This is a genomic window from Klebsiella sp. 2680 (assembly GCF_900198535.1).
Classification (GTDB): domain Bacteria; phylum Pseudomonadota; class Gammaproteobacteria; order Enterobacterales; family Enterobacteriaceae; genus Klebsiella; species Klebsiella indica.
In genome coordinates this window covers 112565-169505 of record NZ_FZNJ01000006.1, presented here as the reverse complement: position 1 = coordinate 169505, position 56941 = coordinate 112565, and the positions used below count along the sequence as shown (strand labels likewise).

Annotated in this window: 55 protein-coding genes (1 of these 55 only partly in view); 30 read left to right on the top strand and 25 right to left on the bottom strand. The window is 54.5% G+C overall.

Annotated elements, in window-relative coordinates:
- Both FN037_RS21440 and FN037_RS21435 read left to right on the top strand, forming a co-directional pair.
- On the top strand, positions 1–129 hold the 3' end of the coding sequence (locus tag FN037_RS21440) for a RidA family protein (RefSeq protein WP_138359436.1). Its footprint begins 333 nt before the window's first position; 129 of the gene's 462 nt are visible here — the last part of the coding sequence; its start codon lies beyond the left edge, outside the window; it ends in the stop codon at positions 127–129.
- A 92-nt stretch (positions 130–221) separates the two neighbouring features.
- Positions 222–1505, top strand: a complete 1284-nt coding sequence (locus FN037_RS21435) for an MFS transporter (RefSeq protein ID WP_138359434.1) — start codon at positions 222–224, stop codon at positions 1503–1505.
- A gap of 141 nt (positions 1506–1646) precedes the next feature.
- Here the strand turns inward: FN037_RS21435 and FN037_RS21430 are convergent, their stop codons facing one another.
- Positions 1647–2561, bottom strand: coding sequence for a LysR family transcriptional regulator (locus tag FN037_RS21430; RefSeq protein WP_138359432.1), 915 nt, complete (start codon positions 2559–2561; stop codon positions 1647–1649).
- A gap of 102 nt (positions 2562–2663) precedes the next feature.
- Between FN037_RS21430 and FN037_RS21425 the strand changes: the two genes are divergently transcribed.
- Positions 2664–3572: a DMT family transporter gene (locus FN037_RS21425; RefSeq protein ID WP_142503121.1), complete on the top strand. Its 909-nt coding sequence runs from the start codon at positions 2664–2666 to the stop codon at positions 3570–3572.
- 106 nt (positions 3573–3678) lie between these two features.
- On the opposite strand, the gene FN037_RS21420 is transcribed toward FN037_RS21425, so the two are convergent.
- From FN037_RS21420 to FN037_RS21385, 8 genes are all read right to left on the bottom strand, one after another.
- Positions 3679–5103, bottom strand: coding sequence for a DNA cytosine methyltransferase (locus FN037_RS21420; protein WP_142503120.1), 1425 nt, complete (start codon positions 5101–5103; stop codon positions 3679–3681).
- Positions 5104–5230: 127 nt separating this feature from the next.
- The gene (nikR, locus tag FN037_RS21415; protein ID WP_138359426.1) at positions 5231–5647 is read right to left on the bottom strand and encodes a nickel-responsive transcriptional regulator NikR; all 417 of its coding nucleotides are present in this window, start codon (positions 5645–5647) and stop codon (positions 5231–5233) included.
- 4 nt (positions 5648–5651) lie between these two features.
- Positions 5652–6437, bottom strand: coding sequence for a nickel import ATP-binding protein NikE (gene nikE, locus FN037_RS21410; RefSeq protein WP_142503119.1), 786 nt, complete (start codon positions 6435–6437; stop codon positions 5652–5654).
- Positions 6434–7198 carry a nickel import ATP-binding protein NikD gene (nikD, locus tag FN037_RS21405; protein WP_142503118.1) on the bottom strand — a complete coding sequence of 255 codons (765 nt, stop codon included), beginning with the start codon at positions 7196–7198 and terminating at the stop codon, positions 6434–6436. The genes nikE and nikD overlap by 4 nt, the downstream gene beginning before the upstream one ends.
- Positions 7198–8031: a nickel ABC transporter permease subunit NikC gene (nikC, locus tag FN037_RS21400; protein WP_138359420.1), complete on the bottom strand. Its 834-nt coding sequence runs from the start codon at positions 8029–8031 to the stop codon at positions 7198–7200. The genes nikD and nikC overlap by 1 nt, the downstream gene beginning before the upstream one ends.
- Positions 8028–8972, bottom strand: coding sequence for a nickel ABC transporter permease subunit NikB (gene nikB, locus FN037_RS21395; protein ID WP_138359418.1), 945 nt, complete (start codon positions 8970–8972; stop codon positions 8028–8030). The genes nikC and nikB overlap by 4 nt, the downstream gene beginning before the upstream one ends.
- Positions 8972–10540 (bottom strand): nickel ABC transporter substrate-binding protein, encoded by a 1569-nt coding sequence (gene nikA / locus FN037_RS21390; RefSeq protein WP_142503117.1) that lies wholly within the window; start codon positions 10538–10540, stop codon positions 8972–8974. Before nikA ends, nikB begins: the two co-directional genes overlap by 1 nt.
- A gap of 250 nt (positions 10541–10790) precedes the next feature.
- Complete coding sequence (locus FN037_RS21385) at positions 10791–11651, bottom strand: LysR family transcriptional regulator (protein WP_142503116.1); 861 nt, start codon at positions 11649–11651, stop codon at positions 10791–10793.
- Positions 11652–11748: 97 nt separating this feature from the next.
- Between FN037_RS21385 and FN037_RS21380 the strand changes: the two genes are divergently transcribed.
- From FN037_RS21380 to arnF, 8 genes are all read left to right on the top strand, one after another.
- The gene (locus FN037_RS21380; RefSeq protein WP_171034819.1) at positions 11749–12255 is read left to right on the top strand and encodes a phenolic acid decarboxylase; all 507 of its coding nucleotides are present in this window, start codon (positions 11749–11751) and stop codon (positions 12253–12255) included.
- Positions 12256–12655: 400 nt separating this feature from the next.
- On the top strand, positions 12656–13795 hold the full coding sequence (arnB, locus tag FN037_RS21375; RefSeq protein WP_138359688.1) for a UDP-4-amino-4-deoxy-L-arabinose aminotransferase: 1140 nt from the start codon (positions 12656–12658) through the stop codon (positions 13793–13795).
- A 1-nt stretch (position 13796) separates the two neighbouring features.
- Positions 13797–14780, top strand: a complete 984-nt coding sequence (gene arnC, locus FN037_RS21370) for an undecaprenyl-phosphate 4-deoxy-4-formamido-L-arabinose transferase (RefSeq protein ID WP_138359410.1) — start codon at positions 13797–13799, stop codon at positions 14778–14780.
- Positions 14777–16759 carry a bifunctional UDP-4-amino-4-deoxy-L-arabinose formyltransferase/UDP-glucuronic acid oxidase ArnA gene (gene arnA, locus FN037_RS21365; RefSeq protein ID WP_142503115.1) on the top strand — a complete coding sequence of 661 codons (1983 nt, stop codon included), beginning with the start codon at positions 14777–14779 and terminating at the stop codon, positions 16757–16759. The genes arnC and arnA overlap by 4 nt, the downstream gene beginning before the upstream one ends.
- On the top strand, positions 16759–17643 hold the full coding sequence (gene arnD, locus FN037_RS21360; protein ID WP_138359686.1) for a 4-deoxy-4-formamido-L-arabinose-phosphoundecaprenol deformylase: 885 nt from the start codon (positions 16759–16761) through the stop codon (positions 17641–17643). Before arnA ends, arnD begins: the two co-directional genes overlap by 1 nt.
- A gap of 17 nt (positions 17644–17660) precedes the next feature.
- Positions 17661–19316, top strand: a complete 1656-nt coding sequence (arnT, locus tag FN037_RS21355; RefSeq protein WP_142503163.1) for a lipid IV(A) 4-amino-4-deoxy-L-arabinosyltransferase — start codon at positions 17661–17663, stop codon at positions 19314–19316.
- Positions 19313–19651, top strand: a complete 339-nt coding sequence (arnE, locus tag FN037_RS21350; RefSeq protein WP_138359406.1) for a 4-amino-4-deoxy-L-arabinose-phosphoundecaprenol flippase subunit ArnE — start codon at positions 19313–19315, stop codon at positions 19649–19651. Before arnT ends, arnE begins: the two co-directional genes overlap by 4 nt.
- A complete protein-coding gene (gene arnF, locus FN037_RS21345; protein ID WP_142503114.1) occupies positions 19651–20034 on the top strand; it encodes a 4-amino-4-deoxy-L-arabinose-phosphoundecaprenol flippase subunit ArnF in 384 nt (127 codons plus the stop codon). The genes arnE and arnF overlap by 1 nt, the downstream gene beginning before the upstream one ends.
- On the opposite strand, the gene FN037_RS21340 is transcribed toward arnF, so the two are convergent.
- Positions 20031–21080 (bottom strand): AI-2E family transporter, encoded by a 1050-nt coding sequence (locus FN037_RS21340; RefSeq protein WP_142503113.1) that lies wholly within the window; start codon positions 21078–21080, stop codon positions 20031–20033. The genes arnF and FN037_RS21340 overlap by 4 nt on opposite strands.
- Positions 21081–21215: 135 nt before the next feature.
- Between FN037_RS21340 and FN037_RS21335 the strand changes: the two genes are divergently transcribed.
- Positions 21216–22436, top strand: coding sequence for an MFS transporter (locus tag FN037_RS21335; RefSeq protein ID WP_138359372.1), 1221 nt, complete (start codon positions 21216–21218; stop codon positions 22434–22436).
- Here FN037_RS21335 and FN037_RS21330 read toward each other — a convergent pair whose 3' ends face one another.
- Both FN037_RS21330 and FN037_RS21325 read right to left on the bottom strand, forming a co-directional pair.
- On the bottom strand, positions 22437–22994 hold the full coding sequence (locus FN037_RS21330) for a DcrB family lipoprotein (RefSeq protein ID WP_138359370.1): 558 nt from the start codon (positions 22992–22994) through the stop codon (positions 22437–22439).
- Between the two features lie 73 nt (positions 22995–23067).
- Positions 23068–23733 (bottom strand): 7-cyano-7-deazaguanine/7-aminomethyl-7-deazaguanine transporter, encoded by a 666-nt coding sequence (locus FN037_RS21325; protein ID WP_138359368.1) that lies wholly within the window; start codon positions 23731–23733, stop codon positions 23068–23070.
- Between the two features lie 291 nt (positions 23734–24024).
- Here FN037_RS21325 and tusA point away from each other — a divergent pair, with 291 nt between their 5' ends.
- The gene (gene tusA / locus FN037_RS21320; protein WP_142503112.1) at positions 24025–24270 is read left to right on the top strand and encodes a sulfurtransferase TusA; all 246 of its coding nucleotides are present in this window, start codon (positions 24025–24027) and stop codon (positions 24268–24270) included.
- A 73-nt stretch (positions 24271–24343) separates the two neighbouring features.
- Here the strand turns inward: tusA and zntA are convergent, their stop codons facing one another.
- Positions 24344–26572 carry a Zn(II)/Cd(II)/Pb(II) translocating P-type ATPase ZntA gene (gene zntA, locus FN037_RS21315; RefSeq protein WP_142503111.1) on the bottom strand — a complete coding sequence of 743 codons (2229 nt, stop codon included), beginning with the start codon at positions 26570–26572 and terminating at the stop codon, positions 24344–24346.
- 78 nt (positions 26573–26650) lie between these two features.
- Positions 26651–27277: a lysoplasmalogenase gene (locus FN037_RS21310; RefSeq protein WP_138359364.1), complete on the bottom strand. Its 627-nt coding sequence runs from the start codon at positions 27275–27277 to the stop codon at positions 26651–26653.
- Between the two features lie 151 nt (positions 27278–27428).
- Here FN037_RS21310 and FN037_RS21305 point away from each other — a divergent pair, with 151 nt between their 5' ends.
- Positions 27429–27779: a DUF2500 domain-containing protein gene (locus FN037_RS21305; RefSeq protein WP_171034818.1), complete on the top strand. Its 351-nt coding sequence runs from the start codon at positions 27429–27431 to the stop codon at positions 27777–27779.
- Positions 27780–27794: 15 nt separating this feature from the next.
- Here FN037_RS21305 and FN037_RS21300 read toward each other — a convergent pair whose 3' ends face one another.
- Positions 27795–28073, bottom strand: coding sequence for a DUF1145 family protein (locus tag FN037_RS21300; protein ID WP_138359360.1), 279 nt, complete (start codon positions 28071–28073; stop codon positions 27795–27797).
- Positions 28063–28659, bottom strand: coding sequence for a 16S rRNA (guanine(966)-N(2))-methyltransferase (rsmD, locus tag FN037_RS21295; protein WP_142503110.1), 597 nt, complete (start codon positions 28657–28659; stop codon positions 28063–28065). The genes FN037_RS21300 and rsmD overlap by 11 nt, the downstream gene beginning before the upstream one ends.
- Positions 28660–28851: 192 nt before the next feature.
- Between rsmD and ftsY the strand changes: the two genes are divergently transcribed.
- From ftsY to rpoH, 4 genes are all read left to right on the top strand, one after another.
- On the top strand, positions 28852–30399 hold the full coding sequence (ftsY, locus tag FN037_RS21290; RefSeq protein ID WP_138359356.1) for a signal recognition particle-docking protein FtsY: 1548 nt from the start codon (positions 28852–28854) through the stop codon (positions 30397–30399).
- A 2-nt stretch (positions 30400–30401) separates the two neighbouring features.
- Positions 30402–31070 carry a cell division ATP-binding protein FtsE gene (gene ftsE, locus FN037_RS21285; protein WP_138359354.1) on the top strand — a complete coding sequence of 223 codons (669 nt, stop codon included), beginning with the start codon at positions 30402–30404 and terminating at the stop codon, positions 31068–31070.
- A complete protein-coding gene (ftsX, locus tag FN037_RS21280) occupies positions 31063–32121 on the top strand; it encodes a permease-like cell division protein FtsX (protein ID WP_138359352.1) in 1059 nt (352 codons plus the stop codon). The genes ftsE and ftsX overlap by 8 nt, the downstream gene beginning before the upstream one ends.
- A 256-nt stretch (positions 32122–32377) precedes the next feature.
- Positions 32378–33232, top strand: a complete 855-nt coding sequence (gene rpoH / locus FN037_RS21275; protein WP_138359350.1) for an RNA polymerase sigma factor RpoH — start codon at positions 32378–32380, stop codon at positions 33230–33232.
- A 33-nt stretch (positions 33233–33265) separates the two neighbouring features.
- Here rpoH and FN037_RS21270 read toward each other — a convergent pair whose 3' ends face one another.
- Entirely contained in the window at positions 33266–34780 is a 1515-nt protein-coding gene (locus tag FN037_RS21270) for a PLP-dependent aminotransferase family protein (protein WP_142503109.1), read from the bottom strand.
- A 118-nt stretch (positions 34781–34898) separates the two neighbouring features.
- Here FN037_RS21270 and FN037_RS21265 point away from each other — a divergent pair, with 118 nt between their 5' ends.
- Together FN037_RS21265 and FN037_RS21260 are read left to right on the top strand one after the other, a co-directional pair.
- Positions 34899–36164 (top strand): 4-aminobutyrate--2-oxoglutarate transaminase, encoded by a 1266-nt coding sequence (locus tag FN037_RS21265; protein ID WP_142503108.1) that lies wholly within the window; start codon positions 34899–34901, stop codon positions 36162–36164.
- 315 nt (positions 36165–36479) lie between these two features.
- Entirely contained in the window at positions 36480–37583 is a 1104-nt protein-coding gene (locus tag FN037_RS21260; protein WP_138359344.1) for a branched-chain amino acid ABC transporter substrate-binding protein, read from the top strand.
- Positions 37584–37692: 109 nt separating this feature from the next.
- Here FN037_RS21260 and FN037_RS21255 read toward each other — a convergent pair whose 3' ends face one another.
- The 3 genes from FN037_RS21255 to panM form a co-directional block, all read right to left on the bottom strand.
- Positions 37693–39744: a DUF2207 domain-containing protein gene (locus FN037_RS21255; RefSeq protein WP_138359342.1), complete on the bottom strand. Its 2052-nt coding sequence runs from the start codon at positions 39742–39744 to the stop codon at positions 37693–37695.
- A gap of 4 nt (positions 39745–39748) precedes the next feature.
- Positions 39749–40291, bottom strand: a complete 543-nt coding sequence (locus FN037_RS21250) for a LemA family protein (protein WP_138359340.1) — start codon at positions 40289–40291, stop codon at positions 39749–39751.
- A 204-nt stretch (positions 40292–40495) separates the two neighbouring features.
- Positions 40496–40879 (bottom strand): aspartate 1-decarboxylase autocleavage activator PanM, encoded by a 384-nt coding sequence (gene panM, locus FN037_RS21245; RefSeq protein ID WP_138359338.1) that lies wholly within the window; start codon positions 40877–40879, stop codon positions 40496–40498.
- Between the two features lie 422 nt (positions 40880–41301).
- Here panM and livK point away from each other — a divergent pair, with 422 nt between their 5' ends.
- From livK to livF, 5 genes are read left to right on the top strand one after another with little or no spacing between them, the layout of a single operon-like run.
- The gene (livK, locus tag FN037_RS21235; protein WP_138359336.1) at positions 41302–42411 is read left to right on the top strand and encodes a high-affinity branched-chain amino acid ABC transporter substrate-binding protein LivK; all 1110 of its coding nucleotides are present in this window, start codon (positions 41302–41304) and stop codon (positions 42409–42411) included.
- Positions 42412–42471: 60 nt separating this feature from the next.
- Positions 42472–43398, top strand: coding sequence for a high-affinity branched-chain amino acid ABC transporter permease LivH (gene livH / locus FN037_RS21230; protein ID WP_138359334.1), 927 nt, complete (start codon positions 42472–42474; stop codon positions 43396–43398).
- Positions 43395–44672 (top strand): high-affinity branched-chain amino acid ABC transporter permease LivM, encoded by a 1278-nt coding sequence (locus FN037_RS21225; RefSeq protein ID WP_142503107.1) that lies wholly within the window; start codon positions 43395–43397, stop codon positions 44670–44672. The genes livH and FN037_RS21225 overlap by 4 nt, the downstream gene beginning before the upstream one ends.
- Positions 44669–45436 carry a high-affinity branched-chain amino acid ABC transporter ATP-binding protein LivG gene (gene livG / locus FN037_RS21220; protein ID WP_138359330.1) on the top strand — a complete coding sequence of 256 codons (768 nt, stop codon included), beginning with the start codon at positions 44669–44671 and terminating at the stop codon, positions 45434–45436. Before FN037_RS21225 ends, livG begins: the two co-directional genes overlap by 4 nt.
- A gap of 17 nt (positions 45437–45453) precedes the next feature.
- Positions 45454–46167, top strand: a complete 714-nt coding sequence (gene livF, locus FN037_RS21215) for a high-affinity branched-chain amino acid ABC transporter ATP-binding protein LivF (protein WP_142503106.1) — start codon at positions 45454–45456, stop codon at positions 46165–46167.
- Positions 46168–46326: 159 nt separating this feature from the next.
- On the opposite strand, the gene FN037_RS21210 is transcribed toward livF, so the two are convergent.
- From FN037_RS21210 to FN037_RS21195, 4 genes are all read right to left on the bottom strand, one after another.
- Complete coding sequence (locus FN037_RS21210) at positions 46327–47922, bottom strand: UxaA family hydrolase (RefSeq protein WP_142503105.1); 1596 nt, start codon at positions 47920–47922, stop codon at positions 46327–46329.
- A gap of 34 nt (positions 47923–47956) precedes the next feature.
- Complete coding sequence (locus FN037_RS21205) at positions 47957–49267, bottom strand: MFS transporter (RefSeq protein WP_138359678.1); 1311 nt, start codon at positions 49265–49267, stop codon at positions 47957–47959.
- A gap of 18 nt (positions 49268–49285) precedes the next feature.
- On the bottom strand, positions 49286–50185 hold the full coding sequence (locus FN037_RS21200; protein ID WP_138359324.1) for a dihydrodipicolinate synthase family protein: 900 nt from the start codon (positions 50183–50185) through the stop codon (positions 49286–49288).
- A 366-nt stretch (positions 50186–50551) separates the two neighbouring features.
- Positions 50552–51319 carry an IclR family transcriptional regulator gene (locus tag FN037_RS21195; protein ID WP_138359322.1) on the bottom strand — a complete coding sequence of 256 codons (768 nt, stop codon included), beginning with the start codon at positions 51317–51319 and terminating at the stop codon, positions 50552–50554.
- A 266-nt stretch (positions 51320–51585) separates the two neighbouring features.
- Here FN037_RS21195 and ugpB point away from each other — a divergent pair, with 266 nt between their 5' ends.
- The 5 genes from ugpB (at position 51586) to ugpQ (ending at position 56544) form a co-directional block, all read left to right on the top strand.
- Positions 51586–52902 carry a sn-glycerol-3-phosphate ABC transporter substrate-binding protein UgpB gene (ugpB, locus tag FN037_RS21190; RefSeq protein ID WP_138359320.1) on the top strand — a complete coding sequence of 439 codons (1317 nt, stop codon included), beginning with the start codon at positions 51586–51588 and terminating at the stop codon, positions 52900–52902.
- 96 nt (positions 52903–52998) lie between these two features.
- Positions 52999–53886 carry a sn-glycerol-3-phosphate ABC transporter permease UgpA gene (gene ugpA, locus FN037_RS21185; RefSeq protein WP_138359318.1) on the top strand — a complete coding sequence of 296 codons (888 nt, stop codon included), beginning with the start codon at positions 52999–53001 and terminating at the stop codon, positions 53884–53886.
- Positions 53883–54728, top strand: a complete 846-nt coding sequence (gene ugpE / locus FN037_RS21180) for a sn-glycerol-3-phosphate ABC transporter permease UgpE (RefSeq protein ID WP_138359316.1) — start codon at positions 53883–53885, stop codon at positions 54726–54728. The genes ugpA and ugpE overlap by 4 nt, the downstream gene beginning before the upstream one ends.
- Positions 54729–54736: 8 nt before the next feature.
- The gene (locus FN037_RS21175; RefSeq protein ID WP_138359314.1) at positions 54737–55807 is read left to right on the top strand and encodes a sn-glycerol-3-phosphate import ATP-binding protein UgpC; all 1071 of its coding nucleotides are present in this window, start codon (positions 54737–54739) and stop codon (positions 55805–55807) included.
- Complete coding sequence (ugpQ, locus tag FN037_RS21170) at positions 55804–56544, top strand: glycerophosphodiester phosphodiesterase (protein WP_138359312.1); 741 nt, start codon at positions 55804–55806, stop codon at positions 56542–56544. Before FN037_RS21175 ends, ugpQ begins: the two co-directional genes overlap by 4 nt.
- A gap of 51 nt (positions 56545–56595) precedes the next feature.
- On the opposite strand, the gene FN037_RS21165 is transcribed toward ugpQ, so the two are convergent.
- Positions 56596–56874 carry a DUF2756 domain-containing protein gene (locus FN037_RS21165; RefSeq protein WP_142503104.1) on the bottom strand — a complete coding sequence of 93 codons (279 nt, stop codon included), beginning with the start codon at positions 56872–56874 and terminating at the stop codon, positions 56596–56598.
- Between the last annotated feature and the right edge of the window lie 67 nt (positions 56875–56941).

Here is a 56941-nt window from a genome sequence, read left to right as displayed (position 1 = left end):
AGTGCGTCTGATCTTTTAATTGATGTATTTGGTGAATCAGGTCGCCATGCTCGCTCTGCCATTGGTACTAATACTTTACCATTTGATACACCTGTAGAAATTGAATTAATTCTGGAAATTAAAGACTGATTCGCGAATTAAATAACTAAGTATTGTGCGATCCCTTTGTACCCATATTATTTATTAATAATAGAATACCTTAACTTACATAAGGATAATATATGTCCAGTCAAGCAAGTTCTCGCCTACGGCGGTTGCAATTAATGGCTTTATTGTTTTTACTCGTTGCAGGTATTATTAATTTTCTGGATAGAACGTCACTTTCGATTGCAAATACTACTATTCGTCAGGAAATGGGATTATCTGCGACGGAAATGGGCCTGTTACTTTCGGTCTTTTCATTTGGCTATGCATTATGCCAGTTGCCTATTGGCATGGTCATGGAACGATTTGGCGTTAAGCGGGTTTATGGCTTCGGTATTTTACTATGGTCTCTCGCTCAGACCGCGCTCGGGCTGGTGGGATCATACAGTCAGATGATTGTTTCACGTATTGTGTTGGGTATCGGGGAAGCGCCGCACCTGCCGACAGGGGTTAAAGTCGTCAATGATTGGTATAACATTCGAAAACGCGGGGTGCCAATGGGGATCGTTAATATGTCCTCCACGCTGGCGCAGGCGCTGGCTCCGCCACTGCTGATCGCCATGATGCTCGCGTTTGGCTGGCGAATGATGTTTATCATCATCGGGTTGAGCGGTGTGATTCTGTCAATTCTGTGGTTTATTTTTTACCGGAACCGTGAAGATGCGGGTTTATCAGATACAGATATTACGCACCTCGAAGAGGAGACGCCGCCTTCCAGTAAGGAGAAAGTGACTCTTAAGGATTGGGCCGGTCTGTTTAAGCAAAAATCCATGTGGGGGATGATCATTGGCTTTAATGGCGTGGGTTATATGGTATGGCTATTCCTGACCTGGTTGCCTTCATATCTTGAGATGTCTCGTGGCCTGAGTTTGCAAAAGACGGGTTGGGTTGCCGCCATTCCATTCTTGTTTGGAGCGGCGGGTATGCTGGTTAACGGTGTGGTCGCGGATTGGGTGATGAAGCGTGGCGCGGATAAAATGAAAAGCCGCAAATGGATGATTTGCCTTGGCCTGCTGTGTGCAGCTGGATTTACCTTACCTGCTGCCTATACAGAAAGTACGGTTGTTGCCGTAGGCTGTATCAGTCTGGCGCTGTTTTCCATTCACTTTGCCGGTACATCCGCATGGGGACTGATTCTGGTTTCCGTCCCCTCACGGCTCGTGACGTCTGTTAGTGGGATCCAGAACTTTGGTGGCTTTATTGGTGGATCGTTTGCTCCCATTATTACCGGCATCATTCTGGATAAAACAGGTTCGTTTACGCTCGCACTGGTTGCATCCTCTGCGATCGCTTTCCTGGCATCACTGGTCTACTTCTTCATGGTCAATAAGCCTATAGAAGATCCTGCCGTTGTCAGATAACGATTTCAGGGCCGGCTGGCTGACCGGTCTGATTTTTATCTATCGTTAAATCCACTTTCTTAATCTTCTATCCTGTGAGCGCTGGACATCGGTCTGGCGCCTTCTCTCTTTTTCGACCTCCAAGAGGCGTTTTTTAGCTGCTCAGGGCTGACCGTCAAACCGATGTATCGCCTGACGCAGGAAATCCACAACTCGCCGGGCTTCAGGGCGCAGTGCCGTTAGCCGCAGGTTTACCACGCCGACATCCATCCATGTCATACAATCGTCGACTGTGCGCCGCATAACACGAAGCCCTTCAAGCGACCAGGGACGCCAGACCAGGTCCGAAAGAATGGTAACGCCTTTACCTTGCGACACAAAAGTACGAATGGCCTCAAAGGAGTTGGTACGGTAATGAATATCCGGTTGCCCGCCGCGCTGCCGCCAGACATCAAGGATCACGGTGGGATAATCATCAGTCTCAAGCAGTAGAAACGGCACCTTCGCAATATCAGACAGCCGCAGCACCGGTTGGCTAAGTAAAGGATGGCCAACAGGCGCCCACAGGCGACGCAGCGAGCGCAGAAAAGTGTCGATACTCAGGTCATCATCGTGGCGAATATTTGATGTCAACACCAGGCAAAAATCGACCTCCTGCTGGCGCAAAGCCGTCATCAGCGCCTGGGATGAGCCTTCCTGAAAGTGGAGCGCCAGCAACGGAAAACGGCGTTCCAGCTCGCTATAAATACCGGGCAGCAGATAAGCGGATAGCGTTTCGGCGATGCCCACCCGCACGCAGCCGGTGGTCATTTCCGGCTGGTTGTGCAAGTCGTTAATCGCGGCTTCGCTATCGGCGATGATTTTGCGCGCATGAACCAGAAAACGTTCCCCATCAACGGTCAGCGCAATGCCCTTTGGATGACGAACAAAGAGTTGCGTATGCATAATCGTTTCCAGATTACGCATCGCGACCGTCATTGATGACTGAGAGATATGGCAGCGTCCGGCCGCTTTTGAGATTTGCAACGTTTCGGCCAGGGCGATATAGAATTCCAGCTGTCTTAGGGTGAACTTCATCGTTTCAAACCATACACCTGAATGAAAACTTTATATTAGCACTGGCCTGTTTGTCAGCAGTAACCTCAATGGCGTAGGCTTAAGGGACATCAAGGAGGTGGTATGCCTTATCTTTTGCTCGCCCTGGCTGCGTGTTTCTGGGGAGGAAATTATGTCATTGGTCGTCTGCTGGTATCGCAAGTTGACCCTATTGTACTCTCGGCGCTGCGCTGGTGGGTTACCGCTATCCTGCTGATGATTCTCTATTTCCGTCAGGTTCAACAACAGTGGTCAGCGATAAAACAGGCGAAAGGCATTGTCTTCTTTTTGGCGCTGTGCGGCCAGGTGTTATTTCCGCTGACGCTCTATATTGGCCTGCAATATACTTCATCATTGAATGCGGCGATTTATTTATCGACAACCCCGGCAATGGTGTTACTGATTAACCGCTTTATCTTTCATGAACGTATTTCGACGGGAAATATCGCTGGCGTAATATTAAGCACCTGCGGCGTAATCTGGCTTATTTTGCAAGGGAATGTGACGAACGGGGCGATTTTGCACCATCTGAACCAGGGCGATCTCTGGACTATGGGCTCGGCGATGAGTTGGGCGGCCTACTGTGCTTTTTTACGACTGAAACCGAAAGCTGTAGCCGGCAACGGTTTTGTCGCCGTTTGCGCCAGCGTGGGGGCAATAATGCTGCTGCCGGTACTGACGGTAAATATGCTACAGGCTGCCAAACTGGATTTGGCCCCTTATTTAACGCTAAATTTTCTACTCGGGCTGGCTTATCTGGTGATTTTCCCTTCCTGGCTCTCTTATTTACTGTGGAATAAAGGTATTGCGGCGATCGGCGCCACCCGCGGGGAAGTATTTTCACACCTTATTCCCCTTAGCGGCGGCCTGTTCAGTATTCTTTTTCTGCACTCACCGCTCTATATGTATCATCTGATCAGCGGGCTGGCGATTGTCTGCGGTATTGCTCTGTGCTCGCGTTCGCGCCGCGAAATTGTATCGCAGGCCCCATGAGTGGGGGGCATGGTCTTTAGTCGGCAAACACGGCAAATGGCCGTGATGCAAGCCGGGCTGGCCTGACGTCATCGCTCCCCCGGAAAATATCGGGGGAGCGGCGCTACTATTTTTTAGTGGTCGGGGCGGTGGTCGCTTTCATAATATAAGGTTGCAGCAGTTTTGCCACGGCTTCAAATACGGGGACCACCACCGAATTGCCAAACTGGCGGTAGGCCTGAGTATCTGAAACAGGAATACGAAATGGCTTGCCATCTGGTTGCTCAAATCCCATCAGTCTGGCGCATTCACGAGGCGTCAGCCTTCTTGGCCTTTTTTTCTGGTTCTCTGGATGAGAAAAATCGATTTCACCGAGTGCTCTATCCCATCCTCTGTCAATAAGAATTTCTGAACCATCTTTATGATAGCGAGCGGATAAGGTCCTGGCGATACTGCTTTCATTATTGGGATCAACCAGACTGAAACCAAACCCATTACCTTTGGCGGCATGCTTTTTGGCATAGTTATAGAGATATCCCCATAACTTAGGGCTCAGAATATATTTATCGTCAACGGCAGGTTCCAGAAGTTGACCAAATGTTGGTCTTTTTTCAGGATAGAATTTATGGATATTCTGTAATGTGAACCCCTGATGGATATTAAGATCCCGGCGGAATCCCACCAGAATAATACGTTCACGATGCTGGGGTAGAAAATGTTTCCCATCAATGATTTTAGGATCGTCTTTTCCCATGATACTGGCGTCTGAAACTTCATAGCCTAATTCATCAAGGGTATCCATAATCACGTTGAACGTTTTACCCTTATCATGGCTCTTAAGGTTTTTAACGTTTTCCAGCACAAAAATGGCTGGCTGCTTAGCCTTAATTATTCGGGCGACATCGAAAAAGAGCGTTCCTTGTGCTTCACATTCGAATCCATGTGCGCGACCGAGCGAGTTTTTCTTACTCACCCCGGCGAGGCTGAATGGCTGGCAGGGAAAACCAGCCAGCAGAACATCATGATCCGGGATCTGTTGATCAATATGAGCATAAGCGCTCTCTTCGGAGATGCCGTTTTCGCCGCTCAGCGTAACTTCCCGAATATCCAGATTGAAAGTGTGTGCGTCTTCATCATTGTACCAGTTCGCTTTATAGGTACGTACAGCTTCTTTATTCCATTCGCTGGTAAAAACGCATTGCCCGCCGATAGCTTCGAATCCTTTACGGATACCACCAATACCGGCAAACAGGTCAATAAAGCGAAAAGCATAGTCAGGATGATGTGCGGGTTTTTCCGGCAGCATTTTCCGTAACAGAGTCTCTTCAGCGATGGTGAGCGATTTTGGTTCACACTTGCCATTTACCCAGCGGTTAAGCGTTTCGCGACTCCAGTCATTTTTGCCGACTTTTCTCAGTCGCTCTGCGACATACTTTTGTCCATAAATCTCAAGTACTCGATCAATCAATTTTCTGTCGTGTGCCTGTTGTCGTTTTTCTTCAGCTTTTGTTTTTTCGAGCAGTTCCTGAGCAAATAAATCGAATTCAGACATAATTCCTCCCTGGGTTTTATGGGTGAAAATATATCACTCATTTGACCCAGATTAAATGACTCATATCTGGATATTTAATCAGTATAGGGAGGTAAGAATCGCACTCGTTATGATTGTCTGGCCGACTTTATGAGTCGGAAGATGCGTCCTCCGTCGGCAGACACTGCAAATGACCGTGGCGCACGCCGCGTTGCGCGATAACGTCATCGGCGAAATGCTGAATATCGCCCATGTCGCCTTTCAGAACGGCAATTTCCAGACAGTCGTCGTGATTGATGTGGACGTGCAGGGTAGCGACGGATAAATCGTGATGATGATGCTGGGTGGAGACTAAGCGGCTGGCTAAATCCCGCTTCTCATGTTCATAAACATAGGAGAGCACCGCAAACCCCTGAGCGCCGTGATCCTGGATGGTTTCCTGAGCCAGCGCACCGCGCAGGATATCGCGAATAGCTTCGGAGCGGTTATGGTAACCACGGCGCTGGCTCAGGCTATCCAGCGTTGCCAGTAAATCGTCATCGAGGGTGATCGTAATACGTTGCATCTGTTTATACCTTAGCGCGGCTATGAGGGTGTATCGCTGCAGGAAATGCAGGAAGTACCGCATTTTGTAACATGCGCCCGGCATGGGAAGAAAACGTTAATTTGTCACCTACGGTTTGCGTCTCGACGATACGCCCCGCGTCCATCACCATTACCCGCTGGCAAAAGCGTTCTACCAGGCGTAAATCATGAGTGATAAACAGGCAGGCGGTGCCAAACTGCTGTTGCAGTTTTTTGAGCAGGCGGATCACGCCAGCCTGTAGCACTAAATCCAGGCTGGACACAGCTTCATCCAGGATCAGCAGTTTAGGTTCTACCGCCAGCGCCCGCGCCAGGCAGACGCGCTGGAGTTGCCCGCCGCTCAGCTGCGGTGGGCGTTCGTCGAGCACGCCGCTGTCGAGATCCACGGCTTTAAGCATTTCGCGGGCCCGCGCGATTTGTTCTGCTTTGGTCAGCGACAGCAGATGGCGCATAGGCTCGCGTAAAATATCCTCGACAGTTTTACGCGGGTTTAGCGCGCTGATGGCATCCTGAAACACCATCTGAATATCCCGGCGAAACGCCTTTTGCTTTGTGCGATTCAGTCGGGAAAGGGGTTCGCCGCGCCAGCAGATGCTGCCCTGGCTGGGGGATTCCAGGCCGACGAGCAGCCGTGCCAGCGTACTTTTTCCGCAGCCGCTGCGTCCCAGCAGGGCAACGGTTTCACCACTTTTCAGCGCTAAAGAGACATCCTGTAGCACGTTTACACCTGTATATTGATGGCTAATCGCCGATACGCTCAGTAATGTCATAAGGCCAGCTCCAGACCGTAGAGGGCGAGATGCGCGGCCACCAGATTACGGGTGACGCTGTGCTGCGGGGCGCTGAAGATCGCGCTGACGCTTCCCTGTTCCACGATACGGCCGTTATCCATCACCGCGACATCGTCAGCCAGTCGTGCGACCACGCCCATATCGTGCGTCACCAACAGCATCCCCGGCGCGCGGTTTTGCATAATGCTTGCCAGCAGGTCAAGAATGCGCGCCTGGGCGACCGCGTCCAGATCGGTCGTCGGCTCATCGGCGATGATAAACGGCGCGTCGCACAATAGCGCCATGGCAATCATCATCCGTTGCAGCATACCGCCGCTCATCTCGAACGGGTACAGCTTCAGCACCCGCTGCGCGTTCTCCAGACCCACGGCTTCCAGCGCCGCGCGAAGCGTGGCGTCGTCGGCGGGTTTATCCAGCGCCAGGCAGGTCTCCCGGGCATGAGACATCATGGTGTGCAGCGGATTAAAGGCGCTACGCGGGTTTTGCATGATAGTGGCAACGTTGATACCCCGCAGTTCACAGGGCGCAACCGGCCTGCCATCGGCGAGGATTCTCCCTGCGGTTTGCCGTACCCCAGCGGGCAGAATACCCAGGGCCGCCGCGCAGGTCAGTGATTTACCGCTGCCGCTGCCGCCCACCAGCGCCAGCACCCGTCCACGCTTAAGCGATAACGAGACACCGTGTACCAGCGGCTGCCGGGCCTGTAACACAATATTTTGTAATTCAATCTGTTGCGGCATCAGTGGGCATGCTCCGTGATCAGATGAGGATCGAGGCGATCGCGCAGGGCGTCACCCACCATGTTGAAGGCCATCACGGTGATAAATAGCGCCAGACCCGGCCAGAACATCTGCAACGGTTGGGTCCAGATGTACTGGCGGGCGTCGTTAATCATGACGCCCCATTCAGCGGTTGGTGCGGTCACGCCGAGGCCGAGGAACGACATGCCGGCGACGTGTAGCATCATATGACCAATATCCAGCGTCGCCAGCACCAGCAGCGACGGGATCGCCGCGCTGGCCAGATGATCGATAAACACCCGGATATGCCCTGCACCGGCAAGCCGGGAGGCGAGGACGAATTCACGCTGGCGCAGGGAGATCACCAGACTTCTCACCATTCGCGCATACCACGCCCAATGCGACAGAGCGATAGCGATAATGACATTGGTGAGGCCAGTTCCCAGTACGCCAACCATAAAGAAAGAGAGAATGGAGGTCGGGAAGGTCATAAACATATCCGCGACGCGCATGGCCGCCTGATCGATGCGGCCGCCGATAAGCCCCGCGCTGCCGCCGATGACCAATCCGAGGGCAAGCACCAGCAGCAGGCAGGCCATCACGGAACCGAGCGAGACGCGGGTCGCAGCCAGTAAACGCGAGAAAATATCTCGTCCCAGATGGTCAGTGCCCAGCCAGTGCTGGCCGTCAGGCGCCAGCAAACGCGAAGGTAAATCAATCGCCTGCGGATCATAGGGGAGCCACCACTGGCAGGTGAACGCAATCACTGCCAACAGAACGATGATGATTAACGACAGGCGAACAGGCCAACGTGAAGAGAGAAAAAAGTTCACGAGTGCGCTCCTTCATAACGGCGAATACGCGGATCCAGCGCGGCGTTCAGCAGGTCAACCATCAGGTTACAGACCACAAACACGATGACCATTATTAGCGTAAAGCACTGAATGACCGGATAGTCGCGGTTAAATATCGCCGAGACGGCATAGCGACCCACGCCGGGCCAGGCAAAGATATTCTCAATGATCATCGTGCCGCCAATCAGTTCACCGATATGCATCCCGACGGCGGTGATCAGTGGCAGAGAGGCGTTACGCAGAATATGACGACGCTCCGTTTGCTTCTCGCTCAGACCGCGCAGTCGCGCCCAGGTCACATGACGCTGCCCGGCCACCTCCAGCATGCTGGCGCGCAGCAGGCGAGCGTTAATGGCCAGTGACATAAACGCAATCGACATCGCAGGCAGAATAATATGTTGCCAGCCGCCATAGCCCATAGCAGGCAGCCATTGCAGGTAAACCGAGAAGAACATCACCAGCAGAAAGGCGAGCCAGAAGTTAGGCATCGACACGCCGAGGAAGGCAATAAAACGCACGGCGAAATCCGGCAGGCGATCGCGGTGTCTCGCCGCCCAGATGCCGAGCGGCACGGAGGTGAGCAGGATTAATACCAGCGCCGCGCCTGCCAGCTGTAGCGTGGCGGGCAGGAAGTTAAGCATGTCGTCCAGTACCGGACGTTGAGTCGCGAACGAGATGCCAAAATCCAGATGCAGCGCCTTCCATAGCCAGGTGCCGTACTGTACGACAAGCGGTTGATTCAGCCCCAGCATCACGCGGGTGGAGGCCACCATCTCTGGCGTCGGCGGCAGGTTAGATAAACGTAAATAGTCGAGTGCCGGATCGCCGGTTCCCAGACGCAGCATCAGGAAAATAATCACCGAAGCGGCGAAAACCATCGGCACCAGCAGCGCAATGCGCCGCAACGCATAGCGCAACATCAGGGGTTCACCGGTTTAATCTGTTCGAACGGAATTTCAGAAGCAATCGGCGCATAAGGGATCGCGCCGAGCTTCGGCCTGGAGACCACCATCATTGAGACATAGCTGATGGGGAGATAGACCGCGTCGTTGTGCAGCCGCGTCAGAATGTCGCGGTACAGCGCCTGACGCTGCGTTTTGTCGGTGGTTTCCAGCACTTCGCCAATCTCTTTATCAATAATGGGCTTATCGGCTAAACCCTGCTGGGCCTGGAAGTCGGCGTGCGACGGTACGCGCATTGAACTCATAAAGGCGTGCGGATCGTATGGCGCGCCCCAGGTACGGTTGAAAATCATACCAAAGCGACCATCGCGCTGGCGGGCGTAAATGCTGCTCTCTTCCTCGCCGACCAGCGTCACGTCCACGCCAATCTGGCGCATATCGGCCTGGATAATTTCCGCCATTGATTTACTCAGCGCGTCGGTGCCAATAAACGACAGCTCAATGCGTAACGGCTGGCCATTTTTTTCACGGATCGCTTTACCGTCAGGCTGTATCCAGCCTGCTTTTTCCAGCAAGGCCTTTGCCTGCTGCGGATCGTACTCGCGTGGCTTCAGGCCAATATTGGCGTAAGGAACGGTGGGCGCAAACAGCGTATCGGCAACCTGCTGAGTGCCGTAGAGGACATTATCAATCAGCGACTTTTTGTTTACCGCATGGTTCAGCGCTTCGCGCACCAATAGTTCACTGGTTGGCGGCTTCGCGGAGTTCAGCGCCAGCATCACCGTCTCTATTGGTTGGGAAAGCTGGGTACGGTATGCCGGATTGTGACTGAAGCGCGCGAAGGTATCGAGCGGCAGCAGCCCCTCATTGCCGTACAGCAGATCGATGTCGCCGGTCTCAAAGGCCACCGCGCGGGTGGTGGGATCCGGGATCACGTTGACGGTAATTTTTTGAATCTGCGGCTTTTCACCCCAGTAGCGATCGTTACGTACCAGCACATCGTACTGGTTGAGTTTTGATTCTTTTAACACCCATGGACCGGTGCCAATCGGCGCTTTAATGCCGTGCATGGTCTCATTATCTTTAAACTGCGACGGGGCGATAAAGCGGAATGGACGCGGCAGCGCCAGTTCCTGCAAAAACGGGTAGTAGGCGCTTTTCAGGGTGATTTGCAGTTGGTTTTTGTCGAGCGCTTTAACATCTACGATCTGATTGACCAGCTCCAGCCAGGCGTGGCGCTGGCGGTTATCCAGCACCACGCGGAAGTTCTCCGCCGCGGCACGGGCGTCGAACGCTTCGCCGTTGGAGAATTTAACATCATCGCGCAGGGTAAAGATCCAGGTTTTGCCGTCCGTCGAGTGGCGCCAGCTTTTGGCCAGCCAGGGTTTTACCGAACCATCCGCCTGATACTTCACCAGCGGTTCATAAACCATACTCTGGGCGAACATCTGGTTGGGCGTATAAAGATGCGGATTGAGCGGCCCCACATTAACCGGCCATGCGGTGGTGATTTCATCGGACGCAGCGTGGGCCAGCAAAGGCACACAGGCGAACAGCGCCAGCAGAGTAGTACGGATGATAGACAAGGCTTTTTCTCAGCGACAGGAAAGTATGACGATTTTAATGATTTATCATATTTCCGGCGTAAGCTGGATCAATATATAGCCTGAAAGTATAAGAAAATAGTATATACCCGTCATACTTCAGGTCGCCTGCGTGCTGGTCATCCTTCTGCATATTCCCTGGCCCTGCGCCTGTGCTGCCAGCGCAAGCGCTGTTTAAAACCATTCTGCAGCGTAAATGATTTTGCGTATTCTTTCGCAGCCCGTAGATTCATCAAGACGCTCTGAACAACGCCAGCAGGGTGGCCACCTGTTCATCAATAGGCGTTAAATCACGTTTGACAATCAGATGCAGCGGTGTTGCCCGCCGTGCGCCGTGGCCCAGCGGCAGTACCTTCAGAATTCCTTGTTTAAGTTGCGGGCGAATACGCTCTTCCGGTAGCCAGCCGAAACCAACCTGATACAGCACCGCATCAATGGCGGCATCGATGGTGGAAAATGTCCAGGCGTCACGGGGGGCCTGCCGATCGTTGCTACGATCGGTAATGCGTACCAGCGGCCAGAGGGCCAGCGTGTTATCGTCCAGCGGCCCATCGAATGCGGCTAGCGGATGATCGCGATGAGCGACGGCGACAAAATCAATGTTCATCAACCATTCACCGCGACCGGTAATATCCTGGCGGCGGGTCAGGACCATCACATCGGCCTCGGTGCGGGCCGGATGCTCCTGCTCAACATTTTCCAGGACTTCAGTCAGCCTGACCTGGGTTTGCGGATAGCGTTGTTGAAACTGACGCAGAATAGCGAACAGCCGTTCGCGAGGAAAAATACTGTCAACGACCAGATCCAGCCGGGTTCGCGCACCGTCGCGTAGTGTGGCGGCATGCGTTTCAACATAAGCGAAGGCCTGTAATAATGGCTTAACCTGGGTGAGCAACTGCTCACCCGCCGGGGTCAGCACCGCACGGCGGCCCGATGGCGTGAGAAGCGGAACGCCCAGACGCGCCTGCAATAGCGCGAGATTATAGCTGACCGATGACTGGCTGCGGTGGGTCTCTTCCGCCGCTTTCGCAAAGCTACCCAGCTCGACAACTTTTTCCAGTAGCGTCCATTGTTCAAGGGTGGTCTTATGCATAACTCATCTAAAAAGTGGTTTAATTTAATTCAAACATAGCGTTATTTATTCATTTTTTAAAGCAGTATGCTGGTTCTCACCCAATAGAGGAGAACAGATTATGCGTACTTTCGATAAACATGACCTGAGTGGATTTATCGGTAAACATCTGGTTTATACCTACGATAATGGCTGGAACTACGAGATTTACGTTAAAAACGGCACAACGCTGGATTACCGTATTCATAGCGGTATCGTGGCTAACCGTTGGGTGAAAGATCAGCAGGCCTGGATTGTTCGCGTCGGTGAAAGCATCTATAAAATTTCCTGGACCGAGCCGACGGGTACCGATGTGAGCCTGATCGTTAACCTTGGCGACAAACTGTTCCATGGCACCATTTTTTTCCCACGCTGGGTGATCAATAACCCGGAAAAAACCGTCTGCTTCCAGAACGATCATATTCCCCTGATGGTCTCTTACCGTGAAGCGGGTCCGGCTTACCCGACAGAAGTTATTGATGAGTTTGCGACTATTACCTTTGTTCGTGATTGCGGTGAAGATAATAACGAGGTGATTAATTGCCCGGCTAACGAATTACCGGATAACTTTCCTGGCAATCTGTAATAATTTCGAAATATTTTTCAGCTAACACCGGAACGTTTATATTTAGTAAGCAACGTTTAAAAGTGGATTTATTAGAGTCTGGTTTAATATCTGTTTACTTTCCGCCAATACGTTTCTGTCGGTTTTTCATCCGACAGAAACGTTCCTGCTTCTGAAATACCGCCAGAAAAATCTCTATTTCATTGATTTTTAATATTAATGAAATTTCTCCCTCGTCAATATTCATGTCTTAATCTTATTTTAAGAAAACCAGGCTAAATTTAAGGATATCTGAATGTCCGGCAAAAAATGTATCAGTAAACTGATTTTGATTTCATTTTCATTTTGTTTAAGTCAGCTGGCGCAGGATATTTGCTGGAATTCCCTATTTCCTTTGAATTATTTACAGAACAGGAAAATGATGAGCGACTTTTTGCCGTTTTCGCGCCCGTCGATGGGCGACGCAGAGCTGGCTGCGCTGCGTGAAGTTTTGCAATCGGGCTGGATCACCACTGGACCGAAAAATTATGCGCTGGAAGAGGCGTTTTGCACGTTAACCGGCAACCGTCACGCTATCGCCGTCAGTTCGGCGACCGGCGGCATGCACGTCACGCTCATGGCGCTGGGTATCGGGGCGGGCGATGAAGTGATTACTCCTTCACAAACCTGGGTCTCGACGCTGAATATGATCTGCCTGCTGGGGGCGACGCCGGTGATGATCGATGTCGATCCCGATACCCTGATGATCACGCCAGAGGCGGTTGCGGCGGCGATCACGCCGCGAACCAAAGCGATTATTCCCGTGCATTATGCGGGCGCACCGGCGGATATTGATGCGATTCGCGCGATTGGTGAACGTCACGCTATTCCGGTGATTGAAGATGCCGCCCACGCGGCGGGAGCGTATTACAAGGGCCGCCATGTCGGCTGGCGAGGCACCGCAATCTTCTCATTCCACGCCATCAAAAATATGACCTGCGCCGAGGGCGGCCTGGTGGTGACCGATGATGACGAACTGGCTGCGCGCATCCGTAGCCTGAAGTTCCACGGACTCGGCGTAGACACCTGGGATCGACAGACTCAGGGCCGCGCCCCGCAGGCGGAGGTCATCACGCCGGGCTTTAAATACAATCTTGCTGATATCAATGCGGCGCTGGCGCTGGTGCAACTGGAGAAGCTTGCCCATGCTAACCAGCGTCGCGGCGAAATTGCCCAACGCTATCTGGACGAACTGGCGGATACGCCGTTCAGGCCGCTCACGGCGCCATCATGGGCCCATCAACACGCCTGGCATCTGTTTATTATCCGCGTCGATGAAACCGCCTGCGGCATCAGCCGCGATGTCCTGATGGAAAAATTGAAAACCATGGGGATTGGCACCGGTCTGCACTTCCGCGCGGCGCACACGCAAAAGTATTACCGCGAGCGTTTCCCCGATGTTTCATTGCCGCATACGGAATGGAACAGCGCGCGTATTTGTTCTCTTCCGTTGTTCCCGGACATGACCGATGACGATGTCACTCGGGTGATTTCCGCGCTACGCCAGCTGTCAGGATGTTGATATGTTTAGCTATCCTCCCGTGAAAAAAGTGTCGATCGTTATTCCGGTTTATAACGAACAGGAGAGCCTGCCGGCACTTATCCACCGTACCGACACCGCCTGTGCGACGCTCGGACGTCAATATGAAATTCTGCTGGTCGATGACGGCAGTAGCGATGATTCGGCACGGATACTGACCGAAGCCGCTGAGGCTGAAGGTAGCCACGTGGTGGCGGTGCTGCTGAATCGCAACTACGGCCAGCATTCGGCGATTATGGCCGGTTTTAGTCATGTCACCGGCGACCTGATTATTACCCTTGATGCCGACCTGCAAAATCCGCCGGAAGAGATCCCGCGGCTGGTGGAGAAGGCCGATGAGGGTTATGACGTGGTGGGTACCGTACGTCAGAACCGTCAGGATACCTGGTTTCGTCGAAGCGCCTCGAAGATGATCAATCGCCTGATTCAGCGCACCACCGGAAAAGCGATGGGCGATTACGGCTGCATGCTGCGCGCCTATCGTCGCCATATTATCGACGCGATGCTCAACTGCCATGAACGCAGTACCTTTATCCCGATTCTGGCGAACACCTTTGCCCGCCGTGCGGTGGAAATCCCGGTGATCCACGCCGAGCGCGAATTCGGCGATTCCAAATACAGCTTTATGCGCCTGATTAACCTGATGTATGACCTGGTGACCTGCCTGACCACCACGCCGTTGCGTCTGCTGAGTCTCTTCGGCAGCGTCATTGCGCTGTTGGGCTTCGCCTTTGCTCTTCTGCTGGTGGTGCTGCGCCTGATGTTGGGGCCGCAGTGGGCGGCAGAAGGGGTGTTTATGCTGTTCGCGGTGCTGTTCATGTTTATCGGCGCCCAGTTTGTGGGTATGGGGCTGCTCGGCGAGTATATCGGTCGTATTTATAACGATGTTCGTGCTCGCCCCCGCTATTTTATTCAACGTGTTGTTCGCCAGCCGGAAACGGCATCTCAAGAGGAAGATCGTTCATGAAAGCCGTAGTCTTCGCTTATCACGATATGGGTTGTGCAGGTATTCAGTCTCTGTTGGATGCCGGGTATGACATCGTCGCTATCTTTACCCATCCGGATAATCCTGGCGAAAACCCTTTCTTTGGCTCCGTGGCGCGTCTCGCCGCTGAGCAGGGCATTCCGGTATGGGCGCCGGATGATGTGAATCACCCGCTGTGGATCGAACGTATCCGCGAAATGAAGCCGGATGTGTTGTTCTCGTTCTACTACCGCAACCTGCTATGCAATGACATTCTCGATCTCGCGCCGCAGGGCGCGTTCAACCTCCACGGTTCGCTGTTGCCGAAATACCGTGGTCGTGCGCCGCTGAACTGGGTGCTGGTGAATGGCGAAAGCGAAACCGGCGTGACGCTGCACCGTATGATTGGCCGCGCAGATGCCGGGAATATCGTGGCGCAGAAAAAGGTGGCTATTGGCGCGGATGATGTGGCGCTGACGCTGCATCGCAAACTCTGTGCCGCGGCGGCGGATCTCCTGGGCAAGGCGCTACCGGCAATCCGCGAAGGCAAAACCGAAGAGCGTGTGCAGGATGAGCGTCAGGCGACGTACGTCGGGCGCCGTACGCCGGAAGATGGCCGTCTTGACTGGCAGCAATCCGCCCAGACGTTGCATAACCTGGTGCGCGCGGTTTCCGATCCGTGGCCGGGGGCGTTCGGCTATGCCGGGGCGAACAAATTTATCGTCTGGAAGTCCCGTGTGCGCCACGATCTGGCTGCAGCTAAACCGGGCACGGTGATCTCCGTTGCGCCGCTGATCGTCGCGTGTCTGGACGGGGCGCTGGAAATCGTCACCGGGCAGACCGGGCGTGGCGTCTATATGCAAGGTAGGCAACTGGCGCAGGCGCTGGGACTTGTGGCTGGCGCGGTGCTGAGCAGTAAACCTGTCGTGGCGATTAAGCGCCGTACCCGCGTGCTGATCCTCGGGGTGAACGGGTTTATCGGTAATCACCTGACCGAGCGCCTGCTCGCCGACGACAACTATGAGATTTACGGTCTGGATATTGGCTCTGACGCTATCGGCCGCTTTCTTGCTAATCCGCGTTTCCACTTTGTTGAAGGGGATATCAGCATCCACTCGGAGTGGATTGAGTATCACATTAAGAAGTGTGATGTGGTGCTGCCGCTGGTGGCGATTGCCACGCCGATCGAGTACACCCGTAACCCGCTGCGCGTGTTTGAGCTGGATTTCGAAGAGAACCTGAAAATTATCCGCGACTGCGTGAAATACGATAAACGCATTATCTTCCCGTCGACCTCTGAAGTGTACGGTATGTGTACCGATAACAACTTCGATGAGGATACTTCCAGTCTGGTGGTCGGGCCGATCAATAAACAGCGCTGGATCTACTCGGTCTCCAAGCAACTGCTGGACCGCGTGATCTGGGCATATGGCGATAAAACGGGCCTGAAGTTTACTCTGTTCCGCCCGTTCAACTGGATGGGGCCGCGTCTCGATAACCTCAACGCCGCGCGTATTGGCAGTTCTCGCGCCATCACCCAACTGATCCTGAATCTGGTGGAGGGTTCACCGATTAAATTGATTGAGGGCGGGAAGCAGAAGCGCTGCTTTACTGATATCAGCGACGGTATCGAAGCGCTGTTCCGGATTATCGAGAATAAAGACGGGCGTTGCGACGGGCAGATTATCAATATCGGCAATCCGGATAACGAAGCCAGCATCAAAGAACTGGCGGAAATGTTGCTGGCCTGTTTTGAACGCCATCCGTTGCGCGACCGTTTCCCGCCGTTCGCCGGTTTTCGCGAAGTGGAAAGTAGCGATTACTACGGTAAAGGTTATCAGGACGTCGAGCATCGTAAGCCGAGTATTAACAACGCTAAGCGCTGCCTGAACTGGGTACCGACGGTGGCAATGGAAGAGACCGTTGAGCGTACCCTCGACTTTTTCCTGCGTACGGTTGAACTGACGGACGACGGTAAATGATGAAACAGGTCGGCTTACGCATTGATGTTGATACCTTTCGCGGTACGCGGGACGGGGTCCCGCGTCTGCTGACACTGTTGGGTCGGCACGGGATTCAGGCGAGCTTCTTTTTTAGCGTTGGGCCAGACAATATGGGGCGTCATTTATGGCGCCTGGTAAAACCGAAGTTTCTATGGAAGATGCTGCGCTCGAAGGCTGCTTCGCTGTATGGCTGGGATATTTTACTGGCCGGAACCGCCTGGCCGGGGCGGAGGATCGGCGCGGGGAATGAAGAGATTATCCGCGCCGCCGCACAGGCGCATGAAGTTGGCCTGCATGCCTGGGATCACTACAGCTGGCAGACGTGGAGCGGTATCTGGCCGCCGGAACGGCTGACGCTGGAGGTGGATCGCGGGCTGCTGGAGCTGGAGCGGATTATTGGTCGCCCGGTAACCTGTTCCGCCGTCGCTGGTTGGCGAGCCGATCAGCGGGTGATCGAGGCTAAAGAAACGTTCGATTTTCTCTATAACAGCGACTGTCGGGGAAGGGCCCCATTTTTGCCGCAACTCGGCAGCGGCATGCCGGGAACCGTGCAGATCCCGGTGACCTTACCCACCTGGGATGAAGCGGTGGGTCGTGTGGTGGATAACGCAGGTTTCAACCGTTACCTGTTGGATTGCGTTCATCGCGATACCGGGACGCCTGTTTATACCATTCACGCAGAAGTTGAAGGGATTGCCTGTGCCGAACAGTTCGATGAACTGTTGACCATGGCCGCACAGGAAGAGATCCGGTTTTGCCCGTTAAGCCAGTTGTTGCCTGCCGATTTGCGCACGCTGCCACAGGGTAAGGTGGTGCGTGGTGAACTGGCTGGCCGGGAAGGCTGGCTTGGATGTGAACAATGACTGAATTCGGTTATTCAATGAAAAGCATTCGCTACAGCATCTCTTTGGCTGCTCTTTTTGTGATCTACTATTTACTGCCACTCAATTTCCGTTTGCTGTGGCAGCCGGATGAAACCCGCTATGCGGAGATTAGTCGCGAAATGCTGGCGAGCGGCGACTGGCTGGTGCCACATTTCCTTGGGTTGCGTTATTTTGAAAAGCCGATTGCCGGATACTGGGTTAACAGTATCAGCCAGTGGCTGTTCGGTCATAACAACTTTGCGGTGCGGTTCGGGGCGGTCTTCTCCATCTCCGCCACCGCCCTGCTGGTGGCCTGGCTGGCGTGGCGGCTCTTTCGCGATAAACGCCTCGCGATCCTGTCACCGGTCATATTCCTGACCGCGCTGCTGGTCTACGGTATCGGCACCTATGCGGTGCTGGATCCGATGATCACCATGTGGATGGCGCTGGCGATGTGCAGTTTCTGGGGAGCGGCGCAGGCGCAAAGCCACCGCGGCAAAATCCTCGGCTACGTCTTGCTGGGTGTTGCCTGCGGTATGGGAGTCATGACCAAAGGCTTCCTCGCGCTGGCGGTGCCGGTCATCGGGGTGTTGCCATGGGTGATGGCGGGCAAACGCTGGCGCGAAGTGCTGACGTATGGCTGGCTGGCGGTAGGGGTTTGCGTGCTGATCGTCCTGCCGTGGGGGCTGGCTATCGCCAGGCGTGAGCCGGACTTCTGGCGCTACTTCTTCTGGGTTGAGCATATCCAGCGTTTTGCCGAAAAAGACGCCCAGCATAAAGCGCCGTTCTGGTACTACATTCCGTTTCTGCTTGCCGGTAGCCTGCCGTGGCTGGCGCTGTTGCCGGGGGCGTTGAAGCGCGGCTGGACCGAACGCGAGGCATCGCGCGGGGCGCTCTATTTGTTGGGATGGGTGGTGATGCCGTTTCTGTTCTTCAGCATTGCTAAGGGTAAACTCCCGACCTACATCCTGCCATGTTTCGCGCCATTATCGATTCTGATGGCGCGTTATGCGCTGGATGCCGCGAAATCCGGGGCAAGGGTGTTGAAAATCAACGGCATGATCAACCTTGCCTTCGGCCTGATGGGGCTGGTCGCCGTACTGGTGGTCTCGCCATGGGGCTTTATGCACAGGTCGCTATGGCGCCATATTGAGCTGTATAAGTGCCTGCTGGCGGCGCTGATATTCGTCTTCTGGGCGCTGATGGGCTGGCTGGCGATAAAAGACACTGCCCGGCGCTGGACGCTCGCCGCCTGCTGCCCGCTGGCGCTGGCGTTGTTGATGGGTTTCGCTATTCCCGATCGGATTATCGACAGTAAGCAGCCGCAGTTTATGGCGGATATCGTCAGAGACTCGCTGACGCCAAGCCGTTATGTGCTGAGCAACAACGTGGGGATAGCCGCGGGTTTAGCGTGGGAGCTAAAGCGTAGCGATATCATCCTGTATGACAAGCAGGGTGAGCTGCAGTACGGGCTGGCCTGGCCGGATGCGCAGGGCCGCTATGTGAGCCAGCGTGACTTTACCCGCTGGCTGGCCGCGCATCGCCAGCAGGGGCCCGTTTCGCTGGTTCTGCTGATGGATAAAGGGGAGAGTATGGGCGATTTACCGCTACCGAAACCGGACAACTTTTATGTGCTGGGGCGGATGGTGTTTATCCAGTACCTGCCGCAATGAGCGTCTGGATCTGTCTGGTTTTCGCCAGCCTGCTGAGCTGCGCCGGACAACTGTGCCAGAAACAGGCAACCCGCCCGTCTAAATCCGGGCGGCGCGGGCATCATATTTTCGGCTGGCTGGGGTTAGCGCTGCTCTCTCTGGGCGGCAGCATGCTGTTATGGCTGAGTGTGTTGCAGTCGATCCCGGTCAGCATTGCCTACCCCATGCTGAGCCTCAATTTTGTCTGGGTGACGTTTGCCGCATGGGGGATCTGGCACGAGCCGGTCGCGCGGCGCCACTGGTTTGGCGTGGGGCTGATCGTCATCGGGATCGTTATTCTGGGGAGCGGCGTCTGATGGGGTTAATCTGGGCGTTATTCAGCGTCGGTCTGGCGAGCGGCGCGCAGCTACTGCTGCGTAGCGCGATGATCGAGCTACCTCCGCTGACGGATTTACTCACCTTCCTCAGTCACCTGCTGCATCTGCGGGCGGGCGCTTTTAGCCTGTTGCTCGGCCTTATGGGATATCTGTTGTCAATGGTGTGCTGGTACTTTTCCCTGCAACAATTGCCGCTGGCCAAAGCCTACGCGTTGCTAAGCCTGAGCTACATTCTGGTATGGGCCGCCGCGATCTGGCTCCCCGGCTGGCATGAGCCTTTCCACTGGCAATCACTGCTGGGCGTGTTGTTGATTGTCGCCGGGGTGCTGACTATTTTCTGGCCAGTGAAACGGCGGGATTAACCCGGCAATCGACTTTTTGGGCGTCCCGGTCCGAGTAATATTGCCAGCTTACTCCCCCCTTTGGTCGTTTCCATCCAGATTTTACATACGCTGGTCAATGGCACCGAAAGCAGCATACCGACTGGACCAAGCAACCAGCCCCAGATCAGCAAGGACAGAAAAACCACCAGCGTAGACATGCCCAGGCGGTGGCCCATCATGCGTGGTTCCAGAATATTACCGATAATCATATGCACCACCAGGAAAAGCGCGCCGACCAACATACATTCATAAAAACCATTAAACAGTAGCGCCTGAATCATCGGGGGAACGGCGGAAATCACTGAACCAATATTGGGTACATAGTTGAGCAGAAAAGCCAGTACGCCCCACATCAGCGCAAACTGTATCCCCATTATTACCAGCCCCAGCCAGACAATGACCCCGGTCCACAGGCTAAGTAATGTTTTTAGCGCCAGATAGTGCGAGACGCCTTTTAAGGCACGGTGGAGACCGGCGATGTGGATCTGGGGGTTACTGAGTGCAAAACGCAGTTTATAAGGGACATGACGGACTTCAAAGAGCATGAAGATAACGGTCATGACCAGCAAAACGACGCTGGCCATAGCGCCTGACAGCCCGCTCATTAGCGTGGTCGTTAACGTCATCACTTTGTCGGAATCAATGCGTTGTAATATTCGCTCCGGAGATATGTGAATATGCAAAAATGGCAGAATCTCTTGCAGCCGCAGGAGCTTGACCGTTAGTTCCTGATTGTACTTCGGCAACATTGCGACGAATTCGTTAATGGAGGCCGCCAGCACGCCAATTAGCGCAGTAAGAACAATGAGCATCACTGCGACCACAATAGTGATGGCCACCGGACGTCGGATGCCACGGCGAATAAACCAGGTTACCAGCGGGTTGAGGACAATGGCGAAGAAAAGCGCCAGTAATAGTTGTACGATGATATCCGCTGCGGCATGAATACCGGCGAGAATAACGACCAGCGATGCCAGTTTGAGCAGAATATGCATGCCTGTTTTATCGGGCTGAGGGGTTGCCATTCACTGTTCCTTTTTGATGATATTCATTAAGTGTAGTGGCTGACTTGTCGCCGGACACAGCCTAATCTTGCTGCTGATTTTCAGCATGCAACATGGTAGAAACGAAACATTGTTGTAAAAATCTGGTGGAACCCGATGCCTGAAACCGTCGCCGAACCGGCGCTCAATGGATTGCGTCTCAATCTGCGGATTGTCTCTGTTGTGATCTTTAACTTTGCCAGCTACCTGACTATTGGCCTGCCGTTGGCGGTGTTGCCGGGTTATGTTCATGATGTGATGGGCTTTAGCGCATTCTGGGCCGGGCTGGTGATCAGCCTCCAGTATTTCGCGACGCTACTTAGCCGTCCCCATGCCGGGCGCTACGCCGACCTGCTGGGGCCGAAAAGCATCGTCGTCTTTGGTCTGTGCGGCTGTTTTTTGAGTGGTCTGTGCTATCTGTTAGCGGTTTTTAGCCATGGCTGGCCCATCGTTAGCCTGCTGTTGCTCTGTCTTGGACGCGTCATTCTTGGTATCGGGCAGAGCTTTGCGGGGACGGGCTCAACGCTATGGGGGGTTGGGGTTGTTGGCTCGTTGCATATTGGGCGCGTTATCTCCTGGAACGGGATTGTGACCTACGGGGCGATGGCGATGGGCGCGCCGCTCGGCGTGCTCTGTTACACCCTTATTGGGCTGCACGGTCTGGCGTGTACGATTATGGCTGTGGCGTTGGTGGCGGTGCTGTGTGCATTACCGAGAGCGGCAGTGAAGGCGAGCAAGGGCAAAGCGATGTCGTTTCGCGCGGTACTGGGGCGCGTCTGGCTCTACGGAATGGCGCTGGCCCTGGCGTCGGCCGGTTTTGGCGTTATCGCCACGTTTATTACCCTGTTTTATGATGCAAAAGGCTGGAGTGGCGCGGCCTTTGCCTTGACGCTGTTTAGCTGCGCCTTTGTCGGCACGCGTCTGCTGTTCCCGAACGGGATTAATCGTCTCGGCGGGCTGAATGTGGCGATGATCTGTTTTGTCGTCGAGATTATCGGGCTGCTGTTAGTCGGATTTGCCGGTACGCCGCTGATGGCGAAAATCGGCACACTGTTTGCCGGCGCCGGGTTCTCATTGGTGTTCCCGGCGCTTGGCGTGGTGGCGGTGAAAGCCGTACCGCAGCAGAATCAGGGGTCAGCGCTGGCAACTTATACGGTATTTATGGATCTTTCGCTGGGAATGACCGGTCCGCTTGCCGGGCTGCTGATGGCGTGGACGGGAATTTCATCGATCTATCTCGCGACAGCAGGGCTGGTGGCGGTGGCGCTGCTGCTGGGGTGGTGGTTAAAAAGACGGCCCCCGGTCAGGGAACCGGAGGCTGCGGGGTCAGGCCAGTGATTACTGAATGACGATAGTGTTAATGATATTTTCCGCTGCGGTCTGCGCCTGCTGCTGGTTGTCTGCGGGCAGCGTGACCTGAAGGGTCAGCAGCTTGTTATCCACTTTACCAAGAATGACGGAAGACCAGGCGGTCTGCCCTTTGGCAGAGATAATGCTGTCCAGCTGTTGCAGGGTGTGGCCTTTAATCTCAATGGATTTATTGGTTACAACCTGCAACTGCGGGTCGCGGCTGCGCTGCTGCTCTTCCAGACGCTGGGCCATCACGCCCAGGTCTTCAGGGGTGTTGTCGCCGACAATCACAATCACCGCTTTCTGGCCTGTGGCATCCGAATAGACGTGCATATTGTTAGCCTGGGTGCCCAGCTTGCCGCTCTGATCGGTCATACCGGCTGGCAGGGAGAAACTCAGTTTGCCATCCAGTAAGCTAATGGGTTGCCCGCTGGCGTTGCTTTCCGCGGCAGCGCCGGTAGTGGCTGTTTTTGTATCGCTGTTATCACAGGCCGCAAGCCCCATAACCAGCAGGCCAATACCGACATATTTAACCAAATTGCGCATTGACATCTTCCTTTCGATAAACGGCCATTAACGGCTCATTCGCTTATCTTATCACATCGTTCCGCCAGTACTCTTAACCTGGCTGCAATGCGGATAAATCAGATTTATCTGCCAGCTTTTTCAATAACATATTCAACAACATGCCATACATTGGCAAGAAGAATACAATGCTAATCAGTACCTTGAAGCAATAATCGACGATAGCGATTTCTCCCCAGTGCGCCGCCATAAACGGGTCCGGGCTGCGCCAGAAGGCGATAAAGAAAAAGGCCAGGGTGTCGCTGATGTTGCCGAAGAGAGTGGACGCCGTTGGCGCCAGCCACCAGCGACGATTCTGGCGCAGGCGATTAAAGACGTGGACATCGAGGATTTGCCCCAGCGCGTAAGCCATAAAGCTGGCGGCAGCGATACGGGCGACAAACAGGTTGAAGTGGGTTAATGCCGCAAAACCCTGCCACTCGCCCATATAAAACAGTGCCGAGACGACGTAGGAGATCATCAGCGCCGGAATCATTACCGCGAGGATAATCCGTCGCGCCAGCGGCGCGCCGAAAATCCGCACCGTCAGATCGGTGGCGAGAAAAATAAACGGAAAGCTGAACGCACCCCAGGTGGTATGAAAACCAAAAATAGAGATCGGTAGCTGTACCAGATAGTTACTGGAGGTTATTACCAGCAAATGGAAGAGCGAAAGCCAGACCAGCGCTTTTTTACGCTGAAGAGATGTAAACGGATTCATATTGTGACCTTTTTATGCCCGTTATACTTCAGGCTGCAGATGCGTTAGCTTTGTTACTCGGCTCATCCATGAGCCTCGCCCTTACGGGCCGTCGCTTCACTGCGTCGTCGCTTGTCTGCAACTCGAATTATTCAGGGACAGAGAGTTGGGGTGAGGGAACCCAATAAAACGGCTGCATAATACTGCGTTGTGTGCGTAATGCAATGGTTGTTTTTCGCGCAATCGTTAACCTGGCTTGCGAACTGGCGAACCAGGGGTAAACTAGGGCCGTTTTGTTAATGTGAGATAAAAATGAGCGAACTTTTCTCCAGCCCCGACCATACTCTTGATGCGCAGGGGCTTCGTTGCCCGGAGCCGGTGATGATGGTGCGTAAAACCGTGCGCACGATGCCGGTGGGCGAAACGTTGCTGATCGTGGCTGACGATCCGGCGACTACCCGCGATATTCCGGGTTTCTGCCGCTTTATGGAACATGAGCTGCTGGCGCAGGAAACCGAAGCGCTGCCGTACCTCTATCTGATTCGTAAAAGCCACTGAGCCCGTTCAGACTTCTCCGGGGCGGTGCTGCGCGCCTGGCCGCAGCGATGTGCCGCTTGTCGCCCGGTCAGCGTTAGCGCCGCCGGGGGCTTGCCGCTGACTGCTTACGCAGTAGCCGCAGGGCGTTGGCGGTGACCAGCACCGTTGCCCCGGTATCCGCCAGCACCGCCAGCCACAGGCCGGTCAGGCCGAGCAGGGTGGTGACCAGGAAAATCCCCTTCAGACCTAACGCGATGGCGATATTCTGCCGGATATTGGCGTGGGTGGCGCGCGCCAGGGAGATCATCTGCGCCAGCCCGGTCAGACGGTTATGGGTCAGTGCCGCATCGGCGGTCTCCAGAGCAACGTCGCTACCGCTGCCCATAGCAATACCAATGGTCGCGGCTTTCATGGCTGGCGCATCGTTGATACCGTCGCCGACCATCGCCAGCGGGGCTTGTGCGTTAAGCGCCGTCACCGCCTGTACTTTATCCTCAGGCAGCAGACCGGCGCGAAATTCCAGTCCCAGTTCGCTGGCGATAGCTGCCGCCGCGCGCGGGTTATCGCCGGTAAGAATTACGCCCTGAACGCCCAGTTGATGCAGTTCATCTACCGCCTGGCGGGCGTCGTCGCGCAGCGTATCGCGTAGCGCCAGAATTCCCAGCAGCATCTCATCGCGCAGTACCAGCACCACGGTTTGCCCGGCCTTCTCCAGTTGCTGGATACGCTCCTCGTACTGTGGGGCGGTATTTTTGCTGGCGGCGCAAATCAGCACCCGCCGTCCCTCGACTTGCGCCTCAATACCGGAACCGGCCAGCGCGCGCTGGCCGCTGGCCGACGGGAGGGTTAGCTGACGCCGTTCCGCTTCGCGTACGACGGCCTGAGCCAGCGGATGGCTGGCGCCCTGTTCGACGGCGGCCGCCAGCGCCAGTAGATCGTTTTCACCCATATCCGCGACGGTAATCGCGGCGGTTACGCGCGGCTGGCCGATAGTCAGCGTACCGGTTTTATCAAACGCGACCTGTCGTACGCGGCCGAGCTGCTCCAGCGCTGCGCCGCCTTTAATCAGCGCACCGTGGCGTGCCGCTACCGCCAGTCCGGAGGTGATCGCCGCCGGGGTGGAGATCACCAGCGCGCATGGACAGCCAATCAGCAGCAGGGTCAAGCCTTTGTAGATCCACGGCAGCCAAACGCCGGCAAACAGTAGCGGTGGAATAACGGCAACCAACAGGGCGACAACCATAATCACTGGCGTATAGATTCGGCTAAAGCGATCGATAAAACGCTCAATTGGCGCGCGGCGTTCTTCCGCTTCTTCAATCAGCTTAAGGATGCGATCGATGGCGCTGTCGCCCGGTTCGGAAATAACCGCCAACTGTACCAGACGATCGACGCTGGTAGCGCCAGCCGCGACGCGTTCACCGGCGTTACGTTCTACCGGCACGGATTCGCCGGTCAGGGCGCTCTCATCAAAGCTGGCGAAGGGCGACAGCAACTGACCATCGGCAGGCAGACGCCCGCCAGCGGCCACTTCAATCACGTCGCCGGGGCGCAGCTCGTGCTGGGCCACGGTTTCGCGCACGCCGTTGCGAATGCGAATAGCGGTATCGGGTTTCAGCGCCATCAATGCGCTGACCCCCTGACGCGCGCGACTGGCGGCCCAGCCCTCAAGGCGTTCGCCAATTAAGAACAGCAGCAGCACCATCGCCGCTTCGGCGGTCGCCCCGATAAACAGCGCGCCAATGGCGGCGACGCTCATCAGGGTTTCAATCGCGAACCAGCTACCGCTTTTGATCAGGCGTATTGCCTGTCGGGCGACCGGCCACAGGCCAACAAGGGTGGTGGCCACGAATGCCAGCTTGCCGAAGGGATGGTTGAACTGCTCCAGCCCCCAGCTTAACGCCATCATGAGGATCAGGGTGATGAGCGCCAGATTATCCCGTCGTCGGGTGGCCTGGCTCCCTTGCTGAGCGGTGTTTTCATCATGCAGTTCGTAACCCGCGGCGCGCACGGCGCTTTCGACCTGTGCACGCACATCGCCATCAGCATTGACCAGCAGTTTTTCGGTGGTAAACAGCACCTGCACCTGGCTGACGCCCGGTACCTGGCGAACGGCGTTTTCTACCTTGCGGGCGCAGGCGGCGCAATCCATCCCTTCGATCAGCCAGCGATAGCGTGCGCCACTCAGGATGTTAGTTTCGATGGCGGTTTCGGCGGAGCACGCGTGGTCAGAGCAGCAGCCTTCTGGGGCCTGTGCCACAGGTGTAAATTTTAATGAGGAGAATTGTGGGACTTTTTTATCCTGCGATTCCGATGCCGACATGAGACCCTCCGGGTAATGATAATTTTCTCATTACCCGGAGGATACACTCTGGAGTCGACTCCAGAGTCAAGCGCTTAATTACAAATAAAGCGCCCGGACGATCAGGAAGTGCCCGGCGAAGTAAAATGCCGAAGAGATAGCGTTGTCAGCGCGGAAGCGACGACGATAATGGCTGATCAACCAGACTGCGTTACCGAGCAGCAGGAATGCTGCGCCAACGAAACCTGACAGCGCGGTATCCGTCGGCCGGGCAAACCACAGTTCACCGGCCAGCCAGACCATCACCAGCGTCATACCAATAAAGGTAAATACCGGAATCCGCATCTCTTCCAGCCGGGTCCAGATAATCGCCAGCAGCAGAGCGCCGAGGATCAGCAGCACCAGCGGCAGCGGCCAGAAGAAAGACAGCGTTAGCTGGCTGGCAAACCAAATGGTGTAGAGCAGATGCGAGAGAAAGAATGCTCCCACGGCGTACATCACCCGCTGACGAGGCAGCAGGGTCAGCGCATCACCGACCAGTGAGGCGCAAAGTCCCGCCAGCACCAGGTAGCTGATGGCGTTAAACATCGGCGCTTGCCAGGCCAGTAACAGAAGCAGGATCAGCGTGACGGGTTTAAACACCCAGCGACGCCAGGCGGGGCCACGATAAGATGCATCGACGTAAAGCCATGCGGAGAAACAGACAGCAATAAATGACCAAAGCATAGTAAGTCCCTGTATCTGTTACCATTAGGTAAATGATTGTGCTGACGGTACTGCATCTCAGTGTAGTGGTTTGCAGTGGAAGATGACAATGTTAATCAAGCCACTGTACTCTTATTCCTGATAATTCCAGGGGGCAAGGTGAATGACTAAAATTCCGCTTTTTTTTATTGTTGCTGTTGCCATCATCGCGATCGCGGCATCGTATCGCTATGTGCAGCAGCGTCGGGAAAAGATGGAGAATGATGCCGCGCCGCTGCTACAAAAACAGGTGGTAGTGAGCAATAAGCGGGAGAAGGTGATTAACGATCGTCGTTCACGCCAGCAGACGGTGACGCCTGCAGGGAGTGAAATGCGTTATGAGGCCAGCTTCAGGCCGCAAAGCGGTGGGCTGGAAATGGCGTTTCGTCTGCAGGCGGCGCAATATCATGCGCTCAACGTTGGCGATAAGGGCGTGCTCAGTTACAAAGGTTCGCGGTTTATCCGTTTTACGCCGGATCCCTGAACCCTTTGCCCGGTCTTATTTTTTCTTCATGGTCGCTTTGAGCTTCTTTTGCCAGGCGACCAGTTCAAATACGCCGAAGATGAAAATCCGAATTTGCTCAAAGCGCCCCAGCGGCGGCATCTCTTTTGTCTGCGTCGCCTTCAGCAGCGTCAACTGCAGGCCGTGCATCAGAATCATAAAGATCAGCGCCACGTTAACGAAGATATTCAGCGGTTTCGGGAACGGTTGAAACAAGTTCAGCAATAAAAACGCCCACACGCACAGCATCAGCAAGCGGCCAAAATTAATCAGCATGGTTTTCTCCTTGTGCCTCACGTTGGTAGAGGCGGTAGGCGACCTGTCCGGCCACTTTTTCACGGTGCAGATGCCAGCCCGCCGGCACTGGCGGTAAACCGTTTTCGACTTCACTCTCAATGTAGATGAGCGCTTCATCGCTAAGCCATGCGTTGTTTTCCAGCAGTTTCAGCGTCTCTTCAAGCAGCCCTTTGCGGAACGGGGGATCGACAAACACGATATGGTGCGGCGTGCCCGCCTGCGCGAGAAACGCCAGGGTGTTGGTATTAACGACCTTGCCGTTGCCAGCCTTTAGCGTCGCCAGATTTTTTTGCAGTTGCTGCGCGACGCCGCGTTCCATTTCCAGTAGCGTGGCGCTGGCCGCATAGCGGGAAAGGGCTTCAAGGCCCAACGCACCGCTGCCAGCGAAACAGTCCAGGCAGTTAGCGTCGACGATTGACGGCGCCAGCCAGTTAAATAGCGTTTCGCGGACCCGGTCAGTGGTCGGGCGCAGACCCGGGCTCTCCGGCACCGGTAATTTACGGCCTCGCCATTGCCCGCCGATAATGCGGATCTGACCGCTGCCTGCGTGGTTTGCTTTCTTCATCTCTTTGCTCAAGTCTCAACTTCCGGCCTGCTATTCTAGCGATCGATGGCAGTTGACGAAACCTTAATCCAGGGGCGGTGATGCGAGTTAAGTTAAGTGGTAGACTATCCGACTAATTTCATCATTTTTCAGCTTCCGCTATCAACAGGCCGAAGCTGTGCCATGAATTAACAGCGAGGAGTGTAGTCGCAAATGGCGAAAGACAAAAAACGTGGCTTCTTTTCCTGGCTGGGCTTTGGTCAAAAAGAACAGGCGCAGGCAACAGAAACAGAACAAAAAGTAGAAGCTCAGCAAGAGGGTGCGGAACCAGAACAGAGACCGGAGAGCCAGGCGCCAGCGCCTGTGGCGGAAACGGTTGAGGCGCAAGCGGCGGAAAAAGAAGACGCCGAGGCCTTTGCTGCCGACGTGGTCGACGTGACCGGGCAGGTTGCGGCAAGCGAACAGCCGCAGGCGGTTGTTGAATCGCCGGACGTTGAGGCGCAAACGGCGGCTGCAGAGATCGTCAGTGAGCCTTTGGTTGAAGAAGTGCTTGCCGAGCCGGTGGTCGCGGAAGCGGTGGTTGAACAGGCGCCGGAAGAGGCGGTGACTGAAACAGAATGTGTTGAAAACGCTGGAGATGCTGTCGTTGCAGAATCAGACGTTGAAGACGCGAAAATAGAAGAACCGGAAACAGAAGAGGCGGTAGAAGAGGTCGCACCGGCAATCACCGACGACGATCTGGACACCCAGGCGCTGGCAGCGGCCGATGCGGCGGAAAACGCCGTTGAATCGGCGGCGGATGAAGAAATCGTCACGCCGGCAGAGCAAGAAAAACCGACCAAAGAAGGTTTCTTCGCCCGCCTTAAACGCAGCCTGGTGAAGACCAAACAGAATCTCGGTTCCGGATTTATCAGTCTGTTCCGCGGCAAGAAAATCGACGATGATCTGTTTGAAGAGCTGGAAGAACAGTTGCTGATTGCCGATGTCGGGGTGGAAACCACCCGTAAGATCATTACAAATCTTACCGAAGGCGCTAGCCGCAAACAGCTACGCGACGCCGAAGCGCTGTACGGCCTGTTAAAAGAAGAGATGAGCGATATTCTCGCCAAAGTGGACGAGCCGTTGAATGTTGAAGGCAAAACGCCGTTTGTAATTTTGATGGTTGGCGTCAATGGCGTCGGTAAAACCACCACCATCGGCAAGCTGGCGCGGCAGTTCGAGCAACAGGGTAAGTCGGTGATGCTGGCGGCGGGGGATACTTTCCGTGCGGCGGCGGTTGAACAGCTCCAGGTTTGGGGGCAACGTAACGCTATTCCGGTCATTGCCCAGCACACGGGCGCGGATTCGGCATCGGTTATTTTTGATGCCATCCAGGCGGCGAAGGCGCGCAATATTGACGTCCTGATTGCGGATACCGCAGGGCGTTTGCAGAATAAATCGCACCTGATGGAAGAACTGAAGAAGATTGTCCGCGTCATGAAAAAACTGGATGTCGATGCGCCGCATGAAGTTATGCTGACTATTGACGCCAGTACCGGGCAGAACGCGATAAGCCAGGCCCGGCTGTTTCATGAGGCGGTTGGACTGAGCGGTATCACTTTGACTAAGCTGGATGGCACCGCCAAAGGCGGAGTTATCTTCTCGGTTGCCGATCAGTTCGGTATTCCGATTCGCTACATTGGCGTTGGCGAGCGTATTGAAGATCTGCGTCCGTTTAATGCGGGCGATTTTATTGAGGCACTTTTTGCCCGAGAGGATTAAAAATGATTCGCTTTGAACAAGTCAGCAAAGCCTATCTCGGTGGGAGACAAGCGTTGCAGGGGGTGACTTTCCACCTGCGCGCGGGCGAGATGGCGTTTCTGACCGGCCATTCCGGCGCGGGGAAAAGTACCCTGCTGAAGCTTATCTGCGGTATTGAACGGCCTAACGCCGGGAAAATTTTATTCGGCGGTCATGATATTACCCGTCTGAAGAGCCGCGAGGTGCCGTTTTTGCGCCGCCAGATCGGTATGATTTTCCAGGACCATCATCTGCTGATGGATCGCACCGTTTACGATAATGTGGCGATCCCGCTGATTATCGCCGGCGCCAGCGGCGATGATATTCGTCGCCGTGTATCGGCGGCGCTGGATAAAGTCGGGCTGCTGGACAAAGCGAGAAATCTGCCGATCCAACTTTCAGGCGGTGAGCAGCAGCGTGTGGGCATTGCCCGCGCGGTGGTCAACAAGCCGGCGGTTCTGCTGGCGGATGAACCGACCGGTAACCTTGACGAAGCGCTGTCAGAAGGCATTTTACGCCTGTTTGAAGAGTTTAACCGCGTTGGCGTGACGGTGTTGATGGCGACCCATGATCTGGGGCTGATCTCCAGTCGTCCGTACCGCGTCCTGTCTCTCAGCGACGGGCATATGCATGGAGGCCACATCGGTGAATAAGCGCGAGGCAATGAATCATATTCGCCGGTTCGGCAATAAGTTTGACCGTTTCCGCAATGCATCAGGCTCGGGCGCGAGCGGCGGGCGCAATGCGCCGAAGCGGTCAAAAGCGGCCCCGCCGCCAGCTTCTCGTAAGAGCAACGTGTTTAATGAACAGGTGCGTTACGCCTGGCACGGCGCGCTGCAGGATCTGAAAAGCACGCCGCTGGCGACGTTTCTGACGGTGATGGTGATCGCTATTTCATTAACCCTGCCGAGCGTGTGCTACATGGTGTACAAAAATGTCAGCGCCGCTGCGTCGCAGTATTATCCCACTCCGCAAATCACCGTTTACCTGGAAAAAACGCTGGATGATGATGCCGCTGCGCGGGTCGTCGGCCAGTTACAGGCGGAACCCGGCGTTGCGAAGGTCAACTATCTGTCGCGGGAAGAGGCCCTTGGCGAATTCCGTAACTGGTCAGGTTTTGGCGGCGCGCTGGATATGCTAGAAGAGAACCCGCTACCGGCGGTGGCGATTGTGGTACCGAAGATTGATTTCCAGAGCGTTGAGGCACTGAAGACGCTGCGTGACCGCGTGAGCCATGTTCAGGGGGTCGACGAAGTGCGCATGGATGATAGCTGGTTTGCGCGTCTCTCGTCGTTAACCGGGCTGGTGGGGCGGGTTTCGGCGATGATCGGTGTGCTGATGGTCGCGGCGGTGTTCCTGGTGATCGGCAACAGCGTGCGTCTGAGCATTTTTGCCCGTCGCGACACGATTAATGTGCAAAAACTGATTGGCGCGACCGATGGCTTTATTTTGCGTCCGTTCCTGTATGGCGGGGCGCTGTTGGGGTTCTCCGGGGCGTTTCTCTCGCTGATCCTGTCTGAAATTATGGTTATGCGCCTGTCATCAGCGGTCGCCGAGGTGGCGCAAGTGTTCGGAACGAAGTTTGAACTCAGTGGATTAGGCCTGGACGAATGTCTGCTGATGCTGCTTATATGCTCAATGATTGGCTGGATCGCTGCCTGGCTGGCAACCGTCCAACATTTACGCCACTTTACTCCCGAGTAGTAAAAATCTGGTATAATCTTTCCCTGCACTGAATATCTCTCTGCAGGGAAAGCGCCCTGATGGCCGTTGCCCTTGACTTCATCTCCATGTCACATTTTGTGCGTAATCTATTCACATCATTGCATGGAACTTGTGGATAAAATCACTGTCTGATATTAATGTGGGTGATATTCTCGTTGCGCATCAATGCTGGCATATTTGTTGCTCTGTTGTGAGGACAGAATGGTGCCAGAAGATATCGATTGAGAGGATTTGAATGACCAAAGATATGCAAACTTTAGCTTTAGCCCCCGTTGGTAACCTGGAATCGTATATCCGGGCTGCTAACACCTGGCCGATGTTATCGGCTGATGAAGAGCGGGAGCTTGCTGAAAAGCTGCATTACCAGGGCGATCTGGAAGCAGCGAAAAAGCTGATTCTGTCTCACCTGCGCTTTGTTGTTCATATTGCTCGTAATTATGCGGGCTATGGCCTGCCGCAGGCGGATTTGATTCAGGAAGGTAATATCGGTCTGATGAAAGCCGTGCGCCGTTTTAACCCGGAAGTGGGCGTGCGCCTGGTTTCCTTCGCCGTACACTGGATCAAAGCGGAAATTCACGAATACGTGCTGCGTAACTGGCGTATCGTGAAGGTCGCGACCACTAAAGCGCAGCGTAAGCTGTTCTTTAACTTGCGTAAAACTAAGCAGCGTCTTGGCTGGTTCAACCAGGATGAAGTGGAAATGGTTGCCCGCGAGCTGGGGGTGTCGAGCAAAGACGTGCGTGAGATGGAGTCACGTATGGCGGCGCAGGACATGACCTTCGAAATGTCTGCGGATGATGAGTCCGATAGTCAGCCGATGGCGCCGGTGCTCTATCTGCAGGACAAAACGTCTAACTTTGCCGACGGTATTGAAGACGATAACTGGGAAGAGCAGGCGGCCAATAAACTGACTGACGCGATGCAGGGCCTTGACGAGCGGAGCCAGGATATCATCCGCGCCCGCTGGCTGGATGAAGATAACAAGTCCACGTTGCAGGAACTGGCGGATCGTTACGGCGTTTCAGCGGAGCGTGTGCGTCAGCTTGAAAAGAACGCCATGAAAAAGCTGCGCGCCGCTATCGAAGCATAATCTGAGCGCCAGCCTCCCCGATAACGCCCCACATTACGTTGGGGCGTTTTGTTTTTCAGCGCCAGCGAGAACCTGCGGGCAGTACCTTTGCAAACACTTCAGCAGCAGGTTAAATGCTGGTTCCATTTGCGCCTCCTCCAGGGAGGCGAAACCTATTAACAACCCTTTCTTACGCCGTTCCGTCAGGTAATAGCGCGACAGCGGACGCACTAAAATAGTGTCTTCGTTCGCATGTCGGGCAATGGTCACATCATCCGCCTCATCCGGCAAATTCAGAATCAGATGCAGTCCGGCATTGTCGCTAAAATCCGACAATGCGTGCGGCCCGCAGTGGCGTTGAATCAGCTCGATCAGGCAGGCGCGACGGCGGCTGTATAGCAGACGCATGCGGCGAATATGCGCCGAGTAATGACCGGCGTTGATAAATTCCGCCAGCGCCAGTTGGGTAAGCGAATGGCCACCGCGATAGAGCTCGGCATGGGCGTTTTTGAGGTTGGCTGCCAGAGGGCGGGGGAGCACTACGTAGCCCAGTCGAAGCCCGGGATAAAGCGTCTTACTGAACGTGCCGATGTAGACCACCGGCGCTTCAGGGGCCAGGCCCTGCAATGCCGGTATTGGCTGGCCGGAAAAGCGAAACTCGCTGTCGTAGTCATCTTCTACAATCCAGCTTCCGTGTTGATGAGCCAGCACCAGCAACCGCTGTCGGCGTTCGAGGCTCATCACCGCGCCGAGCGGATACTGATGAGATGGCGTAACGAAGATCAGCTTCGGCGTTTCGGCGAGGGTTTCGGGCGGGCACAGACCATTAGCATCGACGATAATGGGCTCCGCCTGTACTTCATTCATCGCCAGTACATGGCGAATGCCCCAGTAGGAGGGTTCCTCAACCCAGGCCAGATCGCCCCTGTCGCACAGCATGCGGGTAACCAGATCGATAGCCTGGTGGATCCCCTCGGTAATAAGAATTTGCTCTGCCTGACAATGGACGCCACGGGCTACTCTCAGATAATCGACCAACGCATGTTGTAGCTCGGCAGTCCCGCCGTTGCAGCTGTAGCTAAGCTGCTCTGGCTTTGGCCGTCGGCTGATACGCGCCAGGATTTTAGCGAACAACGGGTGAGGGAACGCGTTGACGTCCGGTACGCCGGGGATAAAGGCACCCCACTGGCGAGGGCTGGCGCTGACGTGGTCCAGCAGATGCAAGCCGCGCCGGGAGATCAGCGCGGTTGACGTTGATGCGGGAGCGTTTTTATCCGCGCGGGTTGCGGGGAGGAACATATCGGGCAGCGTTTTTGCCACGAATGTTCCGCTGCCGCGACGGGAAACCACATATCCTTCTGCCAGAAGCTGTTCGTAAACCGTTAAGATTGTGTTACGTGAAATGTGCAGCTCACCGGCCAGATCGCGTGAAGGGGGCAGGCGGCTGTGGGGCGGCAGAGAACCATCCAGAATTGAGCGGCGAATTGCCTTGTAAAGGCGTTTATGCAATAGCGGGTCTGATTCTTCCTGCAATCTGACCAGTAGCAAGTCTGCGACAAGCGAGCGCAATTGGATCTCTCAGATAATCTGAATTGGTACTCGATTATAGGGCCAAATACGGTGTAAATAAACGACATCATTTCGAATTTGTTGCGATAGCGTGATACACATGACAGGAGATTCTCGGGTGAAAAGTTCAGAACTGAATCAGCGTCGTCAGCAGGCGACTCCGCGCGGCGTAGGGGTAATGTGCGACTACTTTGTTGAAAAAGCAGAGAATGCCACCCTGTGGGATATTGAAGGCAATGAGGTGATTGATTTCGCTGCCGGTATCGCGGTGCTGAATACCGGTCATCGCCATCCTAAAGTGATGGCCGCTGTTGAACAGCAACTGCAGGCCTTTACCCATACGGCTTATCAGGTTGTCCCGTATGAAAGCTATGTCACGCTGGCTGAGCGGATTAACGCCCTGGCGCCAATTGCAGGCCCGGCGAAAACGGCATTCTTTACCACCGGGGCGGAAGCCGTTGAAAACGCGGTCAAGATTGCCCGCGCTTATACCGGACGCCCGGGATTGATTACCTTCGGCGGCGGTTTTCACGGGCGTACCTTTATGACCATGGCGCTGACGGGTAAAGTGGCCCCTTACAAAATTGGTTTTGGCCCGTTTCCGGGGTCGGTTTATCACGCCGTGTACCCGAACGCCGTCCACGGCATCACCACTACCGAAGCGATGAAGAGCCTGGAGCGCATTTTCAAAGCGGACATCGCGGCGGATCAGGTGGCGGCGATTGTGCTGGAGCCGGTTCAGGGTGAAGGCGGTTTTAACGTTGCCCCGCCTGACTTTATGCAGGCGCTGCGCGCGTTGTGCGATACCCACGGCATTCTGCTGATTGCCGATGAGGTGCAAACGGGCTTTGCGCGTACCGGTAAACTGTTTGCGATGCAGCATTATGATGTGAAGCCTGACCTGATGACCATGGCTAAAAGCCTTTCCGGCGGTTTCCCGCTTTCCGGCGTAGTGGGGCGTGCCGAGGTGATGGATGCACCTGCTCCGGGCGGCCTGGGCGGTACTTATGCCGGCAACCCGCTGGCGGTTGCGGCAGCGCTCGCGGTTCTGGAGGTGATCGAAGAGGAGAAGTTGTGTCAGCGTGCCGAACGGTTAGGTCAGCATCTGAAAGAGGTGCTGAATCAGGCGCGTCAGCACTGTTCAGCCATTGCGGATGTTCGTGGTCAGGGGTCGATGGTGGCGGTAGAGTTTAACGACCCGCAAACCGGGGAGCCATCGGCGGAAATTACCCGTCAGATTCAGCAGAAGGCGCAGGAAAACGGTCTGCTGCTGTTGAGCTGCGGCGTTTACGGCAACGTAATTCGCTTCCTCTATCCGCTAACTATCCCGGATGCGCAATTTACGCAGGCGCTGGATATTCTGTCCCGCATACTGAAGGACTAATCCTGTTGTTTGCGGCAGCCTCGGCTGCCGCAGATTTATCATCCCAGAACGTTATATAAGTCCAGTTTATCGTTCTGTGGGTGATGTTTTCTGTTGATGCAGATTTTTATTTGTCACTTATCTGTTACGTCTCTCTCATTTTCTCGTTCCCAATTCTCCTGAATGACGGTATGTTTAGCATAGTGTGCTGCATAAGCGCAGGCGGCAGACCCTAATCTAACTATCATATGCTTTTCTTATGTGTCTAATTAGAATAATGCGCTAGAAAACAACATCACAACAAATGCAAAAACCATGATAATGGGGAGCCTCAGGATGAATATGAAGGGTAAAGCGTTACTGGCAGGATGTATTGCCTTAATCATGAGTAGTGCGGCAATGGCCGAGGACATTAAAGTCGCCGTCGTAGGCGCGATGTCTGGCCCGGTAGCGCAGTATGGTGACCAGGAGTTTACCGGCGCAGAGCAGGCAATTGCGGATATCAACGCCAAAGGGGGTATCAAGGGCAATAAGCTGCAGATGATAAAATATGACGATGCCTGTGACCCGAAACAAGCGGTTGCAGTGGCGAACAAAGTGATTAACGACGGCGTGAAATATGTTATCGGCCACCTGTGCTCCTCCTCCACTCAGCCAGCGTCTGATATCTATGAAGACGAAGGTGTGCTGATGATCACGCCGGCCGCCACCGCGCCAGAATTGACCGATCGCGGTTATAAATTGATCCTGCGTACCACGGGTCTTGACTCCGACCAGGGGCCAACCGCCGCAAAATACATTCTCGACAAAGTGAAACCGCAGCGTATTGCGATCGTGCACGACAAGCAGCAATACGGCGAGGGGCTGGCCCGCGCGGTGCAGGATAACCTGAAGAAAGGCGGCGCTAACGTGGTGTTCTTTGATGGCATCACCGCCGGTGAAAAAGATTTCTCTACTCTGGTTGCGCGTCTGAAGAAAGAGAATATCGATTTCGTTTACTACGGTGGCTATCACCCGGAGATGGGGCAGATCCTGCGCCAGGCGCGCGCCGCCGGGCTGAAAACGCAGTTTATGGGGCCGGAAGGGGTCGCCAACGTTTCGCTGTCTAATATCGCGGGCGCTGCTGCAGAAGGCATGCTGGTGACCAAACCGAAGAACTACGACCAGATACCGGCCAACAAACCGATCGTGGATGCGATCAAAGCGAAGAAACAGGATCCGAGCGGCGCGTTCGTGTGGACCACCTACGCCGCGCTGCAATCTCTGGAAGCGGGTCTGAATCACTCTGATGATCCGGTTGAGATCGCCAAATACCTGAAAGGGACAACGGTGAATACCGTCATGGGGCCGCTCTCCTGGAACGAGAAGGGCGACCTGAAAGGTTTTGAATTCGGCGTGTTTACCTGGCATGCTAACGGTACGGCGACCGACGCCAAATAAATTTAACCTGCATCTTTCGCGCTGCAGGTGCGTTAGTTGCGTGTTTCAACCCCGGTTGCTTACTGATGTAAGCAACCGGGGGATTTCAGCGCTTGCCGCGCGACGGCATTTACCAGCCGCCACCACCACCGCCTCCGGAACCGCCACCAGACGATCCCCTGCCAGAGGAACCAGATCCGCTGTAGCCAGAACCTGATGAACTGCCGCTTCCTGAACTTCGGTCTGGCCTCTCGCTGGCAGCAGAATGACAGCTATGGCAAAAGTGATTCACACTAGCCCAATTTGCGTTCTCAAATACTTCCGACATCGCACCGCTAGTGGCCAGGTATTTGGCAAACGTATTCGCCCACGTTTTCCCTACGTCGAGCGCCAGTGCGACCGGCAATAGTTTTTCAAAGTGTGCAACCATCTGGTTGGGTGGATAAAGCGCCTGAAAGCGTGGTTTTTCAGCCGTTTTGATATACAGCTTCAGCCCTTTGGCTATGGCCAGGTCGTTCAGTCCACTCTGTGTATAGCGCGGGGTTTTCCAGCCAACGAACGCGCACAGTGCAATAGCGGTCAATAATGCGCCAATATAACCGGGTGGAATCTGGGTGACGGGCAACATAGTGAACAAAAAAATGCCACCGCTCAGCGTGGCGAAAGGGCCAAATATGAGCGCCATAAAAATGGGAATAGGTCCCCAACTGCGCCCTGTTTTTATCGGATGGCAAAAAAATTTCAGCAAAAATGACAGCAGCGAAACACCTACAGTCAAAAACAGCAGGCTTGGAATGGTCAGAAACGCTGCTGCCGGATTAAACAAGACGCCGCAAACGATCGGCACAAGCAGCGCTATGTAAATGCAACGCCGAAATGGTTTACCCCATTTTCGGCATAGCTGCGGTTTCTGCTCGTCGCAACGACTTTCCAGCCATTTACGGGCGTTAAGCATCAACTGTTGATGAGGGGTACTGAGGTTGATATTCTGACGTTTAGTGCTGAAAAGTATACTCAGCACCTTTTTGTCGGCGGCATTGAGCTGCCGATTATTTGCGTCGGGTGAGCGGGAAAGCCACTGTTCACCAACCGAGGCTGAAAGCCACACGCTTTCGGCCTTGCTCTTCTTTTTCTTCGTTAATGTCATCGCCCGTTTGGCAACCAGCCCCAGCAGATCGCTGCTGAATGCCACATCGTCATATTTACGCTGCGTGATGAAACGCAAATAGCCTGGCGACATCGCGTCAGGCAGCGAGAATTGTGGCACTACCGGCGGCATTTTTAGCCCTGTGATAGTGACGTTTTTGCGCCACCAGAGCCAGTAGTAGATGATAAGTAGTAACAGGGGGAGCCAGATAGCGCTGGTTGCAAACGTAGGCACCAGTAAATGAACCAGCGGCCAGACAGCTATCGGGGCGGCGGCATTGGTCAGGATGTCGCGCGGCCAGGTATAGACAACGGTTAACCCTTCTCCGGCGGCCAGGGGACGCGATGTCTGGACGCTGCCATCAGGCAAGATTGTCGCATTGTTTGTTTTTACGCCCGATTTACCGGTGTAAACGTCGATAGTACGCAACCTTGCATCTTTACCCTCGGCATCCAGGTTACCGATGGCATCAGGTAGTTCCACGTGAAAACGGACTTTGCTGATTGGCCAGTTCCAGTCGTTTCCTGTGACGTTCCAGTAAAGCTCATCCCACTCTGGAAAACGGCTGAAATGGTTGCTGACCAGGTAGCGGATTTCATAGTTATAAATACCAGGCTTCAGGATCTGTTCGGCGTTGCCTATACGAATGGTCAGCGTTTTTGTCGTATGATCGAGGCTGTATGGTTCTACCACTCCATCACGTAGGACTGATTTTATTGCATAATCCACACTGAAAATTTTGCCATCTTGCCGGTTCCAGGTAAGAGGCAGTGTGCGAAAAATCCCCCGCCGAATCTCGTTACTTAGCGAGAGCACTTTGATGTTTTCCTGCATCTCCATGCTGCCATCCGGATTAAAACGTGCCCGGGAATTGAAAGAGATAATATGTTCATATGCGGGTATCAACCGTGCGTTGCTGGGAAGCTGAGAGGCATCAGTGATGGTAATATTGTCGCTCGCAACTGAGCTAAAACCAATCAGCCACAGGATCAACACACCAAAACCGTGAAGGATCCGGGTGGGCAACCTCGACATGGGATCACTCCATCCTCGGCAATTTGGATTCTTCGAGTGAATCCAGTTCAAAGAAGAGTTCCGCTCTGAAATTAAACAAGCGAGCCAGCAGCAGGCTGGGGAATGATTCCACCAGAATATTATAATCGCGCACTGTACCGTTAAAATAGCGACGGGACATCTGAAGTTGCTCTTCTATTTCGGCCAGGGACTGCTGCAAAGAGAGAAAGTTTTCGTTGGCTTTGAGTTCAGGATACGCTTCTGCCAGGGCGAATATACGGCTCAGCGTCCTGGAGTATTGCTGCTCGCTGTCAGCAACTTGTCGGGGATCCCTCATCATGACGCTGCGCTGGCGAGCGATTTCTTCCAGTAGCTCTTTTTCGTGCTGCGCATAACGTTTTACCAGGCTGAGTAAATTAGGGGCCAGTTCGTGACGGCGCTTGAGCTGAACGGCAATACCGCTCCAGGCCTCGTCTTTAAACCGCCGCAGCGAGATAAAACGGTTATAGGTGATGATGGCCCAAAGAAGCATCACGGCGACAATTGCCGGTCCAATGTACATTTCCATATGGTAATTCCATGATTGTTGTCGATCATTGTCGATCAGATAGTTAAATATGAATGGTATCTGCGCAATTTTACGCGTTGGTGAATCTTACTTCACATGCAATGGTTGGGTAAATTGTGCATCCGTCAGCTGATATCTTGAACTGTCAGGAGAAAACAAACACGCTCTGCTTTACCCGATGAAATCGATTGGACAACGCTTTGACTAGCGCTTTTCCCAACCGCCGGTTTGTGCGCTAAAGCCCAGCGCCTGCATAAACGCCGCCATCACGCTTCTGTTTTCTACGCCGCTATCGGCTATTCGCCAGCAGGTGATTTCCGTGTTATCCCGCAAGGCTTCTTCCACTAAATATTGCCCGACGCCGCGGCGGCGAGTCACTTCACGCACGCACAGCGCGCTCAGTTCGCCTTCGACGCCAGTCAGCGTCACCCGAACGGCGCCCAGCAGGCGATCGTTAAAGCGAGCAGCATAGATACGATGATTATCATCCAGAATTAACGCCGACAGATTTTGTGACGGCCAGATTTTCCCTAAGTCGATGCGATCCTGATCGCTGAAGTGCTGCAAACGAATAATGGTCAGTTTCATGCGCGGAGAGTCCAGTTAAAACAGATGCGTCAGTGTAGCCAAATTCACTATCGGGCGGTGCGCTGTTTTTTTACCAATTCATCAGGGGATTCGTTTTCCTGGATGGGTCAGGGTAGCGCAATGCATTATGGATCGAAAAATAAGCAGAATTTTAACCTGGAATATAGCGTTTTATTCCGCCTTATGTATCGTTATTTTATGCTGTTTGTTGGACTTTTTTTGTTTATCTTCCCGCAAATACAGAATATTATATTTCCTTAATATCCTGAAAAATAGAGATTTTACTCTGTATTCAGGCAAAAAACCGCGCTAAATCATTAAAGATAATGATAAAAGTAGCGTTGTTTAATAAAAGCACAGAATGCTTTTTAACCATAAAAATACAAGATATTTACACCACATCACGAACGGGGTTCTGTAGTATGAAAAGGAGCGCGAAAACGGTTATCGCGGGGGTTGTCGCACTGGCGATGTCCCATGCGGTAATGGCCGGGGATATTAAAGTCGCGGTTGTTGGCGCGATGTCTGGCCCGGTAGCCCAGTGGGGCGATATGGAATTCAACGGCGCACGTCAGGCGATTAAAGATATTAATGCTCAGGGCGGCATTAAAGGCGATAAGCTGGTTGGCGTGGAATATGATGACGCCTGCGATCCGAAACAGGCCGTTGCGGTCGCGAACAAAATCGTCAATGACGGCATTCAATACGTTATTGGTCATCTCTGCTCCTCTTCCACTCAGCCTGCATCTGATATTTATGAAGATGAAGGCATTTTGATGATCTCACCGGGCGCAACCAACCCGGAGCTGACTCAGCGCGGTTATCAGTACATTATGCGTACCGCCGGTCTGGATTCTTCTCAGGGGCCGACCGCCGCAAAATACATCCTGGAAACCGTCAAACCGCAGCGTATTGCTATCATTCATGATAAGCAGCAGTACGGCGAAGGGCTGGCGCGTTCTGTCCAGGAGAACCTGAAAAAAGGCGGCGCGAACATTGTCTTTTTCGACGGTATTACCGCCGGTGAAAAAGATTTCTCTGCGCTGCTGGCGCGTCTGAAGAAAGAAAATATCGACTTCGTTTATTACGGCGGCTACTACCCGGAAATGGGGCAGATGCTGCGTCAGGCGCGCACCGTGGGTCTGAAAACCGTGTTTATGGGTCCGGAAGGCGTGGGTAACTCATCGCTCTCCAATATCGCCGGCAATGCGGCGGAAGGCATGCTGGTGACGATGCCGAAACGCTATGATCAGGATCCTGCCAACAGCGCTATCGTTGCTGCGCTTAAAGCCGACAAGAAAGATCCGAGCGGTCCGTATGTCTGGATCACTTACGCCGCCGTGCAGTCTCTGGCGCAGGCAATGGACAGAACCGGAAGCAAGGAGCCGCTGGATTTAATCAATGATCTGAAAGCGCACGGTGCGAAAACCGTGATTGGGCCGCTGAACTGGGATGAAAAAGGCGATTTGAAGGGATTTGAATTTGGTGTCTTCAAGTGGCACGCGGATGGGTCATCCACTCTCGCGAAATAAGCCATAAAACACGTTATCCCACCGCCCGCGCAACGCGGGCGGGTAGAGAAAGGTTACCTTATGTCCGAGCAGTTTCTTTATTTTCTGCAGCAGATGTTTAACGGCGTCACGCTGGGAAGCACCTATGCGCTGATCGCCATCGGCTATACCATGGTGTACGGCATTATCGGCATGATTAACTTCGCCCACGGCGAGGTATACATGATTGGCAGCTATGTCTCCTTCATGATCATTGCCGCCCTGATGATGATGGGAATTGATGCCAGTTGGCTGCTGGTGGCCGCCGGATTCGTTGGCGCAATTGTGATTGCCAGCGCCTACGGCTGGAGTATCGAACGGGTGGCTTATCGGCCCGTGCGTAACTCCAAGCGTCTGATCGCGCTGATTTCCGCTATCGGGATGTCCATCTTCCTGCAAAACTACGTCAGTCTGACGGAAGGTTCGCGCGATGTCGCGCTGCCAAACCTGTTTAACGGCCAGTGGACGGTGGGCAGCAGCGAAAACTTCTCTGCCACTATCACCACTATGCAACTGGTTATCTGGATCGTCACGTTCATCGCTATGCTGGCGCTGACCCTGTTTATCCGCTATTCCCGTATGGGCCGCGCCTGTCGCGCTTGTGCCGAAGATCTGAAAATGGCCAGCCTGCTCGGTATTAATACTGACCGCGTTATCGCTCTGACGTTTGTGATCGGCGCGGCAATGGCGGCGGTTGCGGGTGTATTGCTGGGTCAGTTCTACGGCGTGATCAACCCGTATATCGGTTTTATGGCCGGGATGAAAGCCTTTACCGCCGCCGTTCTCGGGGGTATCGGCAGTATTCCTGGCGCGATGATTGGCGGCCTGATTCTCGGTATCGCTGAAGCGCTCTCTTCTGCTTATCTCAGCACGGAATACAAAGACGTGGTCTCCTTCGCGCTATTGATCCTGGTTCTGCTGGTGATGCCGACCGGTATTCTGGGTCGCCCGGAGGTGGAAAAAGTATGAAACCGATGCATTTTGTGATCGCGCTGCTGTCAGCAGCGATGTTCTTTGTGCTGGCTGGCGTCTTTATGGGCGTGCAGCTGGAACTGTCCGGCACCAAACTGGTGGTGGATACCGCCGCCGATATCCGCTGGCAGTGGATCTTTATCGGTACCGCCGTGGTCTTCCTCTTCCAGTTGCTGCGTCCGCTGTTGCGGAAAACGATGAAGAACGTCTCCGGGCCGAAGTTTATTCTGCCGGCCATCGATGGCTCGACGCCTAAACAGAAGCTGTTGCTGGCTGCTCTGCTGGTTATTGCCGTGGCGTGGCCGTTTATCGTGTCGCGCGGGACGGTGGATATCGCCACGTTGACGATGATCTACATTATCCTCGGCCTGGGCCTTAACGTGGTGGTGGGACTGTCCGGTCTGCTGGTACTGGGCTATGGCGGCTTCTATGCCATCGGCGCTTACACCTTCGCGTTGCTGAACCACTATTACGGTCTGGGATTCTGGACCTGTCTGCCGCTGGCGGGGCTGGTCTCGGCCGCAGCGGGTTTTCTGCTCGGCTTCCCGGTGCTGCGCCTGCGCGGCGACTATCTGGCGATTGTGACGCTTGGTTTCGGTGAGATTGTGCGCATCCTGCTGCTCAACAACACCGATTTGACCGGCGGCCCGAACGGCATCAGTCAGATCCCGAAACCGACTCTTTTTGGTCTTGAATTCAGCCGCAGCGCCCGCGAAGGCGGCTGGGATACGTTCAGCCACTTCTTCGGCGTGAAGTACGATCCGTCCGATCGCGTGATTTTCCTCTACCTGGTGGCCCTGCTGCTGGTGGTGTTAAGCCTGTTTGTCATTAACCGCCTGCTGCGTATGCCGCTCGGTCGCGCGTGGGAAGCGCTGCGCGAAGATGAGATCGCCTGTCGTTCGCTGGGCCTTAGCCCGACGCGTATCAAGTTGACCGCGTTTACCATCAGCGCGGCGTTTGCCGGTTTTGCCGGTACTCTGTTCGCCGCCCGTCAGGGCTTCGTCAGCCCGGAATCCTTCACCTTCGCTGAATCCGCTTTTGTGCTGGCGATTGTCGTCCTGGGCGGGATGGGCTCGCAGTTTGCGGTGATCCTCGCGGCGATTTTGCTGGTAGTGTCGCGTGAGCTGATGCGTGATTTTAATGAATACAGCATGCTGATGCTGGGGGCGTTGATGGTACTGATGATGATCTGGCGTCCGCAGGGCCTTCTGCCAATGACGCGTCTGCAGTTGAAGCTGAAAAACGGTCAGGCGAAAGGAGAGCAGGAATGAGTCAGCCATTATTATCTGTAAGCGGCCTGATGATGCGTTTCGGCGGCCTGCTGGCGGTCAATAACGTGTCGCTGGAGCTGCGTGAACGGGAAATTGTTTCGCTTATCGGCCCGAACGGCGCAGGGAAAACCACCGTTTTTAACTGTCTGACCGGCTTCTATAAACCGACCGGCGGCAGCATTATGCTGCGCGACCAGCATCTCGAAGGGCTGCCGGGCCAGCAGATTGCCCGTATGGGCGTGGTGCGGACTTTCCAGCACGTGCGTCTGTTCCGCGAAATGACGGTGATTGAAAACCTGCTGGTGGCGCAACATCAGCAGCTGAAAACCGGGATCTTCTCCGGTCTGCTAAAAATGCCGTCTTTCCGCCGCGCGCAGAGCGAAGCTCTGGACCGCGCCGCCGCCTGGCTTGAGCGTATCGGCCTGCTGGAGCACGCCAACCGCCAGGCCAGTAACCTGGCCTACGGCGACCAGCGGCGTCTGGAGATCGCCCGCTGTATGGTGACGCAGCCGGAAATCCTGATGCTGGATGAGCCTGCTGCGGGGCTAAACCCGAAAGAGACCAAAGAGCTGGACGAACTGATCGCCGAGCTGCGCAGCCATCACAATACCACTATCCTGCTGATTGAGCACGATATGAAGCTGGTGATGGGGATTTCCGACCGTATTTACGTGGTAAACCAGGGTACGCCGCTGGCCAACGGTACGCCGGAAGCGATCCGCAATAACCCGGACGTGATCCGCGCCTATTTAGGTGAAGCATAATGGTGGTGACGTATAAGATGGAAAAAACGATGTTATCTTTTGACAGCGTTAGCGCGCACTATGGAAAAATCCAGGCGCTGCACAACGTCAGCCTGTATATCAATCAGGGGGAGATCGTTACCCTGATTGGCGCCAACGGCGCGGGGAAAACCACGTTGTTGGGCACCCTGTGCGGCGATCCGCGCGCCTCCAGCGGGCGCGTTGTGTTCGATGGTAAAGATATTACTGACTGGCAGACGGCGAAAATCATGCGTGAAGCGGTGGCGATTGTTCCGGAAGGGCGTCGCGTCTTCTCGCGGATGACGGTGGAAGAGAACCTGGCGATGGGGGGATTTTTTGCCGATCGCGACCAGTTCCAGACCCGCATCAAGTGGGTGTATGAGCTGTTTCCGCGTCTGCTTGAGCGTCGGGTTCAGCGTGCGGGCACCATGTCCGGTGGTGAACAGCAGATGCTGGCAATCGGTCGGGCGCTGATGAGCCAGCCGCGCCTCCTGCTGCTGGATGAGCCTTCGCTGGGACTGGCGCCGATTATCATTCAGCAAATTTTCGATACTATCGAACAGCTACGCGAACAGGGGATGACCATCTTCCTCGTCGAACAGAACGCCAACCAGGCGCTGAAGCTTGCCGATCGCGGCTATGTGCTGGAAAACGGTCACGTGGTGCTATCCGATACCGGCGATGCGTTGCTGGCTAACGAAGCAGTACGCAGCGCCTATCTGGGCGGGTAGTTAATTAAAAACGCCGGGCGGCGCTTCGCTTGCCTGGGCCTACAGGCTCACAGGCCGGGCAAGGCATTAGCCGCCGCCCGGCAGAAATGCGAGAACGGCAAGTAACATCGGTTCGTTATCCATTCACGCCCGCCTTCTGGCGGGCGTTTTGCCCGATGCCTACAGTTCCAGAGAGCGTTTCCATAACATAAAATCAAACTGTTCGAGCGCATCCGCTTTGGTTCGCCAGCGTCCGCTGGCGGTGGCGATGATTTTCTCAAACAAGCCGTCGGCGATTTCTGCCAGCGGCGTGCCCTCAATAATAGGCCCGCAGTCATAATCGATAATATCCGGCATCTTTTTCGCGAGAGCCGAGTTGGTGGAGATTTTGAGTACCGGAACGATTGGGTTCCCTGTTGGCGTGCCTAATCCGGTTGAGAAGATAACGACATTGCATCCCGCAGCAACCAGCCCCGTCACCGCATCCACGTCGTTGCCCGGCGTACATACCAGCGAAAGCCCGCGCTCCGCCATCGGTTCTGCATAGTCGCATACCGCGCTAACCGGCGCTCTGCCGCCTTTTTTCGCCGCACCGGCAGATTTGATGGCGTCGGTGATCAAGCCATCGGCAATATTCCCTGGGCTGGGATTATCAGCGATGGTGGTGCCGAAGAAGTTAGCCACGTGTTCATAGTTTTTCATCAGCGACAGAAACTTCTCTTTTAGATCGCGACTGTTGCAGCGTTGAACGAGATCCCCTTCCGCGCCGCACAGTTCCGGGAACTCCGCCAGCCCGGAAGCGCCGCCCAGAGCGACGAGACGGTCCGAGACCTCACCCATTGCCGGATTCGCGCTGATCCCCGAGAAGCCGTCCGAGGCGCCGCATTTCACGCCGATTTTGAGTTGAGAGAGCGGGACCTCCTGCCGTTCAGCGACGGGCGCTTCGCGAATGGCGTTATAGGTCTCGGTCAATGCATCCTGCATCATTTTTTCTTCGCTGCTCCAGTCCTGCTGCCTGAAGTAGATCACCGGCTTGTTGAACTGCGGGTTGCGTTTCGCGAGCGCCGCTTTGAAATCGACAATACGCGCTTTTTCACAGCCCAGCGCAAAGACCGTTACGCCGAGCACATTAGGATGATCGGCATAGGCGGCCAGGACGTCGCACATGGTCATGCTGTCTGAGGAGGCGCCGCCGCAGCCTGAGTTGACGGTAATACAGCGGATGCCGTCAAGATGAGGGAAGGGGAGATGTCGCTTATCGTCGAAGACATCGGCCGAGGCCACCCGGCGCGCGAAATTTTTCAGGCCGTTATTGGCATAGCCCAGGGCGTCGTTCAGCGCATCGGTGACGCGCTGAACGTTGCGGTTTTCACAGAAAACCAGCGGAATGACCAGCCAGTAATTGGCCGTGGCGACCCGGCCATCTTCACGGACGATTCCCCGAAACGTCCGCGTCTGCCATGCGGAGATATCCGGCTGCTGCCAGTCATAGGGCGCGACGTCATCAAGCGAAACCGGGGCCGCGTAGTGTTTGATATTTTCGGTGGTGACGGCTTCGCCGCGGGCGATAGGCCGCGTTGCTTTGCCTACCGGGACACCGTACAGAGAAACAATATCGCCGGGTTCAATATCCTCGGTGGCGAACTTGTGTTTGGCTTTGACATCGCTACGCAGGAGATACTCTTCATTATTCCAGTTAACCCGCTGGTCTTTGCGTAAGTCTTGCAGCGCAACGATCAAGTTGTCAGTAGGGTCAATTTTTAAGATGGTCTGCATTTTAGTTATCCTTTGTTATCAGCACATCAGAACCTTAGTGATGGGGAACCGCGACGTTACTGGCCGCCTTTCTGCCCGCCAGCGCGGCAATCAGCAATGCGCAGCAGACGGTGATAAGGGACAGGGCGATCAGGCCCGCCGAATCATTGCCAAAGAACGCATCGACTTCAACGCGAATGAGCGGTGCCAGAAAGCTACAAAAAGCGCCCATCGTGGTACAAAAACCGATGCTGGCCGCCAGTGCCGACCCTGACACAATTTGCGCCGGAAAGGTCCAGAAAATCGGTTGTACAGAGAGGAAGCCGATTGCCGAGAGGGAGAGGGCGGCAATGGCCAGTACCGGGCCGGACCAGGCGGAAACGAACAGCCCCAGCGCCGCAGCCAGCATACAAATGACTGAAATCACAACCCGGCGGGTTGGCATTTTGTCCGCCAGACGTGGAATATAATAGACCCCTACTGCGGAACAGGCCCAGGGGATGGCGGCAACTAATGACTCCTTAAAGCCGAGCGTGGATCCCATCAGCGAGGCGACTTGCGAAGGCAGGAAGAACATCAGCCCATAAACGCTGATCTGGATGGTGCCGTAGATCAGCGCCAGGTGCCAGACTTTAAGGCTTTTCAGCGCGGTGATAACGCTGCTGGTTTCGGTCTGTTTCTGCTCCAGTTGAAGCTGCTCAATAAGGGCTTTTTTCTCCTCCTGGTTCAGGAAACGAGCCTGGGCCGGGGTATCGTCAAGCCAGAACCAGGCGAAGATGCCCATGATGACCGCCGGGATCCCTTCGATAAAGAACATCCAGAACCAGCCGGGCTTGCCGAGGAATCCGTGCATTTCCAGAAGCGCGCCGGAGATTGGCGAACCTAAGGTCAATGCCAGGGGAACGCCGAGCACGAAGATGCCGACCACAGATGCCCGAACCTTATTGGGAAAGTAGATCGAGGCCAGTAGCAGAATGCCGGGGTAAAAACCCGCTTCGCCCAGGCCCAGTAAAAAGCGCAGGACAATAAACTGAGTTTCCGTCTGGACCAGGCCGGTGAGCGCAGAGAGTACGCCCCACAGAATGGTGGTGATACTTAACCATTTTTGCGCCCCAATCTTATTCAGGATCAGGTTGGCGGGGATGCCAAACAGCGCATAGGCGGCGAAAAATATTCCCGCGCCGAGGGCAAAGGCGGAACTGGAGAGGCCAATATCGACCTGCATCGCCTCTTTGGCGAATCCCACATTGACCCTGTCGATAAAGGCGATGAAGTATAAAATAAACATCAGTGGCACCAGGCGCTTCCACGATTTCGTAATGGCGGAATTTAATACCGGGTTGTCGTAAGCGGCGATCGTTTTCATCATACCTCCGTGCTGGGGTCAGGCATTAATGGCGATACCAGCACGGGAAAGTATCTGCTGGATACTTGCGGTCTGGCAGGTTGATAGGGGGCTAAAAGGTGGCGTGCAGCGGTCGGACTCAATAATTCCGCGCAGTTGTAACGCTTTTTTGAATGTCGGAATGAACGGATCGTTAACCGCATAAATAGCCATTAAATCATCCACTTTTTGCTGATATAGCGAGATCTGGCGCAGATCGTTATCATTAAATGCCTGCATCCAGTCGCGGAAGATCTCAGGGCAAATATTGGATAAACCGCCAATACAGCCATTCCCTCCGGACAAGACATTGTGGGCAAAGTTATTGTCATAACCGGCATAGACTTCGAAATATGGTCGTTCAGATTTTACCTGGCGAATCACCTGCGAGGTATGACTGGTGTCCGCAACGGTGTCTTTCAGGCCGATAATGTTCGGGAATTCTCTGGCAAGCCGGAGACAGATTTCCGGCGAGACGGAATAGCCGGTGCGCTCCGGAAAGTTATAGATGAAGATTTTTGCGGCAGTTCGGCGCGCTATCTGACTGTAAAATGTATAAATTCCTTCATCAGTCAGGCGGAAGTACCAGGGGCTGATGATCATGACCCCATCAAGTCCGCACTCATCAGCGTAGTTTGCCAGTTCCACGCACTCATCAATATCCATGCGACTGGCGCCCGCATAAGCCTGTATTCCTCCGCGGGGAAATTCCGCCGCGATTTGAATAATCTGACGGGATGTTTTCATATCCAGGGAGAAAAACTCACCGGTGCTGCCCATGACGACAAATCCCGACACGCTATTTTTGATGAAATCGTACAGGCGGAAATTGCCTTCAGGATCCAGTCTTCCACGTTCATCAAAAACGGTTATTGCCGGGGTGATGTAACGACTTTGCATATTTTACCTCTTGCGTTGTTCGTATATACAAATGATGTTTGTATTTTCGATCATGAATAAGTAAACACATGGGGGAATGGGAAGTCAAATGGCGCAAAACGCGGCGGGATAAGTAATTAACTTAATGAATTAATAGATAAATAGACGGGCTGACAAGCAGCCACTACGGGGAATTAAATATTGATATTGTGTGGGTAATCACAATTCCGGCGGGATTGTCGACGAATCCATCTTAAATAATTTGAGTTGCATGACAAAGCGGTCAACCGTTTTGCACAGCGCTTGCGCGGGCCTCGTAGAGGTGAGGCCGTAGGCCGGGTAATCCACAGTCAACGCACAGGCAACGTGAAGGATGACGGGGATTGATCAGTAATTTTTGATATCGGGCAGCTTGTTCAGCACGCTTTCGATACGATTTTTCGCCTCTTGCAACGCATGAGTGACCTGCTGCGTTTTTTCATCGGTGGCGCGGAAAAACGGCAGTGAAACGCTGATCGCGGCCAGAATAATACCTTTCTGCTGCAGAGGAACGGCGAAGCAAATGGTATCGTCGTTGATTTCCCGATCGTCCATGGCATAGCCGTTGGCGGCGACCTGGGTTAACTGCTGACGAAGCTGAGTTATATTGCTGACGCTGCGTGCGGTGACGCGAGGAAAACCTTGCGGATAAAGTTCCAGAATCTCGTCGTCGCGGTGCTTATGTAACAGCGCTTTTCCTAATGCGGAGCAGATTGCCGGAAGGCGGGTACCGACCTTCGATACCAGTTGTACGGTCTGGTCGCCCTGGACTTTATCAACATAGAGCACCCAGGCATCATCAAGAATGCCGAGCTGGCAAACCTCATTGCATTCATTGACCACCGCCTGCATTTCGCTGTTGATCATTTTAAGCCAGAACTCTTTTTCCACCGTTGAACTGGCCAGAACCGCGCATGAGATGCCCAGGGTGTAAATACCGTTGCGATCATCGTAACTGATATATTTCCGGTATTGTAATGATTTGAGGATGGGAAATATGGTCCCTTTAGAAATGCCCGTTTTCTGCGACAGTTCAGAGAGCGTCATCCCCTCCGCGTTGGCTAATGTTTCCAGAATGAGTAAGACACGCTCGGTAGGTTTATGAAGCGCCTTCATATTTTTCCTTGTGACGGTTCGCCGGAGAGAACGTTTTAACAACCCCTATTTAACTACAGATCCTCATTTATCTGTAGTCCGCACAGCGTCTCTTTTTCACTTTGCCATTTATCGGCCCTTTTTCACTGTTTCATCACCATTTTGCCAATTAGCCGTAATGCTATTGTAATAAAACAGTTATTTTTCTGTCATTCGAGCGTGTCATGTTACTCCCGCGAACATAAAACGCGTGAAATCGCGCATTTGAAACACAAGAGAGATAACCGATGATATCGTTACGACATACAGCTTTAGGGCTGGCGCTTAGCCTGGCATTTGCCGGTCAAGCGCTGGCGGTAACCACTATTCCTTTCTGGCACTCAATGGAAGGGGAACTGGGGAAAGAAGTTGATTCACTGGCGCAACGTTTCAACGCAGCCAACCCGGACTACAAAATTGTTCCGGTGTACAAAGGCAACTATGAACAGAGCCTGAGCGCAGGCATTGCCGCCTTCCGTACCGGTAACGCGCCGGCTATTTTGCAGGTTTATGAAGTCGGCACTGCGACGATGATGGCGTCCAAAGCGATTAAGCCGGTTTATCAGGTATTCAGCGATGCGGGCATCAAGTTTGATGAGTCGCAGTTCGTGCCGACCGTTTCCGGCTATTACACCGATTCCAAAACCGGCCATCTGCTCTCTCAGCCGTTTAACAGCTCCACGCCGGTGCTGTATTACAACAAAGACGCCTTCAAAAAAGCCGGATTAGATCCGAACCAGCCGCCGAAAACCTGGCAGGATCTTGCGGCGTACAGCGCGAAGCTGAAAGCCGCCGGAATGAAGTGCGGTTACGCCAGCGGCTGGCAGGGCTGGATTCAAATTGAAAACTTCAGCGCCTGGAACGGGCTGCCGGTCGCCACCAAAAACAACGGCTTCGACGGTACCGATGCGGTGCTGGAATTCAACAAGCCAGTGCAGGTGAAGCATATCGCCCTGCTTGAAGCGATGAACAAGAAGGGCGATTTTAGCTACTACGGGCGTAAAGATGAGTCTACCGAGAAGTTCTATAACGGCGACTGCGCGATGACCACTGCCTCTTCCGGTTCGCTGGCCGATATCCGTCAGTACGCTAAGTTCAACTACGGCGTGGGTATGATGCCCTACGACGCCGACGTGAAGGGCGCGCCGCAAAACGCCATTATCGGCGGGGCCAGCCTGTGGGTGATGAAGGGTAAAGATAACGCCACTTATACCGGCGTCGCCAAATTCCTCGATTTCCTGACCAAACCGGAAATTGCCGCCGAATGGCACCAGAAAACCGGTTATCTGCCGATTACCACCGCCGCTTATAACCTGACCCGCGAGCAGGGCTTCTACGATAAGAATCCTGGCGCTGATATCGCGACGCGGCAGATGTTGAACAAGCCGCCGTTACCGTTCACCAAAGGCCTGCGCCTGGGCAATATGCCGCAGATCCGCACCGTCGTGGATGAGGAACTGGAAAGCGTATGGACCGGTAAAAAAACGCCTCAACAGGCGCTGGATTCCGCCGTTGAGCGCGGTAATCAACTGCTGCGCCGTTTTGAGCAGTCGACGAAGTCTTAACAAAATGCCGGGTGGCGCTACGCTTACCGGGCCTACAAGACCGTAGGCCGGGTAAGGCGAAGCCGCCACCCGGCGCTGTTCAGGAACCAAACGCTTATGTCATCATCCCGTCCGGTATTCCGCTCTCGTTGGCTACCATATTTGCTGGTCGCGCCACAGCTGGCGATTACCGTCATCTTCTTTATCTGGCCCGCGGGCGAAGCGCTGTGGTATTCCCTGCAGAATGTCGATCCATTTGGGCTCTCCAGCCAGTTTGTCGGCCTGGCTAACTTTTTCGCGTTGTTCCATGACCCGTACTACCTGGATTCTTTCTGGACCACGATTAAATTCAGCACGCTGGTCACTTTCAGCGGGCTGCTGATCTCGCTGTTTTTCGCCGCGCTGGTGGATTATGTGGTGCGCGGCAGCCGTTTTTATCAGACGCTGATGCTGCTGCCTTATGCCGTGGCGCCTGCGGTCGCCGCCGTGCTGTGGATTTTTCTGTTTAACCCAGGCCGCGGGCTGATTACGCATTTTCTCGCCGAACTAGGCTATGACTGGAACCATGCGCAGAACAGCGGCCAGGCAATGTTCCTCGTGGTCTTCGCCTCGGTATGGAAGCAGATTAGTTACAACTTCCTGTTCTTTTTCGCCGCGCTGCAATCCATCCCGCGCTCGCTGGTGGAAGCTGCCGCGATCGACGGCGCCGGGCCGGTTCGCCGCTTCTTCAGGCTGTCGCTGCCGCTGATTGCGCCGGTGAGCTTTTTCCTGCTGGTGGTTAATCTGGTATACGCCTTCTTTGATACCTTCCCGGTGATTGATGCCGCTACCGGCGGCGGACCGGTGCAGGCAACGACGACGCTGATTTATAAAATCTATCGCGAAGGTTTTGCCGGACTCGATCTTTCCGCTTCCGCCGCCCAGTCGGTGGTGCTGATGTTCCTCGTCATTATTCTGACGGTGGTGCAGTTCCGCTATGTTGAAAGTAAGGTGCGCTACCAATGATTGAGAACCGTCGCGGGCTGACGATTTTCAGCCACACTATGTTGATTTTAGGCATTGCCGTCATTCTGTTCCCGCTGTACGTCGCCTTTGTTGCCGCGACCCTGGATGGTAAAGCGGTCTTTGAAACGCCGATGACGTTGATTCCCGGCGCGCATCTGCTCGACAACATAAAAAACATCTGGCTGAACGGCGTGGCGGCCAACAGTGCGCCGTTCTGGCTGATGTTACTCAACAGCTTCATCATGGCATTGGGTATTACGTCAGGCAAAATCGCGGTATCGATGCTCTCCGCGTTCGCCATCGTCTGGTTCCGTTTTCCACTGCGCAACCTGTTCTTCTGGATGATCTTTATTACCCTGATGCTGCCGGTTGAGGTGCGCATTTTCCCGACCGTGGAAGTGATCGCCAACCTGAAAATGCTCGACAGCTATGCCGGACTCACGCTGCCGCTGATGGCTTCGGCGACCGCCACCTTCCTGTTCCGCCAGTTCTTTATGACGTTGCCGGATGAGCTGATTGAAGCCGCGCGTATCGATGGCGCGTCACCGATGCGCTTCTTCCGCGATATCGTACTGCCGCTGTCGAAAACCAATCTTGCGGCGCTGTTCGTCATCACCTTTATCTACGGCTGGAACCAGTATCTGTGGCCGCTGCTGATTATTCAGGATGTGAACCTCGGTACTGCGGTGGCGGGCATTAAAGGGATGATCGCATTTGGTGAAGGCACCACCCAGTGGAACCTGGTGATGGCGGCGATGCTGCTCACGCTGATTCCCCCGGTGGTCATCGTTTTAGCCATGCAGCGGGCGTTTGTGCGCGGCCTGGTGGACAGTGAGAAGTAGGAAATTTTATGGCTGGTTTAAAATTACAGGCAGTAACCAAAAGCTGGGATGCTAAAACCCAGGTGATCCAACCGTTGACGCTGGACGTCGCGGACGGCGAATTTATTGTGATGGTTGGGCCATCCGGCTGCGGTAAATCGACACTGCTGCGCATGGTGGCCGGGCTTGAGCGGGTCACCAGCGGCGATATCTGGATTGACCGCCAGCGCGTCACCGAAATGGAACCGAAAGATCGCGGCATTGCGATGGTGTTCCAGAACTACGCCCTCTATCCGCATATGAGCGTGGAAGAGAATATGGCCTGGGGGCTGAAAATCCGCGGCATGGGCAAAGGGCTGATTGCCGAGCGCGTCAGGGAAGCGGCGCGGATCCTCGAACTGGACGGTTTGTTAACGCGTCGCCCGCGTGAACTCTCCGGCGGTCAGCGTCAGCGTGTGGCGATGGGACGGGCAATTGTACGCGATCCGGCAGTGTTCCTGTTTGATGAGCCGCTCTCCAACCTTGATGCCAAACTGCGCGTGCAGATGCGCCTTGAACTGCAACAGCTACACCGTCGTCTGAATACCACTTCGCTGTACGTAACCCACGATCAGGTCGAGGCGATGACCCTCGCGCAGCGAGTGATGGTGATGAATAAAGGCATCGCTGAACAGATTGGTACGCCGGTCGACGTGTACGAAAAACCGGCCAGCCGCTTTGTGGCAAGCTTTATCGGCAGCCCGGCAATGAATCTGCTGGAAGGCCGGGTCAGCGACGATGGCAGCCGCTTTGAGCTTGAGGGGGGCGTCTGCTTGCCAATGAATAACGCGCATCGCCGCTACGCCGGGCGTAAGATGACGCTGGGTATCCGCCCGGAACATTTTGCATTAAGCTCTCAGGCGGAAGGTGGCGTACCGTTGGTTATGGATACGCTGGAGATTTTAGGTGCTGATAACCTTGCCCACGGGCGGTGGGGCGAGCAGAAGCTGGTGGTTCGGCTGCCGCACCAGCAGCGTCCTCAGGCTGGCTATACGCTGTGGCTGCATTTGCCGCAGGATCATTTGCACCTCTTTGATAGTGAGACAGGACGACGCGTATGAGTCACTGGCCTTATCCCTCAATTGTTGCCCATCGCGGCGGCGGTAAACTGGCCCCGGAAAATACTCTGGCGGCCATCGATACCGGTGCGCGTTATGGCCATACGATGATTGAGTTTGACGCTAAGTTATCGAAAGACGGGCAGATTTTTTTATTGCACGACGACAACCTCGAACGCACCAGCAACGGCTGGGGCGTGGCGGGCGAGCTGGCGTGGAGCGATCTGCAAAAAGTGGATGCCGGGAGCTGGTACAGCGGTGAATTCCAGGGCGAGCCGCTGCCGTTGCTGAGTGACGTTGCCGCGCGTTGCCGACAGTACGGTATGATGGCGAATATCGAAATTAAACCGACCACCGGCACCGGTCCGCTGACCGGTAAAATGGTGGCGCTGGCGGCCCGTGAGCTCTGGCAGGGAATGACGCCGCCGCTGCTCTCATCGTTTGATATAGATGCACTGGAAGCGGCGCAGGAAGCGACGCCCGAGCTGCCGCGCGGGCTGTTGGTAGATGCGTGGCGTGATGACTGGCGCGAACTGACGGCTCGCCTTGGCTGCGTCTCTCTCCATCTTAATCACAAGCTGTTGGATGAAACGCGCGTAGCGAGCCTGAAGGCGGCGGGTTTATATATTCTCGTCTATACCGTCAATAAACCGCAGCGTGCCGCCGAACTGCTACGCTGGGGCGTGGATAGCATCTGTACCGATGCGATTGACGTTATCGGCCCCCGGTTTTCAGCGTAATCTGTAGCAGACGGCCCTGATGGGGACGTCTGCCGCAGCAACGTTTCCTCGCTATTGTTCGGTATTCACATTGTTATTCTGCTGTATTCGCCGCTGATTGTTATTCAGTTGCGTCTGTAGATGCTGCTGCTGCGCGCGCGTCTGGTTCTGTATATCCTGTTTTAGCTTGTTTTGCTGCTGCATTTGCTGCGTCTGCATCTGGTTTAGCATCCGCTGCTGGCTGGGTATCACGTATCCTGGCTGATTAGGATTGTTATTGTTATTGCTATTGAGCGGCTGCGCTAAAGCGCTCAGCGGGATCAGCGCCGCCAGATATAAAATGGCTTTCATGATTATCTCCTCCCTTGTGTGGGATCGTTTTAGTTTACCTTCTTTCCGCTACCACAATGATCTTTTA

Bases quoted from the DNA above. Each gene is read 5' to 3' on its own strand.
- ugpQ (WP_138359312.1), top strand. From the start codon at position 55,804: ATGAGTCACTGGCCTTATCCCTCAATTGTTGCCCATCGCGGCGGCGGT.
- rsmD (WP_142503110.1), bottom strand. From the start codon at position 28,659: ATGAAGAAAGCAAACCACGCAGGCAGCGGTCAGATCCGCATTATCGGC.
- arnC (WP_138359410.1), top strand. From the start codon at position 13,797: ATGTTTAGCTATCCTCCCGTGAAAAAAGTGTCGATCGTTATTCCGGTT.
- zntA (WP_142503111.1), bottom strand. From the start codon at position 26,572: ATGTCGGCATCGGAATCGCAGGATAAAAAAGTCCCACAATTCTCCTCA.
- FN037_RS21335 (WP_138359372.1), top strand. From the start codon at position 21,216: ATGCCTGAAACCGTCGCCGAACCGGCGCTCAATGGATTGCGTCTCAAT.
- FN037_RS21195 (WP_138359322.1), bottom strand. From the start codon at position 51,319: ATGAAGGCGCTTCATAAACCTACCGAGCGTGTCTTACTCATTCTGGAA.
- nikB (WP_138359418.1), bottom strand. From the start codon at position 8,972: ATGTTGCGCTATGCGTTGCGGCGCATTGCGCTGCTGGTGCCGATGGTT.
- FN037_RS21310 (WP_138359364.1), bottom strand. From the start codon at position 27,277: ATGCTTTGGTCATTTATTGCTGTCTGTTTCTCCGCATGGCTTTACGTC.
- ugpE (WP_138359316.1), top strand. From the start codon at position 53,883: ATGATTGAGAACCGTCGCGGGCTGACGATTTTCAGCCACACTATGTTG.
- arnA (WP_142503115.1), top strand. From the start codon at position 14,777: ATGAAAGCCGTAGTCTTCGCTTATCACGATATGGGTTGTGCAGGTATT.
- FN037_RS21250 (WP_138359340.1), bottom strand. From the start codon at position 40,291: ATGGAAATGTACATTGGACCGGCAATTGTCGCCGTGATGCTTCTTTGG.
- nikR (WP_138359426.1), bottom strand. From the start codon at position 5,647: ATGCAACGTATTACGATCACCCTCGATGACGATTTACTGGCAACGCTG.
- arnE (WP_138359406.1), top strand. From the start codon at position 19,313: ATGAGCGTCTGGATCTGTCTGGTTTTCGCCAGCCTGCTGAGCTGCGCC.
- nikD (WP_142503118.1), bottom strand. From the start codon at position 7,198: ATGCCGCAACAGATTGAATTACAAAATATTGTGTTACAGGCCCGGCAG.
- FN037_RS21435 (WP_138359434.1), top strand. From the start codon at position 222: ATGTCCAGTCAAGCAAGTTCTCGCCTACGGCGGTTGCAATTAATGGCT.
- FN037_RS21330 (WP_138359370.1), bottom strand. From the start codon at position 22,994: ATGCGCAATTTGGTTAAATATGTCGGTATTGGCCTGCTGGTTATGGGG.
- livK (WP_138359336.1), top strand. From the start codon at position 41,302: ATGAAAAGGAGCGCGAAAACGGTTATCGCGGGGGTTGTCGCACTGGCG.
- FN037_RS21175 (WP_138359314.1), top strand. From the start codon at position 54,737: ATGGCTGGTTTAAAATTACAGGCAGTAACCAAAAGCTGGGATGCTAAA.
- FN037_RS21325 (WP_138359368.1), bottom strand. From the start codon at position 23,733: ATGAATCCGTTTACATCTCTTCAGCGTAAAAAAGCGCTGGTCTGGCTT.
- FN037_RS21205 (WP_138359678.1), bottom strand. From the start codon at position 49,267: ATGAAAACGATCGCCGCTTACGACAACCCGGTATTAAATTCCGCCATT.
- FN037_RS21165 (WP_142503104.1), bottom strand. From the start codon at position 56,874: ATGAAAGCCATTTTATATCTGGCGGCGCTGATCCCGCTGAGCGCTTTA.
- livG (WP_138359330.1), top strand. From the start codon at position 44,669: ATGAGTCAGCCATTATTATCTGTAAGCGGCCTGATGATGCGTTTCGGC.
- FN037_RS21225 (WP_142503107.1), top strand. From the start codon at position 43,395: ATGAAACCGATGCATTTTGTGATCGCGCTGCTGTCAGCAGCGATGTTC.
- FN037_RS21200 (WP_138359324.1), bottom strand. From the start codon at position 50,185: ATGCAAAGTCGTTACATCACCCCGGCAATAACCGTTTTTGATGAACGT.
- FN037_RS21255 (WP_138359342.1), bottom strand. From the start codon at position 39,744: ATGTCGAGGTTGCCCACCCGGATCCTTCACGGTTTTGGTGTGTTGATC.
- arnT (WP_142503163.1), top strand. From the start codon at position 17,661: ATGAAAAGCATTCGCTACAGCATCTCTTTGGCTGCTCTTTTTGTGATC.
- ugpB (WP_138359320.1), top strand. From the start codon at position 51,586: ATGATATCGTTACGACATACAGCTTTAGGGCTGGCGCTTAGCCTGGCA.
- FN037_RS21425 (WP_142503121.1), top strand. From the start codon at position 2,664: ATGCCTTATCTTTTGCTCGCCCTGGCTGCGTGTTTCTGGGGAGGAAAT.
- FN037_RS21385 (WP_142503116.1), bottom strand. From the start codon at position 11,651: ATGCATAAGACCACCCTTGAACAATGGACGCTACTGGAAAAAGTTGTC.
- arnF (WP_142503114.1), top strand. From the start codon at position 19,651: ATGGGGTTAATCTGGGCGTTATTCAGCGTCGGTCTGGCGAGCGGCGCG.
- arnD (WP_138359686.1), top strand. From the start codon at position 16,759: ATGAAACAGGTCGGCTTACGCATTGATGTTGATACCTTTCGCGGTACG.
- FN037_RS21300 (WP_138359360.1), bottom strand. From the start codon at position 28,073: ATGCTGATTAATTTTGGCCGCTTGCTGATGCTGTGCGTGTGGGCGTTT.
- tusA (WP_142503112.1), top strand. From the start codon at position 24,025: ATGAGCGAACTTTTCTCCAGCCCCGACCATACTCTTGATGCGCAGGGG.
- rpoH (WP_138359350.1), top strand. From the start codon at position 32,378: ATGACCAAAGATATGCAAACTTTAGCTTTAGCCCCCGTTGGTAACCTG.
- ftsE (WP_138359354.1), top strand. From the start codon at position 30,402: ATGATTCGCTTTGAACAAGTCAGCAAAGCCTATCTCGGTGGGAGACAA.
- ftsY (WP_138359356.1), top strand. From the start codon at position 28,852: ATGGCGAAAGACAAAAAACGTGGCTTCTTTTCCTGGCTGGGCTTTGGT.
- livF (WP_142503106.1), top strand. From the start codon at position 45,454: ATGGAAAAAACGATGTTATCTTTTGACAGCGTTAGCGCGCACTATGGA.
- livH (WP_138359334.1), top strand. From the start codon at position 42,472: ATGTCCGAGCAGTTTCTTTATTTTCTGCAGCAGATGTTTAACGGCGTC.
- FN037_RS21340 (WP_142503113.1), bottom strand. From the start codon at position 21,080: ATGGCAACCCCTCAGCCCGATAAAACAGGCATGCATATTCTGCTCAAA.
- FN037_RS21210 (WP_142503105.1), bottom strand. From the start codon at position 47,922: ATGCAGACCATCTTAAAAATTGACCCTACTGACAACTTGATCGTTGCG.
- FN037_RS21430 (WP_138359432.1), bottom strand. From the start codon at position 2,561: ATGAAGTTCACCCTAAGACAGCTGGAATTCTATATCGCCCTGGCCGAA.
- nikE (WP_142503119.1), bottom strand. From the start codon at position 6,437: ATGACATTACTGAGCGTATCGGCGATTAGCCATCAATATACAGGTGTA.
- FN037_RS21420 (WP_142503120.1), bottom strand. From the start codon at position 5,103: ATGTCTGAATTCGATTTATTTGCTCAGGAACTGCTCGAAAAAACAAAA.
- ugpA (WP_138359318.1), top strand. From the start codon at position 52,999: ATGTCATCATCCCGTCCGGTATTCCGCTCTCGTTGGCTACCATATTTG.
- panM (WP_138359338.1), bottom strand. From the start codon at position 40,879: ATGAAACTGACCATTATTCGTTTGCAGCACTTCAGCGATCAGGATCGC.
- FN037_RS21260 (WP_138359344.1), top strand. From the start codon at position 36,480: ATGAATATGAAGGGTAAAGCGTTACTGGCAGGATGTATTGCCTTAATC.
- arnB (WP_138359688.1), top strand. From the start codon at position 12,656: ATGAGCGACTTTTTGCCGTTTTCGCGCCCGTCGATGGGCGACGCAGAG.